The organism is Propionispira arboris (assembly GCF_900109225.1).
GTDB classification, from domain to species: Bacteria; Bacillota; Negativicutes; order Selenomonadales; family Selenomonadaceae; genus Propionispira; species Propionispira arboris.
Window position 1 is genome coordinate 1 of record NZ_FNZK01000018.1, and the last position, 57,671, is coordinate 57,671.

General features: G+C 36.1%; 51 protein-coding genes and 1 tRNA gene (1 of these 52 running past the window's edge). 36 read left to right on the forward strand and 16 right to left on the reverse strand.

Translation table 11 applies throughout. The annotated features are described in order from the left end of the window. Window positions 1-286: 286 nt before the first annotated feature. Window positions 287-1,507, reverse strand: a complete 1,221-nt coding sequence (locus BMY14_RS15590; RefSeq protein ID WP_091833792.1) for a hypothetical protein — start codon at window positions 1,505-1,507, stop codon at window positions 287-289. Window positions 1,508-1,794: 287 nt separating this feature from the next. Here BMY14_RS15590 and BMY14_RS15595 point away from each other — a divergent pair, with 287 nt between their 5' ends. From BMY14_RS15595 to BMY14_RS15605, 4 genes are all read left to right on the forward strand, one after another. Beyond that, complete coding sequence (locus BMY14_RS15595) at window positions 1,795-3,801, forward strand: hypothetical protein (protein ID WP_091833795.1); 2,007 nt, start codon at window positions 1,795-1,797, stop codon at window positions 3,799-3,801. A 22-nt stretch (window positions 3,802-3,823) separates the two neighbouring features. Next, window positions 3,824-4,456, forward strand: coding sequence for a hypothetical protein (locus BMY14_RS15600; RefSeq protein ID WP_091833798.1), 633 nt, complete (start codon window positions 3,824-3,826; stop codon window positions 4,454-4,456). A 91-nt stretch (window positions 4,457-4,547) separates the two neighbouring features. Then, the gene (locus BMY14_RS20650) at window positions 4,548-4,709 is read left to right on the forward strand and encodes a hypothetical protein (RefSeq protein ID WP_177177623.1); all 162 of its coding nucleotides are present in this window, start codon (window positions 4,548-4,550) and stop codon (window positions 4,707-4,709) included. Then, a complete protein-coding gene (locus tag BMY14_RS15605; RefSeq protein ID WP_091833801.1) occupies window positions 4,706-6,352 on the forward strand; it encodes a recombinase family protein in 1,647 nt (548 codons plus the stop codon). Before BMY14_RS20650 ends, BMY14_RS15605 begins: the two co-directional genes overlap by 4 nt. 182 nt (window positions 6,353-6,534) lie before the next feature. Here BMY14_RS15605 and BMY14_RS15610 read toward each other — a convergent pair. Next, window positions 6,535-6,610: transfer RNA gene (locus tag BMY14_RS15610), tRNA-Ala, on the reverse strand. 252 nt (window positions 6,611-6,862) lie between these two features. Here BMY14_RS15610 and BMY14_RS15615 point away from each other — a divergent pair. Continuing rightward, complete coding sequence (locus BMY14_RS15615; protein WP_091833804.1) at window positions 6,863-7,492, forward strand: glucosaminidase domain-containing protein; 630 nt, start codon at window positions 6,863-6,865, stop codon at window positions 7,490-7,492. Between the two features lie 49 nt (window positions 7,493-7,541). Here the strand turns inward: BMY14_RS15615 and BMY14_RS15620 are convergent, their stop codons facing one another. Next, window positions 7,542-8,639, reverse strand: coding sequence for a metallophosphoesterase (locus BMY14_RS15620; protein ID WP_091833807.1), 1,098 nt, complete (start codon window positions 8,637-8,639; stop codon window positions 7,542-7,544). Between the two features lie 288 nt (window positions 8,640-8,927). Here BMY14_RS15620 and BMY14_RS15625 point away from each other — a divergent pair, with 288 nt between their 5' ends. Continuing rightward, complete coding sequence (locus BMY14_RS15625) at window positions 8,928-9,884, forward strand: bifunctional metallophosphatase/5'-nucleotidase (protein WP_091833810.1); 957 nt, start codon at window positions 8,928-8,930, stop codon at window positions 9,882-9,884. 93 nt (window positions 9,885-9,977) lie between these two features. Here the strand turns inward: BMY14_RS15625 and BMY14_RS15630 are convergent, their stop codons facing one another. After that, on the reverse strand, window positions 9,978-10,493 hold the full coding sequence (locus BMY14_RS15630; RefSeq protein WP_218144919.1) for a ClbS/DfsB family four-helix bundle protein: 516 nt from the start codon (window positions 10,491-10,493) through the stop codon (window positions 9,978-9,980). 534 nt (window positions 10,494-11,027) lie between these two features. Between BMY14_RS15630 and serS the strand changes: the two genes are divergently transcribed. From serS to manZ, 7 genes are all read left to right on the forward strand, one after another. Beyond that, a complete protein-coding gene (serS, locus tag BMY14_RS15635; RefSeq protein WP_091833815.1) occupies window positions 11,028-12,305 on the forward strand; it encodes a serine--tRNA ligase in 1,278 nt (425 codons plus the stop codon). A gap of 115 nt (window positions 12,306-12,420) precedes the next feature. Beyond that, a complete protein-coding gene (locus BMY14_RS15640) occupies window positions 12,421-13,245 on the forward strand; it encodes a YdcF family protein (protein ID WP_245741447.1) in 825 nt (274 codons plus the stop codon). Between the two features lie 549 nt (window positions 13,246-13,794). After that, window positions 13,795-16,584: a sigma-54-dependent transcriptional regulator gene (locus BMY14_RS15645; protein WP_091833820.1), complete on the forward strand. Its 2,790-nt coding sequence runs from the start codon at window positions 13,795-13,797 to the stop codon at window positions 16,582-16,584. A 262-nt stretch (window positions 16,585-16,846) separates the two neighbouring features. Next, the gene (locus tag BMY14_RS15650) at window positions 16,847-17,278 is read left to right on the forward strand and encodes a PTS sugar transporter subunit IIA (RefSeq protein WP_091833823.1); all 432 of its coding nucleotides are present in this window, start codon (window positions 16,847-16,849) and stop codon (window positions 17,276-17,278) included. Window positions 17,279-17,354: 76 nt separating this feature from the next. Next, window positions 17,355-17,843: a PTS sugar transporter subunit IIB gene (locus BMY14_RS15655; RefSeq protein ID WP_091833826.1), complete on the forward strand. Its 489-nt coding sequence runs from the start codon at window positions 17,355-17,357 to the stop codon at window positions 17,841-17,843. A 28-nt stretch (window positions 17,844-17,871) separates the two neighbouring features. Then, window positions 17,872-18,654, forward strand: a complete 783-nt coding sequence (locus BMY14_RS15660; RefSeq protein ID WP_091833829.1) for a PTS mannose/fructose/sorbose transporter subunit IIC — start codon at window positions 17,872-17,874, stop codon at window positions 18,652-18,654. 20 nt (window positions 18,655-18,674) lie between these two features. After that, window positions 18,675-19,496 (forward strand): PTS mannose transporter subunit IID, encoded by an 822-nt coding sequence (gene manZ / locus BMY14_RS15665; protein ID WP_091833832.1) that lies wholly within the window; start codon window positions 18,675-18,677, stop codon window positions 19,494-19,496. Between the two features lie 105 nt (window positions 19,497-19,601). On the opposite strand, the gene BMY14_RS15670 is transcribed toward manZ, so the two are convergent. After that, window positions 19,602-20,807 (reverse strand): MFS transporter, encoded by a 1,206-nt coding sequence (locus BMY14_RS15670; RefSeq protein WP_019553643.1) that lies wholly within the window; start codon window positions 20,805-20,807, stop codon window positions 19,602-19,604. A 262-nt stretch (window positions 20,808-21,069) separates the two neighbouring features. Further along, on the reverse strand, window positions 21,070-21,966 hold the full coding sequence (locus BMY14_RS15675; protein ID WP_091833835.1) for a LysR family transcriptional regulator: 897 nt from the start codon (window positions 21,964-21,966) through the stop codon (window positions 21,070-21,072). A gap of 321 nt (window positions 21,967-22,287) precedes the next feature. Between BMY14_RS15675 and BMY14_RS15680 the strand changes: the two genes are divergently transcribed. Continuing rightward, a complete protein-coding gene (locus tag BMY14_RS15680; protein WP_091833838.1) occupies window positions 22,288-23,469 on the forward strand; it encodes an SAM-dependent methyltransferase in 1,182 nt (393 codons plus the stop codon). A gap of 219 nt (window positions 23,470-23,688) precedes the next feature. After that, window positions 23,689-24,354: a VgrG-related protein gene (locus BMY14_RS15685; protein WP_091833841.1), complete on the forward strand. Its 666-nt coding sequence runs from the start codon at window positions 23,689-23,691 to the stop codon at window positions 24,352-24,354. Here the strand turns inward: BMY14_RS15685 and BMY14_RS15690 are convergent. Continuing rightward, window positions 24,340-25,035, reverse strand: coding sequence for a VIT1/CCC1 transporter family protein (locus tag BMY14_RS15690; RefSeq protein ID WP_091833843.1), 696 nt, complete (start codon window positions 25,033-25,035; stop codon window positions 24,340-24,342). The two genes, BMY14_RS15685 and BMY14_RS15690, sit on opposite strands and share 15 nt — an antisense overlap. 394 nt (window positions 25,036-25,429) lie before the next feature. Here BMY14_RS15690 and BMY14_RS15695 point away from each other — a divergent pair, with 394 nt between their 5' ends. The 9 genes from BMY14_RS15695 (at window position 25,430) to BMY14_RS15735 (ending at window position 34,868) form a co-directional block, all read left to right on the forward strand. Continuing rightward, window positions 25,430-26,695: an HAD family hydrolase gene (locus BMY14_RS15695; protein WP_091833846.1), complete on the forward strand. Its 1,266-nt coding sequence runs from the start codon at window positions 25,430-25,432 to the stop codon at window positions 26,693-26,695. 423 nt (window positions 26,696-27,118) lie between these two features. Next, window positions 27,119-28,417, forward strand: a complete 1,299-nt coding sequence (fliB, locus tag BMY14_RS15700) for a flagellin lysine-N-methylase (protein WP_091833849.1) — start codon at window positions 27,119-27,121, stop codon at window positions 28,415-28,417. Window positions 28,418-28,585: 168 nt separating this feature from the next. Continuing rightward, window positions 28,586-28,942 (forward strand): MerR family transcriptional regulator, encoded by a 357-nt coding sequence (locus BMY14_RS15705; protein ID WP_091833852.1) that lies wholly within the window; start codon window positions 28,586-28,588, stop codon window positions 28,940-28,942. An 18-nt stretch (window positions 28,943-28,960) separates the two neighbouring features. After that, a complete protein-coding gene (locus BMY14_RS15710) occupies window positions 28,961-29,749 on the forward strand; it encodes an amidohydrolase family protein (protein ID WP_091833855.1) in 789 nt (262 codons plus the stop codon). Window positions 29,750-29,899: 150 nt separating this feature from the next. Then, complete coding sequence (locus BMY14_RS15715) at window positions 29,900-30,331, forward strand: VOC family protein (RefSeq protein ID WP_091833858.1); 432 nt, start codon at window positions 29,900-29,902, stop codon at window positions 30,329-30,331. A gap of 300 nt (window positions 30,332-30,631) precedes the next feature. Beyond that, on the forward strand, window positions 30,632-31,801 hold the full coding sequence (locus tag BMY14_RS15720; protein ID WP_218144920.1) for a methyl-accepting chemotaxis protein: 1,170 nt from the start codon (window positions 30,632-30,634) through the stop codon (window positions 31,799-31,801). Window positions 31,802-31,988: 187 nt separating this feature from the next. Beyond that, window positions 31,989-32,270 carry a hypothetical protein gene (locus tag BMY14_RS15725; RefSeq protein ID WP_091833861.1) on the forward strand — a complete coding sequence of 94 codons (282 nt, stop codon included), beginning with the start codon at window positions 31,989-31,991 and terminating at the stop codon, window positions 32,268-32,270. Between the two features lie 119 nt (window positions 32,271-32,389). Then, the gene (locus BMY14_RS15730) at window positions 32,390-34,318 is read left to right on the forward strand and encodes an HD domain-containing phosphohydrolase (protein ID WP_091833863.1); all 1,929 of its coding nucleotides are present in this window, start codon (window positions 32,390-32,392) and stop codon (window positions 34,316-34,318) included. A 94-nt stretch (window positions 34,319-34,412) separates the two neighbouring features. Then, entirely contained in the window at window positions 34,413-34,868 is a 456-nt protein-coding gene (locus BMY14_RS15735) for a hypothetical protein (RefSeq protein ID WP_091833866.1), read from the forward strand. A 213-nt stretch (window positions 34,869-35,081) separates the two neighbouring features. On the opposite strand, the gene BMY14_RS21265 is transcribed toward BMY14_RS15735, so the two are convergent. The 6 genes from BMY14_RS21265 to BMY14_RS15755 all read right to left on the reverse strand — a co-directional run bounded on the left by BMY14_RS21265 (window position 35,082) and on the right by BMY14_RS15755 (window position 39,751). Further along, the gene (locus BMY14_RS21265) at window positions 35,082-35,258 is read right to left on the reverse strand and encodes a response regulator transcription factor (protein ID WP_483878442.1); all 177 of its coding nucleotides are present in this window, start codon (window positions 35,256-35,258) and stop codon (window positions 35,082-35,084) included. A 26-nt stretch (window positions 35,259-35,284) separates the two neighbouring features. Then, window positions 35,285-35,749: a response regulator gene (locus tag BMY14_RS15740; RefSeq protein WP_483878441.1), complete on the reverse strand. Its 465-nt coding sequence runs from the start codon at window positions 35,747-35,749 to the stop codon at window positions 35,285-35,287. Next, a complete protein-coding gene (locus BMY14_RS20920; RefSeq protein WP_245741448.1) occupies window positions 35,743-36,240 on the reverse strand; it encodes a sensor histidine kinase in 498 nt (165 codons plus the stop codon). Before BMY14_RS20920 ends, BMY14_RS15740 begins: the two co-directional genes overlap by 7 nt. Further along, complete coding sequence (locus tag BMY14_RS15745; RefSeq protein ID WP_245741449.1) at window positions 36,213-37,211, reverse strand: HAMP domain-containing protein; 999 nt, start codon at window positions 37,209-37,211, stop codon at window positions 36,213-36,215. Before BMY14_RS15745 ends, BMY14_RS20920 begins: the two co-directional genes overlap by 28 nt. Window positions 37,212-37,213: 2 nt before the next feature. Continuing rightward, a complete protein-coding gene (locus BMY14_RS15750; protein WP_342741774.1) occupies window positions 37,214-38,161 on the reverse strand; it encodes a substrate-binding domain-containing protein in 948 nt (315 codons plus the stop codon). A gap of 240 nt (window positions 38,162-38,401) precedes the next feature. Further along, window positions 38,402-39,751 (reverse strand): MFS transporter, encoded by a 1,350-nt coding sequence (locus tag BMY14_RS15755; protein WP_091833873.1) that lies wholly within the window; start codon window positions 39,749-39,751, stop codon window positions 38,402-38,404. A 300-nt stretch (window positions 39,752-40,051) separates the two neighbouring features. Between BMY14_RS15755 and glpA the strand changes: the two genes are divergently transcribed. The 5 genes from glpA (at window position 40,052) to BMY14_RS15780 (ending at window position 45,808) form a co-directional block, all read left to right on the forward strand. Continuing rightward, a complete protein-coding gene (gene glpA, locus BMY14_RS15760) occupies window positions 40,052-41,665 on the forward strand; it encodes an anaerobic glycerol-3-phosphate dehydrogenase subunit GlpA (protein WP_091833876.1) in 1,614 nt (537 codons plus the stop codon). Then, window positions 41,665-42,933, forward strand: a complete 1,269-nt coding sequence (gene glpB, locus BMY14_RS15765) for an anaerobic glycerol-3-phosphate dehydrogenase subunit GlpB (RefSeq protein ID WP_091833878.1) — start codon at window positions 41,665-41,667, stop codon at window positions 42,931-42,933. Before glpA ends, glpB begins: the two co-directional genes overlap by 1 nt. 4 nt (window positions 42,934-42,937) lie before the next feature. Beyond that, window positions 42,938-44,152 (forward strand): anaerobic glycerol-3-phosphate dehydrogenase subunit C, encoded by a 1,215-nt coding sequence (locus BMY14_RS15770; protein WP_091833881.1) that lies wholly within the window; start codon window positions 42,938-42,940, stop codon window positions 44,150-44,152. Window positions 44,153-44,305: 153 nt separating this feature from the next. Beyond that, window positions 44,306-44,887 carry a TetR/AcrR family transcriptional regulator gene (locus tag BMY14_RS15775; protein WP_091833884.1) on the forward strand — a complete coding sequence of 194 codons (582 nt, stop codon included), beginning with the start codon at window positions 44,306-44,308 and terminating at the stop codon, window positions 44,885-44,887. Window positions 44,888-44,974: 87 nt separating this feature from the next. After that, complete coding sequence (locus BMY14_RS15780) at window positions 44,975-45,808, forward strand: FeS-binding protein (protein ID WP_091833886.1); 834 nt, start codon at window positions 44,975-44,977, stop codon at window positions 45,806-45,808. Between the two features lie 76 nt (window positions 45,809-45,884). Here the strand turns inward: BMY14_RS15780 and BMY14_RS15785 are convergent, their stop codons facing one another. Further along, on the reverse strand, window positions 45,885-46,436 hold the full coding sequence (locus BMY14_RS15785; RefSeq protein WP_091833889.1) for a DUF4865 family protein: 552 nt from the start codon (window positions 46,434-46,436) through the stop codon (window positions 45,885-45,887). 117 nt (window positions 46,437-46,553) lie between these two features. Between BMY14_RS15785 and BMY14_RS15790 the strand changes: the two genes are divergently transcribed. Beyond that, window positions 46,554-47,354, forward strand: a complete 801-nt coding sequence (locus BMY14_RS15790; protein WP_091833892.1) for a LysR family transcriptional regulator — start codon at window positions 46,554-46,556, stop codon at window positions 47,352-47,354. Between the two features lie 327 nt (window positions 47,355-47,681). Here BMY14_RS15790 and BMY14_RS15795 read toward each other — a convergent pair whose 3' ends face one another. After that, window positions 47,682-48,734 carry a LacI family DNA-binding transcriptional regulator gene (locus BMY14_RS15795; protein WP_091833895.1) on the reverse strand — a complete coding sequence of 351 codons (1,053 nt, stop codon included), beginning with the start codon at window positions 48,732-48,734 and terminating at the stop codon, window positions 47,682-47,684. Window positions 48,735-49,032: 298 nt separating this feature from the next. Between BMY14_RS15795 and pgmB the strand changes: the two genes are divergently transcribed. The 6 genes from pgmB (at window position 49,033) to BMY14_RS15830 (ending at window position 56,918) form a co-directional block, all read left to right on the forward strand. Beyond that, window positions 49,033-49,680 carry a beta-phosphoglucomutase gene (gene pgmB / locus BMY14_RS15800; RefSeq protein ID WP_218144921.1) on the forward strand — a complete coding sequence of 216 codons (648 nt, stop codon included), beginning with the start codon at window positions 49,033-49,035 and terminating at the stop codon, window positions 49,678-49,680. A gap of 10 nt (window positions 49,681-49,690) precedes the next feature. Continuing rightward, window positions 49,691-51,385: a glycoside hydrolase family 3 protein gene (locus BMY14_RS15805; RefSeq protein ID WP_091833898.1), complete on the forward strand. Its 1,695-nt coding sequence runs from the start codon at window positions 49,691-49,693 to the stop codon at window positions 51,383-51,385. 29 nt (window positions 51,386-51,414) lie between these two features. Further along, window positions 51,415-52,920, forward strand: coding sequence for a sulfatase family protein (locus tag BMY14_RS15810; protein ID WP_091833901.1), 1,506 nt, complete (start codon window positions 51,415-51,417; stop codon window positions 52,918-52,920). A 508-nt stretch (window positions 52,921-53,428) separates the two neighbouring features. Beyond that, complete coding sequence (locus BMY14_RS15820) at window positions 53,429-54,814, forward strand: MFS transporter (RefSeq protein ID WP_091833907.1); 1,386 nt, start codon at window positions 53,429-53,431, stop codon at window positions 54,812-54,814. Window positions 54,815-54,884: 70 nt separating this feature from the next. Then, window positions 54,885-55,679: a sulfite exporter TauE/SafE family protein gene (locus BMY14_RS15825; protein WP_091833909.1), complete on the forward strand. Its 795-nt coding sequence runs from the start codon at window positions 54,885-54,887 to the stop codon at window positions 55,677-55,679. A 99-nt stretch (window positions 55,680-55,778) separates the two neighbouring features. Next, window positions 55,779-56,918 (forward strand): anaerobic sulfatase maturase, encoded by a 1,140-nt coding sequence (locus BMY14_RS15830; protein ID WP_091833912.1) that lies wholly within the window; start codon window positions 55,779-55,781, stop codon window positions 56,916-56,918. 77 nt (window positions 56,919-56,995) lie between these two features. On the opposite strand, the gene BMY14_RS15835 is transcribed toward BMY14_RS15830, so the two are convergent. Beyond that, a protein-coding gene (locus BMY14_RS15835) for a methyl-accepting chemotaxis protein (RefSeq protein WP_091833915.1) crosses the window boundary here: on the reverse strand, window positions 56,996-57,671 show its final stretch. 1,043 nt of this gene lie beyond the right edge of the window; only the last 676 of its 1,719 coding nucleotides appear in the window; its start codon lies off the right edge, out of view; the stop codon is at window positions 56,996-56,998.

A 57,671-nucleotide genomic window follows, 5' to 3' on the forward strand; every position in this document is an offset into this window, starting at 1 on the left:
TTGTTCGGTTACGCGTTTTGCTTTAGGGAATGGTTGATTGAAATCTTCGATTGCCAAATACTTGCGCACCGTTTTGCGATCACAAGAAAAGGTTTTTGCAATTTGTGAAATATTGAGACCTTCCTCAAAGAACGCTTTTCTGATATAATCAATTTGGGTCATTGTGAGCATCCTCCAGTCCTCCCCCGTTAGTGTTTTGTCACCTAATAAGGGTAGGTTATTTGGTTCTTGTTCGCAATGGCTTTTTGCATTTTTGAGGAATTCTGTTTTGCATAAGTGGGGATTTTTATTTGCAACTTTGTCCTATTTCATTATGCCATAAACAATCCCCATTGTTTTTCCTTGAAAAATAAGAAATATCTGTTTTTAAAAGCATAGCTAATTCTTTTTTTCGGATGCCTAATTTTGCTATTATCATATCAAGATTTAAAACAGGTGTTTTTTTTGTTGTTAATAATGGAATATCATCACAGAAAAGATAACTTTCAGCGGTAATAGATAGGATGGTATCAAGGTGTTGTTCTAAATTGGATGTTAAAGGGATGGCGTCACAGGTGAAATTGGTGAAAATATCTGTCGTTTGAGTAAGCTGTGGATTTGCCAAATAGTCTTTTATAATAGTCCTTAATGTATAATAACTTAAAGGTGTATAGTTAATGATTGCTCCAGTTTTATTGAATTGGTATAACTTAAAAGGTAAATCCCTTTTCGATGGTAAAGAAAGGGTGCAGCTATGAAGTCTACAGTATAGTGAAAGTCTTGTTTTTATAAGATCGGACAAGTATTGTGAAGTTGATAGGATATTTGCATTGATAAAACTCAATGCAAATATTTGTTCTTCATTTAAACATGGATACAGTAAATATTGTATAGATAAAATCTCATGGTAAATAACGTTAACTTCTTTCAATCGGGAGAGGTGTTTATCACATATGTCTTTGATAGGGATACTAGTAGATACCTTCACTGAATCAAGAGCAGTTAATTCATTTTTGTATTTTAAAACTTTGGAAAGTGCGATGGCATCATTTTGATTTTTGAAAGGCTGCTTTTTTATATTATTTAATAAAGATAATAGTTCTTTAAATTTATTGGTACGATCAGTAAAAACGTTGCATTTTTTATTTTGAATATCTTGATTAATATGGGATAGAAGATCCTTGATTTTATCAGCGTTTTCTTGTATGGTGCTATAGCTTGGATCATCTATAAATAAGGTACTAATTTTATCTAGCTCATTTTGTATGGAGTATAAAGAAGTACTAATAGAGCGTTGAAGCTCAGCAATGTCATTTCTGAAAGAAACTGTAACCTTTGCAAATAGTTTTTTTTGAAACTCTTTATATTTTTCAAGCACTTCTAATTGATGGCATGCCATAATTTCTAAGTCTTCATCTGATAGCATCAAAGCTAAAAATTTTTCTCGCATGGAGTATGGAATAGAAGAATAACCAGACTCTAGATAGTCTTTAAAAATTACGTTAAGATGAAAAAGTTGCTTGTTCATAAGACGCCTCGTTTCTTAGAAATAGTAAGGAATTTGTAAAATCGCAAATAATTATACCTTAATATTGAAAATTTTTATAGATTAAAAAAATATTATGTGGTTTATTCAGAGCTTACCAGTATTTACGCAATAAAATTTGAATATTTTGATAAAAAGATAAAAGTATTGAAAATAAAGGAATTTGAAGAAAAAATAGCATAGAGAATAAAAAAAATTTTAACCATATTATTTGTTATACTTGGTTTCATAGCCGGTTAAATAGTTATGTGAAAGAGAGTTGAAATAAAATGGCAGAGAAAGAGCAAAAAGAAAAGTTGAAGTTTGAATTAGAAACTAATCCCTATACTTGTGCAAAAGCATTGGAACAGATAGCAGATATTATAGCAATAAAGCCTGATTTGTATGAGAATCCCTATGAAAAACCGAAAGAGATAAAAAATGAGTATGTTGATATAGTTGACTATTCTCAAGAAAACGGACTGAAGTTGCATTTTCAAAGCGGAGGATATGGAAAACGGCGAACATCTATGGATTATTCTTTGGGACATAGAGTTGGTGAAAAATTCTATGAAACCTCAAAAGAACTGTGTCTATGGAATGATGGTGATATTCAAAAACTATGCAATTTCAAGATTGAATTACAAGAAAAACAAGTTCATATATATGAAAATTTAGCAGAAGTTGATATGATCAAATTTTCTGTCGTTGGGAAAGCTCATTCATTTATAATAGAGTCGGAAAAAACTGATACTATTTTGGATATGATTCTGAAGAAATATCCGCAATTATGCGTGAATGCTGCTCAAAAACAAAATTCTAAGGCGTATTTCAGAGAATATATAGCAGATTTGTTTTCACAAAAAGAGGTGGAAAAAACAACTAAGATGTATCATTTTGATGGGTGGTATTTAGTTGATGGTGCAATGCAGTATTTGTCAGCATCCATGCCAACCTGTATTTCGGAAACATACATTCCATATATTTCTAAGGAAGATTTTGTATCTGTCTATCAAAAAGGAATATCATTTTTGACAGTTGCGAGACCTATAAAAAATAATGATGGAGAAGTTGACGTAGTATCAACTTTGCAACCCATTTTACCTTTGTTTTTGTATGTGCATTTAGCCCATGCTGCTAAGTTGTTTCAAGATGCTGGGCGAGATCTGCAATTTGTTTTGGCTTGCATCGGTGAATCTGGTTCATTAAAAACATCAGTTGCCAAAACTTTAGTTTTACCGTTTATGAATGATGAGTACTTGAATTTTCAGTCTACACCTAGAGCTATTGAATTGTACAGAAAAAAAGCTAAAAATAAGGTGATGTTGCTAGACGATATTTATTCTAGCCAAGATCGAGGTGCAATAGAGAAGTTTGAAAATGTATTACGCTGTTTTGGCGATGGAGTAGGGAGATCAAAATCAGATGCTACATTTAATCAACTTGAATCGATTAGTGTTTTGGGCGGTTGTGTTATAACTGCGGAACAAGACCTAGGATCACAGCAATCATCGGCGCTCAGATATGTAACCACAAAGGTTAATCGAGACAGTTTTGATTCTAATATCCTATTAGAGTATCAAAAAAATAGTCGGATAGCAAAACGTGATAAAGAAAATTCATGGATGCAAATGTATTTTGGGGCCTGGATTCGTTATTTAGAAGCAAATTATTTAGACTCAGTGGCGTTCATTACAGCATTTGAAGAACCCTTATTAAAGATTAAATTCAAGCGTGCTGAAAGAAACTTTCAATTATTGGCGACAGTTGCAAAACTTGTAATGAACTTTGGGCTAGAAGTGGGAGCCTTATCCAAAGATGAAGTAGAATCTACGTATCAGGTTTGGAGAGAAGTCTTAATTGCAGTAGCCATGTATAATCAGGAGACTGCAGTAATTGCTGAACCGTACCAAATATGGTTGCAGTATTTGGAACAGGGAATTGCCTCTGGGGTAATAACTATTGCTGAAACCAGAAAAAAATATGAGCAAAGTGGTAGCCAACAATACTTTGGCTATTATGACAAAGAACGGTATATGTTTGATCCTGATAAAATTTTTATTGGCGTAAAGACGGCAATACAATTGGCAGGAAAGACCCTGCTTTCTGATAGTACGGGTATTTATAAGAAGCTTTTTGAACTAGGGCTTATTGAAGGCTACATTGCACAAAGAAGTGGACATGGTGCTATTCGAAATCGTTATTTTAAACGCGTCAAGATGAATGGCAGCATGATGAGTGTTTTAGTTGTAAATATTAGTAAGCTAAAACAAACACTAGAGGATTTTTATAAATAATATTATAAAGGCGGGTACTTTTATGAATAATGATATGAAATTTTTAGTTGTCTCTATAAAAAACTTGGCACTTTGCCAGAGCTATAACAATTTGTTCAATGCATTAATGTTTAGGCGTGATTATCCGTGTGTGGTGTATTCATCAGACTCGGTTGAGCTTTTACATTTTTTGGCACGACAAGGGTCATCACGGATGTATTACATGCAGCAGTCAAGTGAGTGCAAAAAATTGGTTGTTCCGCCTGTATCTGCAGGATGTTACGCTATAGAAACAAGAGTAGATAATATGATTAACCCTAAAAATCTTATTTCAGTGGATGGTATCAGCTACGGCACTTGGGCAATAAGTGGCATTAATGGTTTTGCTATTGCTTCTACTATTGAAGAGCTGATAACGGTATTGGCATCGCAGAAGCTTGTTTATGCAATTGCGGTATGGTGTGGTACAGAGGACAAGGCTTTGGCTGTAGCCAGAAGAGAATATGTGCGGCGCTTTTTCCAACGTTATAGTGCAGAAGATGAAGAGCCACCAATTCCGATGATGGTTGTGAGTAGTTTTGTCGACAAGTTTTTCAGCGAACGAGAATTGCGATTGGGAAAATTACCTAATTCACAAAAAAAGCTTCTTGAAAAGTTATATCAGATTGGCTGGTGATTTTTAAATCATTTGCAAAGTAGCTAAATGGACATTGTTACTACTAGAATTTAGATCAATTTATGAAATTTATTATCAAGGAGGAATTGATATGCAACTATTGAAAAAGTGTTTTGTTATTCCGCATAAGCGAAAGACGGAGTTTCCGATAGTAGAGAAACAGATTATCGAATCCATTGATCTTCCGGTTGAAAAAATTATTTTAAAAATCATGTCAAGGATTTATGCCGAGGGAAGAAGGGCTGCCTCATGAGTCTTATTGATCGGTTAAGGAAGGAGGCGCGTGGAGAGCCGCTTAAGGCGGCTCTCTATGCCCGGTTTTCTAGTGATAATCAGCGGAATGAGTCAATCGATGCACAGATTCGATCTATTCAAACTTTTGCGAAGGCACAGGACATTGTGTTGGTTGAAGAATATGTTGATCGCGCTAAATCGGCTACAACTGATGACCGACCGGAGTTTCAGCGAATGGTTAAAGACTCAGCTAAAAGTGCTTTTCAATTGGTATTGGTGCACAAGCTTGATCGCTTTGCTCGTAACCGTAGTGATAGCATGATTTATCGTATGAAACTTCGCAAAAACAGGGTTTCATTGTTAAGCGTGTTGGAGCCGTTAGACGAAGATAGACCAGAATCCATTATATTGGAATCTGTGCTTGAAGGAATGGCTGAATTTTATAGTAAGAACTTGGCACGTGAGGTTCGAAAGGGGTTAAAAGAAAATGCTTTAAAATGCCGACACACAGGAGGGTCACCGCCGTTAGGTTATGATGTGGATAAGGTAACGCGTAAACTCGTGATTAATGAGCAGGAAGCAATTGCGGTAAGGTTGATTTTTCAGATGGTCTTAGATGGTAGCGGATATAATGCAATTCTTTTGAAACTCAAGTGTGATGGCTATAAGACAAAAGCAAAGCGTGATTTTGGAAAAAATTCTTTATACGAGATATTACACAACTTGAAATATAAGGGATGGTATGTTTACAACCGGACGGCTGGTCGTGATCCCTATACAAATAAGAGAAATTCTCATTTGAAAAATTCACCGGAGGATATGATTATCAAACCAGGTGGTGTACCGGCAATTGTATCTGAAGACGATTTTGATCGAGTGCAGCAGTTATTGGAACGTCGTAAACATCACAGTTACGAATCAAAGCGTAATAAAGAAAAATACTTGTTGGCAGGAAAGATTTTTTGTGGAACGTGTGGCTGTGCTTATGTGGGGAATCGAAAAAACTCTGTAGGGAATCGACGACCGAATATTACGTATCGCTGCAATAACCGGGGGAGACGTACAGTTTCAGCCTGTAAGAACCGCGAGGTTAATCGTGACTACGTGGAGTCTTTCGTACTGGAAAAAATTGAGAATGCAATTTTCAATAAGCGCATGGTTGGAATTGTTTTGGATCAGTTCCAAGAGTATATTCGGAAAAAGAACATGGAGAAAAGTGAAACGCTGCATCGTTTGGAAAAAATGATTCAAGATTGTGAGAAAAAGCAGGGTAATCTGTCGGACATTTTGGCTGACGGCGTCGATAAGCTTCAACAAAACCTATTGCTATCAAAGCTTGAGAAAATTGAGCATGATAAACTCGAGTTGCAAGGGCGGCTGGAACAGGAAAAAGCAGCGCTGTGTATTAATATTCCAGATAAGCGAGAGTTAGAAGAATGCTTTATTAAAGCTAGAATGATGTTTAGAAATAAAACTCTTATAGAAATGAAACAATTAATCAATTTATATGTTGAGAAGGTTCTTGTATATGAGGACGAGATTCAGGTAATTCTGAATCTCGTCCCTTCTTTTTATAGGCATGATTTCACGAAAAAGGTTTATACAATTAGCAGAGATGAACTGCGGCATTTTCAAGGACGAAAAAAAGAAAAAATATTATAAAAATCTGAATAATCTGTTTTATTATTCAAACAGGAACTATCTTTAAATAAATGAAAATAAAATTGAGTTTTCTGAATACACTTTTATGCAAAAAAATACGAAGTAATCTGATTTAAAGTAGATTACTTCGTGTTTTTATACCGAAATTACACAAATAAATGTATAATTTTTGTGGTTACTGTTGGTGGAGACGAAGAGGATTGAACTCTCGACCCCCAGATTGCGAACCTGGTGCTCTCCCAGCTGAGCTACGTCCCCGTTGGATAAACTAGAATACTTTTATAGTTTACTCCTGTTTTTGGAAATTTACAAGTTGATTTTGGGAGAAATTTCCGGATTGAAGGCTATTTTTTCTAAGAAAGCAGGGTTATTTGTATAGCAAATAAGTTATGGGGCTTTCATTTTTCCTGTATTTAAATGCTGTCTTGTGATAGGATTTAAATACAATAAAAATCAAAGCCTCCTGCTTCTTATAATAGGTGACTTTTGATGATAGGGTGGAGTATATGTATGAGGTTGATACAAAAAAAGAAATTTATCGGGGCGGTTGTATTGCTTTTGGCTACTGCTTTAGGAATTATTTATTGGCAAATAAAAGAAAAACCAAGTGAACAGCCCAAAATTCAGGAGGAAATTACGATTTTAGGAGAGACAGAAGTGCCGCCGGAAAAAATGATCGCCTATATCAAAAATAAGAATCCAGGAACAAAACTAAATTGTAGTATCGAGGAATTGGTTCGTCTTTATTATGAAGAAGGTAAAACGGAAGGTGTGCGTGCTGATTTGGCACTTTGCCAAGCTATCAAGGAAACTGGCTGTTTTGCCTATGGCAAAGATGTTATTCCCACGCAGAATAATTATTGCGGTTTAGGGACGACCGGTGGCGGAGTACAAGGTGTTTTTTTTGCAACACCCAAAGATGGTATACGGGCTCATATCCAACATCTTTTGGCTTATGCAACAACTCGTTCGCCGCGAAAAAAACTTGTAGATCCTCGGTATATATTAATTAAAGACAAACATCCGGAGATTTTTGGTAAGATAAATACCTGGGTCGGTTTAAATGGTAAATGGGCTGTTCCAGGCAAAAATTATGGCCAGGAAATTTTAAATATATTAGAAGAAGCAAAAAAAATGTAAAAAAATCGGTCTATGCTAGTGAGTTTCATTTTCTGGCATAGACCGATTTTTAATTATTCTTTATCTCAATGATTACAATTTCGGGAGCAGGCCCTATCCGCACCGGAATTCCCCAAAAGCCGTAGCCGTTTGAGACAATTGTTAACATATTGCCAAACATTTTACTGCCGTAATCTAAGTCATATATCTTTTTTGTAATTATGCGATGTGGAAAAAATTGTCCGGCATGGGTATGACCAGCCAAATAAAGATCGTAACCAGCAGCAGCGGCTTCACGAATTCGCCATGGTTCATGATCTACAAGGATATTAAGAATTTTATTATCTTGTAGAGGAACTTTATTTCTAGGATTGAAAATGAAATCATCTAAACCAACAATCTGGATCAAACCTTCAATCAAAACAGATTTATCTTTTAAAAATTGAATAGTAGGAGCTAGAATTTGTTGTTCTTTGTTTATATCGCCGCCATAATAATCGTGGTTGCCATATACAGCATAGGTTCCCAAGGCAGACTTGATTTTTTTTAGATTTTCATAGCTTTTGTCTTTTAGAACGAATTCAAGGTTACCATCAATAATGTCTCCACCTAAAATCACGATATCAGGCTGTATGGTATTGATTTTTCCAGTGAGTTTTTTGCTGAAGTTTTTCCCTAAAATAGTTCCGAGATGTATATCACTAATAAAGGCAATACGGATATTTTTAGGTAAAGGTTTGTTCGTAAGCAGAGTGGCTTTTCGATAAACTGGATGAAAAGCATTCCATGTGCCCAGCGTAATCACGATTACAATGAAGAGAAACGATCCAATAGAAAAATAAGGCGAAACTATTTTCCAATCCATTGCTTGCGGGAACAATAAGCTTACTCCAGAGAAAATAAAATATAGCAGCAAAAAGCCCAACGAATAGTAGCAAAAAATAAACCAAAAACCACCAATGATCGATAATAGTTTCGTTAGTAAACGTGGCAAATGTTTTTCAGCAACGTTTGGCACAACGAAAGTCAAAGGTGCGAGCAAAAAAATAGCGAGTGTCCAGGTCGGCTGTAAAAATGATAACCCTTGTCGGTACATAAACCATTCGCCAAGACCTCCTGCCATGCCAATTATGCCAATAAATATGAAAAAACTAAGACGATGTTTCATGGATAAACGATCACTCCTTAATAACCAAACTACACTCTTATATTATATAAGTTGCATTAACTATTCCTGGCAGCCTTATAAGTTAGTCGTAATTTATTTAATATATATATAATAATACTTTGAGTTAACTCTAATGCAAGCGTTTTTGTAAAAGTTTAACTTTTGAAGATTTGCTGTAAAGGTATATAATTTTCATTCTTTCAAATTTACGCAAATTTAATAAAATAATAACACAAAAATCATTATAAAAATGGTAAGCTTTTTATAATAAATAAGGGGGCCTGGAAAATGCGATATTTTAATATAAAACAAATTGTTTTGCTGGTAGGAACAATTATTCTAATGAGTTTATCAAGTCAAGTCTCTTTTGCCAAGGAACAACCGCAATTTTATCATCTTACCATTATCCATACCAATGATTTTCATGATTATGATCCGTATGCTTTGGCTAGAAAAGCAACGCTTATTAAGCAGATACGAGCTGAGACTGATAATGTTTTGCTTGTAGATGCAGGTGATCTTTATACGCGCGGACCTTATCATAAAATTTTTTATGGTGAGATGGAAATGGCAGCTTATAATGCTATGCATTATGATGCCTGGGAACTTGGCAATAATGAATTTAAAGGCGATCCAGATCCTGTTATTGCGGATCAGAAACTTTATAATTTGGTAAAGCAGGCACAGTTTCCTACCTTATGTTCCAATATTAAAACAGCGGATGATCAATACTTGCCAGGTGTAAAACCTTATACGATAAAACCTATGCAAGGCTTAAACATTGGCATTTTGGGTGTTTCATCAATAAAGGTGAAAAACTATCCACAGGCAGTCAATAAGGTGGTTGAAAATCCAGTAGAAGCAGCTCAAAAATTACTGCCTGAAGTGCAAGCCCAATCAGATATTCAGATTATTTTATCACATGCGGGTTTGTCTGCTGATGTACAGATGGATATGAAGTTAGCGGATCGTGGTGTTGCATTGATTGTTGGTGCAGATGACCATTATGTTATCAGTCAGCCTATTTATCGTACAGGCGGAATTCCTATTGTGCAAGCAGGCGGCGAGGATAATATATATTTGGGACGAGTCGATTTAACCTTCGAAAAGAAAGAAGGAAAATGGGTATTAATTGGGCATAAAGGTCGACTGTATCCAATTACCAAGGATATTTCGCTGGAACCCAATATTAAAGCAATTATTGATCGTTATCTATCCAGTATAAAAAAACAGGCCGCAGCTTAGTCAGAATTTTTTTATAAAGTAAATTTTATGCAAAGATGATACTCAGCTTATGTAAATACTACTTGGAAGATTGCCGATGGAATTAGTATATGTCTAAATATTAGTATATATATTTTTTTTCCACTTTCTAATTTTGGGTCTAAAGTTTTTAAACGGTGCAACAGAATTGATATGAATCCATTTCCACAGCGGCCAATTTGCTTTCGTTACAGTCCATTTTCGCATATTTGGTGTAAAAAGTTCTTCCTCAGTTAAAAGCTCAATCCAATTACACCAAGCGTTTACGCTATTTTTAAATAAAAGACGTAATTCGTCAAGAGAATGTTCTGCATACTTTGTATAAAAAGATTGATAGAGTAATCCAAGCTGATTCCATTTATATTCCGGGGATGGAGTAATAACCAGTTTACCGTCTAGTTCACTTTGTTCCCATTCCATAATTAAATTTAACCAGCCTGTTTGATAGGCAAGCATTTCTTGTGGGGTCTTATCAACTTCTTCAATATGTAAGTTGAATTTTTCTGCAGGGACAGTATCAAATTCTTGATCAAAAAGGTGATAACTCTTTTTTATTTCGACGAGTAATTCTTCTTTGTTTTGATAGTTCACGGTAATACCTCTTTTCGTGTAGTGCAGGTTATTTTAAATCGTTTTTTTATGTTATAAGAAAGATTCGTTAAAATAGAAATAACTCACTAAGGGCAATGCCAGTTTATAAAAGAAATTTTATAATGTCAATGTATTTGTCGCAAAGAGATATGGGAAAGTTGTTCATTATAAGAAGCCATTCATTGTAATTTTTATCTAATTGTGATAAAAAAGAATAAGGTTGAAAATAAAGATCAGAATGTGTATAATGAGGAAAATGTATTGGTATACTTGGCCATGAGAAAAGATATAGTTTATAACTCTGGGCAGAGAATCGGTGATTTGGTGTGAACCGAAGAGAGTTTAAGCTGTTCCGCTTTTTGAGCTATCGATGATGAATCGAAGGGACATGCCCTTTATAGCATGTTTGAGTGGTCAGACTAGATGCTGGCAATTTGGGTGGCAACGCGGACTCCTTCCGTCCCATATAATAAAATTATATGGTCGGGGGGAGTATTTTTTTATAAAAAATAGATAAATTTAGGAGGGAAACACATGATAGATATAAAAATTTTACGAAAAAATCCAGAATTGGTAAAGAACAATATTAAGAAGAAATTTCAATATGATAAATTACAATTGGTTGATGAAATCATTGAATTGGATCGACAATTTCGTGAAGCTAAAGGTCAAGCAGATTTTCTTAGAAGTCAGAGAAATTCTATAAGTCGGGAAATTGGTATCCTTATGGAGCAAAGTCAAAGAACTGTAGTCGAACAAAAAAAAATAAAAGTTGCTGCTGTCACGGAAGAAATGCAACATTTGAAAATACAACAAGAAACACTTTTTGATCAAATTCAGGGTAAAATGTTACAAATCCCCAATATTATTGATTCGTCGGTCCCCATAGGTCGAGATGATAGTGAAAATAAAGAAATTGAACGTTTTGGTGAGCCTGCTGTGCCTGACTTTGAAGTTCCATACCATGTGGATATAATGGAGAAACGGAATGGTATTGATCTTGATAGTGCAAGAAAAGTAAGTGGAACTGGCTTTTATTATCTCTGTGGTGATGTTGCACGGTTACACTCAGCGATTCTTTCTTATGCGAGAGATTTTATGATTGATAGAGGGTTTACCTATTATATTCCGCCATTTATGATACGCAGCAATGTAGTAGCTGGCGTAATGAGCTTTTCTGAAATGGAAAATATGATGTATAAAATTGAAGGTGAAGACTTATATCTGGTTGGTACTAGTGAACATTCCATGATTGGAAAGTTTATGGATACAATTTTAGGTGAAGACCAACTCCCACAGACTTTAACGAGTTATTCTCCTTGCTTTCGAAAAGAAGTTGGTTCTCATGGGATTGAAGAACGTGGTGTATATAGAATTCATCAGTTTGAAAAACAAGAAATGATTGTTGTCTGCAAACCAGAAGAGAGTTTTTGTTGGTTTGAAACACTATATAAAAATACAGTTGATCTTTTTCGATCTTTGGATATCCCAGTACGTACTGTAGAATGTTGTTCTGGTGATTTGGCAGATTTAAAAATAAAAAGTGTTGATGTAGAAGCATGGTCTCCACGGCAACAAAAGTATTTTGAAGTTGGAAGTTGTTCTAATTTAGGTGATGCACAAGCACGCCGGCTTGGTATTCGTATTAAAAACAAGACAAATGAAAAATATTTCCCGCATACTCTGAATAACACGGTTGTGGCACCACCACGTATGTTGATTGCATTTTTGGAAAATAATCTGGCGGCAGATGGGAACATTAAGATACCACAACCTTTAAGAATGTATATGGGAGGAAAATCGAGTATTTAAAAACTCAGGTTTAGGTTTTAAATTCAGTGAATAAAAGAACCGGGTATATTTTAAATTGTTGGGTAGAGGTTTGTTCATAGTAGTATATATACATTAGCTTGAAGGGGAAATGTATTTGCTACAGAACAAAATGTATGGAGATGATAAGATGAATACGGAACAAATTCAACAGGCTGTTAATGAAATATCTGCCTTTCTGGCGGTGAGAGATCTTGATGATTTAGATTATAAAGCTTTAGAAAAGGTCGCTGGCTTAAAAAAAGTCGATGTATTGGTGTTATTAGGAAACTCTATTCCCTATACGATTCAATGTGCAGCAACTGCATATAAAAATAACCTATGTGATCGAATTCTCATTAATGGCGGCATTGGACATTCAACTGAAATATTAAGACAACAGATAAGAAAAAATGAAAAATTTGCTGATATTGAAGTTGCAAATCGAGCCGAAGGCGATATTTTTTTTGACATTATGACTAAAATTTATCATATTCCCGCGAATAAGATTCTAGTAGAAAATAAATCTACGAATTGTGGCGATAATGCATTCAAAGCAATTGCGCTTTTAGATCAATTAAATATAAAATACAGAGCACTCCTTTTAATCCAAGATCCTACGATGCAACTCAGAACCTATGCATCTTTTTTGAAATACACGGAGCATCAACACGTGCAAATTCTAAACTATGCACCCTTTGTTCCTGTTGTAGATCATAACTTAAAACTGATAAATAAAGACATCAATGGGATTTGGAATGAACAAAGATATTTAGAGCTCATTATGGGGGAGATACCAAGATTGAAAGATGATATGAATGGCTATGGTCCTTGTGGAAAAAATTACATTGCCCATGTCGATGTGCCGCAGCAAATAGAAGCGCAGTATCATAAGTTGAAATCATTTTTCAATGAGGATCTATCTGAGCGGAGTATATTCTAGGTTTCGTGATATTTTGATTGATGTGATTTGATTTTTATATAAAATAAAAAACGTAAAAATGTGATATAGATTGGCAATCAAAAGCCATACCTATATCATTTTTTTTTACTTGAAATAAGAGCATTAAAGGGTTATAATTGTATAAAATTTAATTATTTTTGTATAAGATGTAAATATGTAAGTTTTGCTGCTTGCTAATATTGCGATAGCAAATCATAGCGATGATTTAAGTGTGCAAATGTTAGAAGCTTTATAAGGCGACTGGACTAACTTATATTGTTGGTTTTAGCCGTCTGTTTTTGTGCAACAAAAAATGTAAATATTTATAAAAACCCATAGAGATGAATTATGTGCGAAGTCGCTGATTCGAGAGACGTCTTATATCGATGAATAAAAGGGGACTAATTATACCTTTAGAGATATGGTTCATTCATGTATCAGGAATCTTTTAACAGTGCAGTATCATGCGATACATATTGATTAAATTAAGAGCTTTGTGAAATGCTGAAAAGAAACAGCAACTTAAAAAATAATGAAAGAGGTGACACTATGAAACGTATGGATAAAATTTATCAATATATACAAGAACGATCTAAGTCTTATTCAAGCGAAGAGATCCAAGGCAGGATTGGTGTTGAAGCTGCTGAGATTTCGCAAGCGTTGCAGATTATGCGAAGTAATGTCAGTCGTGAACTGAATAACTTGTATCGAGATGGGAAAATCCTTAAGTTTTCTGGACGTCCTGTTTTATATTTTGATAGAGAAATATTTGAACAGACCAAGGGCGTGACATTACCTCTTGAAATTGAAGAATTAGCTACAGTTGAAAGTGGTGTAACCTCTGCTAAAAAACTTACCATACAAAAAAGTGGATTTGATTGTTTAATTGGTTCGGATGGCAGCTTGAAAAAACAAATTGAACAAGCTAAGGCAGCGATTTTGTATCCGCCTCATGGTTTACATACGCTGATTGTCGGACAGACAGGTGTGGGGAAAACCTTGTTTGCCCATATGATGTATGAGTATGGTAAAACAATCGGGAAATTCAGTGAGCAATCTCCGTTTATTATTTTTAACTGTGCGGATTATTATAACAACCCTCAGTTGTTAATTTCACATATCTTTGGTCATATCAAAGGAGCCTTTACCGGTGCTGACAGTGCGAAACCTGGTTTGGTGGAATCCGCAGATAATGGAATATTATTTCTTGACGAAATTCATCGTTTACCTCCTGAGGGGCAGGAAATGCTGTTTTATTTTATGGATACAGGAACTTTTAATCGATTGGGCGAAACAACGCGAAGTCGTCAAGCAACAGTCCTCATTATTGGAGCGACAACAGAAAATCCTGATTCTGTTCTTACCAAAACATTTATCCGTCGTATCCCCAGCATTATAAAAATCCAGCCTTTAGCAGATCGGTCAATGGAGGAAAAACTTGATATCATTAAATTGTTGCTGGCAAATGAGGTTCATTCGATTCAAAAACCCGTAAAGATTAGCGTGGAAGCATTAAAAGCGTTGATTGGTAATATAGGAGTCGGTAATGTTGGACAGATGAAGTCCAATATCAAATTATTATGTGCGCAAGCTTTTTTGAATGGTATTGATAATCCCAATTATATAGAAATTGACTTTAAACTTCTTCCGGCTTCTGTAAAATCTGGTTTATTAGCACTTAGCTCCAATCGACGAGAATTGGCTCTTGTGAGCCAATATATTAACGAAGCGTTGTTTATCTCGCCAAATGACCAAAAACTTCCGATGGAAGAAACAGAAGATACATCCTTTAATTTATACCATCTCGTCGATAAAAAAATAAAGACGCTTAAAAGTGAAAACATTCAAAGTGCAGTTATTAAACAGATTATTGCCGCAGATGTTAATGCTTATATAAAATCATTTTGCAATCAACAAGATGATTTTAATATGTCTGTGCAGGACCGTTTGCTAAAAATCATTGATTATGATTTAATCGATTTTACCGAAGAGATTGCTACGATTGTTCAAAAACACTTAAAGATAAGTTCACTGGATCGTTTTCTTTATGCTTTTAGCCTTCACTTAAGCGTGTTTTTTAAGCGAATCAAATCACAGCAACCGCTTTCGAGTCATGCAATTGAAGGTACCGTAAGTAAGGATACTGAAGAATTTCATTTGGCGATGGAAATTAAACAAAAAATTGAAGAATACTATCATATAATAGTCCCTCCGGCAGAAATAGAATACTTTGCAATGCTGCTTAATTCATTAAAAGAAGAAGATGATGATGAAAAAATCATTATCATTGTGGTTATGCATGGGGTTCATACGGCTACTTCTATGACGGATGTGGCACAGAAGCTTTTGAACGTGCAGTTGAAAAATTTAATTGTTTTTGATATGCCAATCGAGGTACAGCCGCAGGTGATATTTAGTAAAATAATGGAACGTCTCCAAACTATGAATTGCCATAAGGGAATTTTATTATTAGCCGATATGGGGTCAATTATTAATTTTGGTCCGATGATCACAGAACAACTTAAAATTCCCGTTAAAATGCTGGATATGGTTTCTACGCCGTTAGTATTAGAAGCTATACGTAAAGCTGATGTAGCGGGGATTAGTTTGAATGCGGTTTATGACTCGCTGAACAATTTCAAAGGCTATGAAAGCAGTGCTGAAGATTTGCCCGCAGAACACGTTAAACATCCTGAGGTCATTGTTACGATTTGCGCATCAGGCAAAGGAACAGCCGAAAAACTGCAAAAAATTCTAGAAAATATCTTGCCGACTATTACGCCGCGCCCAATCAAGGTACTACCAGTCGGACTTTATAAAGTACAGGAATCTATAGCAGAAATATCGAAAGAATATCGAATCATCGCAGTTGTTGGTGTTGCAAATCCAAAATGTGATATTCCATTTATACCATTAGAACAGGTAATTGATGGTGAAGTTGAAAATATTTTACGAACTTTAATTGGTATTGGAGGTTCACGAAAGGCACCACCTAAAAACTTGGTTTTACGTAGTTTTTGTGAAGAAAGTTTAGTGGAAATGCTCACCTATTTAAATCCGGCTAAAATTCTTGACACACTATTAAAATTTGATAGTTTGTTAGAATCTCACCTTGGCTATCAATTGACAAATCCACAGCGAATTCGTCTGTTGGTTCATTGCGGGTGTGCTTTAGAAAGAATGATCATGAAAACGGGTCTGGTCTACGATGAACAAGAATATCCACCGATTAACACGCAAAAATTACAGTGTGTCAATATGGCAGCAACAGTATTCGAAAAAACAATTAAGATTGTTTTAACCAGAGATGAAAAGGCATTTATTGCTTCTATGATATAAAATTATTATTTTTCATAGAGATAAGTCAAGATTATCCGTTTAGGCTATTTTTAGTATGTTGTAATCCCGTTTATAGAATGTCACGATTGAATTTAGTGTGTCATTTTTATGGATAGGATAGTAAGATAACATGCTAAAAATAGCCTTTTTTGATGTGACACACAAGTTGGCATGCTACTTGCGACAATAAATAGTGTACGTTATTTTAAAGCTTTCATAACAAATCAAAGTTTGTCTTGAAAGGTGTATAGGAGGCTGCTTTATGCTGGCAATCATTATAGGAACACACGGATATTTTGCTGAAGAACTTTTAAAAACGGCTGAAATGATTTTTGGCCCAGCAAGTAATATCAAAGCCATCCATCTTATTCCGGGAAAAGGGGTGGAAGATTTAGTCAAAGAATACAAACAGGCTATTGTTGAAATGGATACGACAGATGGAGTCATTTTTCTAAATGATCTGTTTGGCGGCAGTCCGTATAACGCAGCTTGTCGTGTTGCAATGGAATCCGATGATTATGGTATTGCGGCAGGAGTGAATCTTCCCATGCTGATTGATATGCTGAGTTTGCAATCCTTGGCTGAAAAAACATCAATCTTGGAAGTCACAAATCGAGCAATCGCGGCCGGACATTCCGGTTTGAATTTTTTTCATCGTACATTATTAGCTGAGCAGGTTGAAGATGAACTGTAAATTAAGATAATCAAAAAGCAGCCCCAAAAATTTCATGTGGAATTTTAAGTAAGATTTTTAATCGGAGGTCAAAAAAATGAAAATCAGTTTTGTTAGAATCGATGATCGTTTGATTCATGGACAAGTTGCTACGGTATGGGTAAAAGCGTATGACTGTAATCGTATTATGTGCTGTAGTGATGAAGTAGCTAAAGATGAACTAAGAAAGCAACTTGTATTACAAGTTACACCGCCCGGGCTTAAGGCATATATTCTTCCTATTCAAAAAGCAATTGAAGCTTTTAACAATCCGAAATATGATAGTTTCAATACATTTTTTCTGTTTACAAATCCAACCGATGTATTGCGTATGGTTGAAGCTGGTATTCCTTTTGAGAGTGTAAATCTTGGCGGTATGCGGTATGTTGATGGAAAAACACAGATATCACAAGCCGTTTCTGTTAATGAACAGGATATCGCAGCTTTGAAAAAGCTTGATGAAAAAGGCGTTAAACTCGAACTGCGCCAACTCGCTAAAGACCCTAAAATAAATGTCATAGAAAAATTAAAATCTATGAATTTATGATATTTAAACAAAAGAAGGAGCGATTTTCATGACAACTGGAACTCTTATTTTATTAATTATTGTTGCTGCAATTTCTGGTATGGGAAGCGTGCTGGATGAGGCACAGACTCATCGCCCGCTCATATCTTGCACATTGGTAGGTCTTGTCCTTGGTGATATAACAACTGGTATTATTTTAGGTGGTACTTTGGAAATGTTAGCGCTTGGCTGGATGAATGTTGGTGCCGCCATGGCTCCTGATGCAGCATTAGCTAGTGTTATATCGGCTATTCTTGTCATTGTTGGGCATCAATCCATTGGTGCTGGTATTGCTGTTGCTATACCACTCGCAGCAGCTGGTCAGGTATTAACTATTTTTGTTCGAACCATTACCGTATTTTTTCAACATCTTGCTGATAAATATGCAGCGGAAGGTAGTACTCGCGGCATTGAAATGTGTCATTTTATGGGACTTTTACTGCAGGGAATCCGTGTTGCAGTACCAGCTGCACTTGTTGGTATGGTAGCAGGAACGGATACAGTTAATGCACTTTTGGCATCGATTCCTGAAGTAATCACGCGTGGATTGCAAGTATCTGGTGGGTTTATCGTTGTAGTCGGATATGCAATGGTTATCAATATGATGAATGCTAAATCGTTGATGCCATTTTTCTTTTTAGGTTTCTTACTAGCCGTTTTTACAAACATCAATTTAATCGGATTTGGAGCCGTTGGTTTAATTTGTGCTTATTTCCATGTAAAGTCACTGGCTCGTGAGTTAAACTCGGGTACAGGCGGCGACAATACAATCGATGACTCAGATTTAATGTAATTATTTAAGGAGGATGTATCATGGCTGAAAAAAAATTAACTAAAAGTGATTTAGTTGCTATATTTATTCGTTCCAACTTTTTATTGGGTTCCTTCAATTTTGAAAGAATGCAGGCTATCGGGTTTTGTGTTTCAATGATCCCGGCATTGAAAAAACTTTATAAAGGCGAAGAATTAAAGTCTGCATTAAAACGTCATCTTGAATTTTTTAACACACAGCCATTTCTGGCAACACCAATTATGGGGATTATCGCTGCGATGGAAGAGCAAAAAGCAAATGGTGCCGACATTAGTGAAGGCGCTATTAGTGGCGTGAAGATCGGCCTGATTGGACCGCTTGCTGGTGTTGGTGATCCTATTTTTTGGGGTACACTTCGTCCAGTACTCGCAGCACTGGGAGCTGGTATTGCACTTACAGGTAGTTTGCTCGGACCACTGGTTTTCTTTATCGCTTTTAACGTAATCCGTTTAGCCACAAACTGGTATGGTGTTATGTATGGTTATTCCAAAGGCACACAACTCGTTACAGATATGGGTGGTAATAAACTTAGATATTTAACAGAAGGATCTTCGGTTCTCGGACTTTTAGTTATGGGGGCACTTGTTGCCAAATGGACGACTGTAAATATGCCTTTTGTTTTATCAACCTATGTTGCCAGTGATGGCAAACAAGTTGTGACCACGATTCAAACGGTACTTGACAGCTTAATGCCTAGCATTGTTCCGCTCTTAATGACATTTATCTGCATGTACCTTCTTAAAAAAGGATTGAATCCGCTTGTAATTATTTTAGGATTATTTGTTATCGGTATTGCAGGTTATGCTGTTGGTCTATTCGCATAATTGATTATTACTTACTAAAAAATGCATCTTTACCTTATTGGTAAAGATGCATTTTTTGTAAGAACTTTTAAAAATTTTATAGTACAAATTCTTATTTTTAAATTGTTAATTCGCCATTTCACTACGAATACGAGCGAATTCTTTACCTGCTTTCTTTCCGTATAGAACATAGTATAGAACAATGCAAGCTAAAGCAATGATAGCTGTTAGCATATATATTCCAGGAAAACCGATCATAGGTCTTAAAAAGCCCAAGAGAAATGGACCTACACCCAAACCAAAATCAAGAGCCACAAAATAAGTTGATGTAGCAATACCCATGCGGTGGGCTGGCGATAACTTGACACAGACTGCCTGTCCGTTCGACATGAAAGTACCATAACCCAGACCGACAAAAGCACCTGAAAGTAACATTAAAAAACTGCTTTGTGCCTGACTTAACATATATAAACCAATCGCTAAAAAAATATAGCATGGATACAAAACGAAATTTTCACCTTTTCTGTCAAATAAAATACCGGTAAATGGTCGTGAAACCGTAATGACGAGAGCATAAACAACAAAGTAAAATGTACCGGCTCCTACAAGATTTATTTCTTGGGAATAAGCTGCTAAAAAGCTCAAAACGCTGGAATAACAAAGTCCCATAAATACACCGACGCTCGCAATAGACAAAACATTTAACTCGATAAAATTACTAATTTTATACTCGTGCATTTGTGCCGCTTGCTGCGGTGTAAGTTTAATTTCGGTAATATCCAGAAAGAAGCATACCAGAACGCAAAGACCCAATAAAACGGCACAAAAAATGAAAATGGACGTAAAATCAAAATGCTGATTGAGAAACATCCCTAAAAATGGTCCCATCGCGGCGGCTATACTTGTACTTAAGCCATAATAATTAATTCCTTCACCACGACGTTCTGTAGGAATAATATTCGCGATGATTGTACTTGTTGCCGTAGAAGCAATACCATAGCCGATGCCGCTGAAAAAACGAATAACATATAAAATCATTAAGCTGTTGGCACCAAAATAAAAAAGTGTAGTCAGAAAATAAAAAAACATGCCAGCATAAAGCATTTTTTTTCGACCAACCGTTTCAATCGATCGTCCTGCTAATAAACGAGCTAAAAGAGTTCCTAGGATAAAAATACCGGAAGCCAATCCAGCTTCACTGAGGGAAGCATGTAAATTATTCGTTGCAAATACTGTTATAATAACCATTAATAAATAATATACCAAATAAATGAAAAAATTAACAATTGTATCAATCAGAAAATTTTTTGTCCACAAACTAGCTTTAACCATTTTTAAAATCACCCTTATATAAATTTTTCAACAATATGCTTGAATGGGTTCGCTTTTGTTTGAACCTTATCGGGCATTAGAGAATCCATATAATCTAGTGTCTTCTCTATAGGCATTTACTATATACCAAATTTATGCCTTTGTATAACAAAATAAATAGATAACTGTTATAAGTAAAACTAATCTATCCACACTTATAGCAGTTATCTATTTATAGTATTTTTATATGCTGAAACATAATTATATGGTTTTTGTTGAAAACTTAACAAAAGTCGCGATTTAAATTAATAATATAATCAATGAATACCTGCATTGTTTTACTTTTGGGATTTTCTTTTTTATATAAAAGATAAGCTTTTAATTGCAAAGGCGATTCCATTTCATAATAACCGTCTTCAATTTGCAACGCTCGTAAGAGCCTTTTCGGCAGTAAAGCACCAGCCGGATTTTGTTGACAGTAATGAACAATAGCATATGGTGTAGCTAAACGTGCAGCAGCTGGCAATATTTTACGGCTGTGCTGAAAATATTTTTCAATAATCCCATTCATAAAAGAGTGTGATGGGTATTGCACCAGCGGTAAAGTTTCCATTTGCTGCAAGCTCACGGTATTTTTTATTTTTGGAATATTAGGTGCATAGTAAACTACGTCATCAAGGCGAAATAAAACTTTTTCATAATTTTTTACAGTAAGATCTGTTCGCAAAAACGTAGAAACAATATCAATACGATCATCAGTTAAGGACGTCAGAAGATCTTCTTCTTCCATATTATAAACGGTAATTAATATATTTGAATTATTCTCATGAAAATATGAAATATGTTGATTCATCAGTACATCACCGAGTGATGTCAATACACCGATCTTTAATTCCAAAGGTTTTCCACCATTTAAGTGTTGGACATCGTAGATTGCTTCTGCCAGCATTGGCATTATCTGGCTGAGCTTTTTAAAAAAGAATTCACCTTCTGGTGTTAATTTGCTGCCGCGATTGGAACGACTGATCAAATTTACGTTAAGCATGGTCTCTAGATTTTTCATCTGAAAACTAAATGCTGATTGTGTAATATTCGCTTGTTTAGCCGCCAATGTAAAATTACCCACGCGACCATAAATCATAAAATTTTCTAATTGTTGACTACTTGGAATATTACTCATTTTTAAATCTCCATCATCTATATAAATCGATTGGCAACGGTATGTAATTATTATTATTTTACACACGAACAGGTATGATACATAATACTGTATCATACCTATTAAAAAATGAAAAGCTTAATGCAGTGAGAGGGCGATAGTTGTTATTGATAAAATTAATGTAATTCATTTATTTATTTTATTATACATTTTTTTTACTCCTTGCTATACTATTGTTATACCATTAATAAAAAACACCAAAAAATCTTGTAGGTGCAGACGGATGGTAAGCTGTGCTTTAATCAAAAATCAGTTTGGAAATGAAGAAAGAAGTGGACCTGTATGTTTAAGAAAGCAACATTAAAAACTCTTTTTAAATTGTGGGACAAAGGTAGTTTTTCTGTCGTATTTTGGGATGGAGAAGAAGTGTGTTATGGTAGTGAAAAACCTGTATTTAAAATAATATTTCATCAAGCACCAAAATTAAATGATGTGAAAAAAAACCTTATACTTACGTTGGGCGAAGCCTATATGGATGGAGTTATTGATTTTGAAGGATCGCTTGACGATGTCATTGCAACGATGTTCAAAAATAACGGGAATGAAGCGAAAGCGGATTTTCATCTAAAAGACTTGGCGCGTCAGTTAAAAGAAATTGACGAAGCAATAGAAAGTAAAAATATACATAAGCACTATGATTTAGGAAACGATTTTTTTGCCTTATGGCTTGATAAAACGATGTCTTACTCCTGTGCTTATTTTAAGACTGAAAAAGATACACTCGAGCAGGCACAACTGCAAAAAATTGATCATAGCTTAAAAAAATTAAATTTAAACTCAAATGAACATCTTTTAGATATTGGCTGTGGCTGGGGTTGGCTTGCTATTCGTGCAGCTCAACAATATAAAGTTCACGCAACTGGCATTACGCTCAGTAAAGAACAATACGAAGGTGCTCGGTCTCGTGTGCATGAACTTGGGTTAGAGGAACTGGTTGATATTCGTTTAGCAAATTACATGGATATGGATCCGAAGCAAGAACAGTTTGACAAAATCGTCAGCATTGGTATGTTTGAACATGTAGGAAAAAAATATTTACCACTTTATTTTTCTAAAGTGAATGCATTGCTCAAAGATAAGGGCACATTCCTTTTGCATTCCATTATGGCAAATTTTGAATCGCCGACAAATTCATGGATAAAAACATATATTTTCCCAGGCGGCTATGTGCCAACCTTGCGTGAAACCATGCAACTTTTTCCGGAGTTTGATTTTCATGTGCTGCACGCGGAAAGTTTGCGTCTTCATTACGCAAAAACATTGGATTTTTGGAATGCTAATTTCCAGAAAAAAATTCCGCAAGTGCGAAAACTATATGATGAACGCTTCATTCGTATGTGGGAACTTTATTTATCCGGCTGTGCTTCAGCTTTTCGTACGGGGGGAATCGATATTTATCAATGTCTCTTAACAAAAGGGATTGATAATAATATTCCTATGACGGCTGACTATATGTATAAATGAACGAAAAATTTAACTAAGTTTATCAATTTGTCACAAAGAGGACTATATAAGGGCATCGTTTGCTTTTTGCGTAACGTTGCTCAAGAATATAGTCCTCTTTCTTAGTTGTATTATAACATACTTATGGCATGTTACTTCATAAGTAAAGGCGGGAGATTTGAATAAATTCGTTTGTTATTTCGATTAAATCCAAATTTATTTAAAATGGAGGAGTACGAGATGGAACGTTTAGGAGCTTTAAGTGCAAAATATGAAAGTAATGATAATCCTGCGGCGGTGTCGCAGTCGAATGGAGATGGCGGCGGGTGGTCTTATGGAATATATCAGTTTGCCAGTGCTGCAGGAGTTGTGCAGAATTTTATATATTGGTTATGCCAGCATGACGTACCGTATGACGAATATGGCAGACAACTAGCTTCAGCTGGAGATCCGTGCAGTGATCAGTCTTTCGTAGATAAGTGGGAAGATATTGGAAATACGGATGCAGATGGCTTTGTGATGCTGCAGGATGAATATGTAAAACCGCAGTATTATGATGCTGGTGCAGAAAAATTGATCGAATGGTATAATTTTGATATTAGTCAGCACAGTAATGCATTGCAACAAGTTTTATTTAGTAATTGCATCCAGCATGGTAATTACTATGGAGCTCAAGTATTTGGTGATGCCGCAAAATTCGTTGAGAAGGACTTAAATAGTATGAATGAAGCGGATATTATCAACTTTATTTATGAAGTGAAATTAACAGACATGTCTTGGTCAAGTGGCAGTCCTCAATTGCGATCAGGTCTCTTTGCTCGGTGGAAGAATGAGAGAGAAGATGCTCTAGATTTATTAAAAAAGCAAACAGAGTCAGATATTTTTGTTGGATCAGGCTGTAAATAATTGTGCTAGGAAATAAGCTGCTCCGGCAGCGATACCGCCAATTAACGTCGTTTGCAGAGCACTGAGCCAAGGTTTATTCCCGATAAACTGTCCTTTGCAATAGCCGAAGAAAAATAACGTCAATAATGTAATAACAACAGAAAGGCGAAGTGCATCATGACTACTGGAAATCATCATGTAAGGCAATAAAGGGATAATACCGCTGGCGGCATATGCACCTGCAATTGTTGCCGCGCTTTTTAAAGCTCGTTTAGGGTCGGGTTTTTCTAATCCAAGTTCAAATTTCATCATAAAATCAACCATGATTTCAGGGTTTTTCTTCAAAGCGTCAACAATGGGGCGACTTGTTTCTTGCGAAATATGATAGGAATTAAAAATATCAATAATTTCTTGTTCTTCATCTGCAAGGCGGGAGTGCAGTTCACACTGTTCCCGCTTTCTTTCGCTAATATAATGTTCAATTTCACTCCGGGCTGCCAAAAAACCGCCGAGTCCCATAGAAATAGAACCAGCCGCAATTTCAGCAAGTCCGGCTGTGACGACAATACCTGTTCCCGCAACGGCACCAGATAGTCCTGCTGCAAGGGCAAAAGGGACTGTTAAGCCATCTGACATGCCAATGACAAGATCTTTGACTATGTCAGATGCCATAAAATGATTTTCTTTATGAATCGTTTGCAATGTTAGTCACTCCTTTCAAAAGCCAAAGGAAGGGATTTTCCTTATTGTTTTAATGATACTCTTTTTTTCATAATGTTAACAGATGCGTATTTGAAATAAACTCGTAATACGAAGCTTGGCAGGTTTTAGGGTTGCTTTTATACTCTGGCGGTTTTGATAGTCACATGTACTTCTTACACCGTATGATTGTTAAGATATTTTTACATACAATTAACAATTAATTAATAATGATCGGCTTATATCATGCTATACTTTTAAGAGTTTACAAGAATAAGTTTTGCAAGACGTTGAGATATGAGATACATTCATCGTATTGCAAAAGCAAGCTTAATTCTAAAGACTATAGTTAGGTGCAAGCTTTACGTATTATAAAAAAACGGAAGGTGTGATATTTATGTTTAAATTTCAAAAAAACCTACTAATAACAACGGTGATGCTCATTATGGTGATGTTCACAAGCTCTATGGCAAGTGCTGCCGGGCAAGTATTAACGCAAGGAAAATGGGCTCCTGCTACACGGACAGCTATGCAAAAATTTATTGATACGTATGGTACGAAGAGTTCAAATTATAACGCAGCAAAAAAACCTTACGTAGTGTTTGACTGGGATAATACTTCCATTATGAATGATACGGAAGAGGCCTTATTTATGTATCAGATTCAAAACTTGGTCTTTAAATTAAAACCAGAAGAATTTGGCAAGATTGTTACAAAAAACGTTCCGCAAGGTTCATTTAATAAAGAGTACAATAATATGGCAGGGCAAGCCGTAACGCTTGAAGCAGTGAATAATGATTTAATAAGAGATTACACTTTTATTTATAATAATTATGCTGGCATGCAGGGGAAAATGAGTTTGGAAGATATCCAAAAGACAGATCAATTCATGGATTTTCGTGCTAAAATGTGGTATATCTATCAAGCGATTGATGATAAATATACCAGTAAAATAAGTTATACATGGGTGCTCTATTTCTTTAAAAATATGACAACGGATGAAGTAAGCGCTCTCACTGAAAAATCAAATGATTATAATTTAGGACAGGCTATTCGTAAGGAAACTTGGCTGAGTCCTGATACTTTACCTGGCGAAGCTGGTGTGGTGGGCGTTTCCCATACAACGGGTCTTCGTTTAACGGAAGAAATTGGGGATTTAATGAGTACGTTGCGCTCGAATGGTTTTGACGTTTATGTATGTACCGCATCATTGGAAGATGTGGTAGCTGTGTTTGCCACCAATCCGAAATATGGTTATAATGTGGCACGGGAAAATGTAATTGGCATGCAGCTGGAAAAGATCAATAATGTATATCAAGATTCCTACAAAAAAGGGTTAGTACCAACCGGCGAACATGGAAAGACTCTTGGTATCCAACGTGTAGTAGCTGATAAACGCGGTTATGGACCAATCATGGTTGCCGGTGACAGCTCAGGGGATTATAATATGATGACTGAATTTCCTGATACCAAACGCGTATTGCTGGTGAATCGTCTAAAAAGCGGCAGCTTTGGCAAACTTTGTGCCGAAGCAGCAGCTACAATGGGAAATCCTAATGCTAAATTTGTTCTGCAGGGGCGCAATGAAAATTTAGGCCTATGGAACCCGAGTGAAGAAGTTATCAAATTGGGCAAAAATACAGGAGCATTACTTGCTAAATAAATCTTATAACATTTACAAAATTATTACAGTAAAAAGTCTGCAAAGATTCCAACCTGAATCTGCAGGCTTTTTTTTTATTCAAGCAGCAAGCATAGCGAATCGGGTGGATGGGAATTTTGAAAGTCGATTTGACTTTGGGTACATAAAGCTGTAATCTATATTTGAAAATTTATTTGCAAAAAAAGTACTATATATTAACGCATTAAAGAAATTACATCCAGCCTATCAGTCTGCCAGAAATGGGGTGTAGGGCATCGTTTACTTCCTACGTAACGCCACCCCTATACCCCATGCTTGACGGTTGCCATATAAAATGTTTAATGCGTTCTATATAGTTTACTAAATTTTTAGAACGATAGTATGGATATTTTAATATACTAAAATACATTGAGTCGATTTACTGTGAAACTGGAGGCATAAGGTTTGCGAAATAAAGAAGAGAAAACGATGCTGGAGGTTATTGAACCAGACTATATGGCAGAGTTTTCTTGTATTGGGCTGCTTTGCCCGGATACCTGTTGCAGAGGCTGGGATATTGTGATAGATGAAGCCACCTGCGAGCGCTATGAAAAAAGTCATAATGCGGAGTTTAAAGCGATGATCTCGCGTGCAATTGTACACCGTAAAGAAGAGACGGATGAAGGTGAAAAAGATATTGCCTGTATTCGCATGGGCAAGGGAAAGCGATGTCTGTTTTTGTGTAACGATGGTCTATGCATGATTCAGCGAAAAACAGAAGAAACAAATTTATCAGAAACCTGTCGTACATACCCGCGTGTGATTTATATCTGGAATGAAGAATATGCGGAGCGGTCTCTGTGTGTATCATGTCCTGCGGTCGCACGATTGATTTTGGAACGCAAAGAGCCGTTGCGTTTCGTAACCAAAAAAATTGCTGCTTCTGAACTCGATGGATTGCGTATCACAGACAAAAATCAGCGGCTGGAAACGGATTGTCTGCCTTTGCGACGTTTCCTGATCCAAGTTTTGCAGGATCGAAAGTTGTCGCTGGAAAGACGAATAGAACTTGCAAATGAATTTTTTTGGAAGGCAGGTGGTCTTTCAGGACATCATGCAGAAAAGAAATTTAATCATTTGGTCGACTTTTATCAACAAAAGTTAAAAATAGCTGAAACAATACGATCGCAGGACGTGTCTGCTGTGATCAACAATACTTTAATTGTGCACCAGCTTGATGGTATACGACAGTTATTTTTCCAGCGTTTGCAAAATCCGGAACTTCGCCCGTCTTTTCGCCAGCAGTTGAAAACAGTTTTATCACATTGGCAGCTTAACGAAGAATCACAGATTTCTCAAAACAGTGTGCAGCAATACATAGAAGATAAAGAGTTTTACCGACTGTTTTTCCTGCCCCAATATAGTGGCCTTTTGGAAAACTATCTGGTGAATGAAGTGTTTAAAAACATTTTTATTACAGAAGAAGGCGCTCCGTTTTATGTTGAATGGTTCCGGCTGCTTATCCAGTTTGTTATTGTGAGGGCACTGCTAATATCAGCCTTGCCAGAAGATCCGGAGGCTCTGGTGCAGGAACACATTATCGAGTGTATACGGCAGACGAGCCGCGTTATTGGTCACGATGGACTTTATTTGCAGCAAGTGATGAGCCAACTATTTGCGAATCAATTGGAGGAAGCAGCGGCACTGCAAGATTTTTGCAATCGATTGTTAGGTGGAAATAACTTGGAAATAAAAGAAATTTAAAACTGAACGCTTTTGGAGAAAACGCTTTAAAAGATCCGGTGCAGTCGAAATGCTGTTCCGGATCTTTTGGATTGAATTTTAATTTGTAAAATTTTGACGAATAGGCTTGACTATAACATTGATGTTATACTTTATACTAAGAATCAGCCAGAAAAGAGGGGGCATATCTTGTATATTAAAGAATTAGCTAAAAATACCGGTGCCAGTATAAGGTCGCTGCGGCATTATGAAGAGGTTGGTCTGCTCACGGCCGGACGTATGCCGAATGGTTATCGAATATACGATGAAACAGCAATTGATACGGTGAAAAAAATTCAACTGTATTTAAACGTGGGGCTGGGGACCGCTCAAATTAAGGGGATTATGGACTGTCCGACCCTAAAACATTTAGACCGACCGCTTTGTATGGAAGCATATGTCTTGTACCAAAAAAAACTGGCAGAAGTGCAAAAACAAATTGATCTTTTGCAAGCGGTAGCCTATCGTTTACAAGAGAAACTGGATGAGTTTGAACAGAAAAGTTGAGAATAAGGTAGTGATGAAATGATAATTGACAGTCATGCACATGTAGTTTTGCCGAATGAACGGCAAATTGAATGGATGGATGAGGCGGGAATTGATAAGACGGTGCTGTTTACGAGTGTAGTTCATCCCGAAAACGCATCAAGTCTTTTTGAGTTTAAAAAAGAAATGGGAACGTTGTACGATATAATAAACGGAATAAAAAATCCCTTAGAAGAAAGGTTAAAAGCAATAGAGGAACTAAAGTCGGCGATCAAAGAAAACCCTCACCGATATGTGGGGTTTGGTTCCATACCGATGGGTTTATCCTATGAAGAAAATTTAATTTGGATAGAAAAATATATTGTGAAAAATAGCTTTTATGGAATTGGTGAATTGACACCGAACAGCGGGCAAGTCGAATTGCTTGAACCCTTATTTCAGGCATCTGGGAGTACAGGAAACCTGCCGCTTTGGGTACATACCTTTTTTCCCCTGATAGCGCAAGATATCAAAACTTTATTAGATTTGGCTAAACGATATCCAAGTGTGTCGCTGATTTTAGGGCATATGGGAGGTATTCATTGGCTTGACACTTTAGTAGCCTGTAAGGAATTATCTAACGTTTATATTGATTTGTCGGCAACATTTACGACGCTGGCATTAGAATTTGCTATACGTGAATTTCCTGAAAGAGTGTTGTTTAGCTCAGATGCACCATATACTTCACCACTATCAGCAAAAATCAATATAGAAACTCTGATAAAAGATAAAGGACTGTGCCAACAGGTCTTGGGCGGGAATATAGCAAATCTCTTACAGATATGTTAGAGATTTGTGTAAGTACCGCCAGCAACAGGCAAGGGAAAAGTGAGGAAAGTCCCATTACCTAAATATGACAAAGGATGTTATAATATTGTACTAGATTCGGTATTGATTTCTGTTGTTAAATTCAGCGTATCTAAAAGAGGAGGTTTTGACATGAATAGAATGAACATTATTTGCTTAGGTGTAAGAAATATGGAAACGTCAATTAAATTTTATCGTGATGGTCTTGGTTTTAAAACAAATGAAAAAAGCAACAATCCCGAAGTGATTTTTTTTGATGCATCTGGAACAAAACTTGAATTATATCCATTGACATTGTTAGCAAAGGATATTAATGAAAAGACTCCACCTGAAATAGTGAATGGTTTTGCCGGAATTACTCTTGCATATAACGCTAAAAGTAAAACAGAAGTTTGTGAAATTGTTGAATTAGCAAGAAGATCAGGAGCAAAAATTGTAAAAGAGCCACAAGATGTTTTTTGGGGTGGTTACCATGCCTATTTTTCTGATCCGGATGGATACTATTGGGAAGTTGCATGGGGACCAGACTTTACCTTTGATGAAAATGATATGTTGAAATTTTAACATCGTATATTCAAGTAATCAGTATCAAACAAAATAGTTTTTCAGGGCTTTGGTATTTTGCTGAAGCCTTTTTATATGTATATAAAGAAAATAATGAGATAATAGCATTTAACTAGAAAGGTAGTATTTGCATTTAATTCCAGCGGAAAATGTCTTGTCAATTTCCGCGAGTCTGACAGCTACTTTGCAGGTATCGGGACATGTTTGTCGTATACTATCTTTAGAGATAAAGATAGTGAAGGGACATTAACTGGAACGTATTTTGTTTGAATGTGCATTAGCGAAAGGGAGTTGTTTATTTTGGATCAGACAGATAAGATGCTTCATATCAAATATGTCGATGCGTTAAAAATGATAGCTGCGTTAGAAGTCAATGTAATTCCAGGGGGGGCCGTGTTTCTTTTTATAGAAGGGCGGACGATAAAATGGAAATCTGCTTCCAAAACATTTGACCTGCCGATTTTCAGCGTGGGTTCAGATTTGAAGGAGACAAGTATTGCAGTCAGAGCGATGAATGAACGACGGGTTTTAAGTGAAAAAGTACCGAGATCGGCATATGGAATGCGTTTGACTACCGTTGCTATTCCATTAGTAGATGATGCGGAAACTATAGTAGGGGCTTTTTCAGTCGTTTTACCACGCCTGCATCCGATAGCGAGTGGGTTTTCTGAATTTGCTCCGATCATTGTTGAATTGTTCCCTGAGGGTGCATTTTTATATATGTCAGACTTAACAAAAATTGCTTACATTCAATCATCTCGAAAATTTACATTATCGGGGATGGCAGTTGGATACGAATTGAAGGAAACAGATATTGCTTATAAAACGATTCATTCTGGGACTATACAAATAGTAGAATTGGGTTCGGAACGTTATGGTGTACCAGTTTATATTGCAAATTATCCGGTATATGATGAAGAAAATGGGAACGTAATTGTGGCTACACTAGGCGTTGTTATACCAAAAGCACATGCAGCAAATTTAAAGGATATGTCAGGGAACTTATCGAATAACTTAGCTGGCATATCCACAGCAATTGAACATTTGGCAAAAAGTGCTGCCACGATCAATGAAAATGAACAGGACTTGTATAAATATGTTCAATATGTTACAACAGCTATTGATAAAATAAATACGATTACGGAATTTATTTCATCCGTATCAAATCAGTCTAATATGTTGGGGCTCAATGCTGCAATTGAGGCTGCCCGTGCCGGTGAAATGGGACGAGGCTTTGCCGTTGTAGCCGAGGAAATTAGAAAATTAGCGACACAATCAGGCGAAACAGTATCACAGATTAAAGCACTAACACGAGACATTAAGAAAAATGTAAGCGAAGTGGACAAAAGGAGCAGTACTTCTTTAACGACCAGTCAGGAACAGGCAGCGGCGACACAAGAGATTTCTGCCAGCATTGAAGAGTTGATTCATCTAGCGGAACGATTGAATACACTGGCACAGGAATTATAGGGAAATGCATTCTTTATAGTAGATTCATATCTATTATAGAGGATGCATTTTTGTATTTATCAGTTTTAAAATAGAAATCAAAGACGAACAGTTAAAGGCGATTCGTCCCCTTCTTTTCGCTGATTCTAGCCAGTCTAAAAAATATCAGGTAGTACTTTTTTAGACTGGCAGTAGTTAAAAAGCAGGAATGTTTAAAAAAAATATCGAAATTATTATGTATAATAAAAGTGCTCATATAAAAAATTCAATAGGCATGGAAATTTGCTTAACTGCTGTTCACAAAGTATTAATATGCCATGACGAAAAAATTTTGGCTGAGGTCAAGGCTGGTGAAGGCGCTGCCTTTTGTTTTTCTCCAGGCAAAAGAAAGGTGAGTAAACATGGGATTAAGAACTATTCTATATGTCAATGCGAGCCATCTGAATGGCTTATATTTTTTACTAATTCTAAGAATAACCTTAAATTTTAACAAAATAACAGGGAATGTGATTCTTTTTTTTAGTAAAAGAAAAAACTTTGTTAACGTTTATGAATTTGCTGCGAATAAATGTGTCATAAAACAAGTTGGAATATTTCGAGGGTCCGATCATGAAGAAGACTGACAAGAAATGTAAATTAAAAATACTTTGCTTGGAAGAGTCTCTGCTCAATGCTGATTTGATACAAAAATACTTAAACGAAAATTCAGACTATTCTATCCAAATGGATATGGTTATTAAGGAGAAAGAATTTGTTGACGCAATATCAACGAAAAAATATGATCTCATCCTTTCTGATTTCATGTTGCTTGGGTTTAATGGGTTTATTGCACTAAAACATGTTAAAGCTATATGCCCAGCTACCCCCTTCATATGTGTATCTGGGCTCATTGGAGCCGGTATAGCAGTGGAACTTTTAAAACAAGGTGCTACAGATTATGTTTTTAAAGACAAACTGGGACGATTGATTTTTGTTATAGAAAGAGCATTAAAAGAAAATGAAGAAAAAGAGAAATTGGCTGCAGAGCTAGTTATTGCGAATAAAGAGAAAGCAGATCGAGCCGCAGAATTAGTCATTGCGAATAAAGAGCTTGTTTTTCAAAATGAAGAAAAAGAAAAACGAGCCGTAGAATTATTTATTGCGAATAAGGAGCTTGTTTTTCAAAATGGAGAAAAAGAAAAACGAGCCGCAGAACTGGTCATCGCGAATGCAGAGCTTGTCTTCCAAAATGAAGAGAAAGAAAAACGAGCCGCAGAGTTAGTTATTGCAAATAAAGAACTTGTCTTTCAAAATGGAGAAAAAGAAAAACGAGCTGCTGAGTTGGTTATTGCGAATGAAGAGCTTGTCTTTCAAAATAGGGAGAAAGAAAAACGGGCAGCAGAGCTAGTTCTTGCAAATAAAGAGAAAGTAGACCGATCCATAGAATTAGTCGTTGCAAATAAAGAAAAAGCAGACAGGGCTGCAGAGCTGGTCATTGTCAATAAAGATTTGATTTTTCAAAATAAAAAAAATTCATATTTAGGTTTTCATGACCAACTTACTGGACTCTATAATCGTAGATTTTACGAAGAAGAGTTAAAGAGACTTGATACAAAAAGCAACCTTCCACTGACCATTGCCATGGGGGATGTGAATGGGTTAAAACTTGTCAACGATTCCTTCGGACATGCCATGGGTGATGAACTACTTAGGAAAGTGACAAAAGCGATTGAGAACAGCTGCCGGGCGGATGATATTATTGCCAGACTGGGTGGAGATGAATTTGTTATTATATTACCTAAAACAACTGGTTTTGAAGCAAAGATGGTTATTAAACGCATTTGGGAACGGGCCGCAAAAGAAAAAGTAAGTTCTCTTAATGTTTCTATTTCATTTGGTTATGCAACAAAGATGAATGAGAAAGAAAACATTCAAGAGATATTCAAAAAAGCTGAAGACCACATGTATAAACACAAAGTTTATGAAAGTTCAAGTACGAGGAGTACGACAGTAGACCTTATAATAAATACGCTGTATGAAAAAAATAATAGAGAGATGCTGCATTCGAATCGAGTCAGTAAGCTTTGTGAAGACATCGCAACTAAAATGAATTTTGATAAAGACGATATCAATAAAATTAGAACAGCCGGACTTATGCATGATATCGGTAAAATAGGAATTACGGAAAGTATTCTTAACAAGTCTCAAAAATTAACGAATGATGAATGGACTGAAATGAAAAGACATCCTGAAATAGGGTATCGTATATTAAGTTCTGTCCATGAGTTTTCCGAGATAGCGGATTATGTTCTTGAACATCAAGAAAGATGGGATGGAAAAGGGTATCCTCGGGGCCTTAAAGGTGCAAAAATCTCAATACAGGCTAGGATTATTGCCATCGCTGATTCTTTTGATGCCATGACTACTCATAGGGCTTATGGCACAATTTTAAGTGAAGAAGAGGCCATAGACGAAATAAAAAGATGTTCCAGCGCACAATTTGATCCTACAATTGCAAGAATATTTATTGAAAAAGTTTTGGGAAAAGAGTGGAAGTAATTTTTTTGCTTATTAATGGAGCGATATCAACGATAAATATAGTGACGGATCAAAAATAATAATAAATGGAGTTATTAAAAGGAGATATATTTTTATGGGGAGTATTAGTGGAATCGGCACCACGGGTGGTGCTATGTGGGATAATGACAACAAGAGCACCACAACTTCGAGTGATAATAAATGGGCGAAGGAACTTCAGAAGATTATTGATGGCACTTCTACCAGTAGTGGCAGTAGTAGTAACAGCGATGGCAGCAAGACGACAATTCAACGTACTGTAGTTATGGGACCCGATGGGTCTATGACGGTTACTCTTACACAAATAACTACAGCAGCAAACGGAACTCAATCTTCAAAAGTGCTCAGTACAACAAAAACAGGTGGGTCCGCTGCTTATGTTGCAAGTGAAAAATCTGGCAAGGATGCTTTAGCTAACAATACACAAGCGCAGGGAAGCATGTGTGCAATATCAAATAGTGATCGCAATGAATATGATAAAAATAGTGATATCGGTGCGTATCTTTCAGGTGCGGTTTTAAAAAATAACTAATGGATTTAAAAAGAAAGTTTCCGATTTTCTAGAATCTAAATACTAGTTTATAATGAAATCTTATAAAAAAGATATTGCTCAAAAACCCTCAAGTGTAGAATAATAAATCTATACTTGAGGGTTTTCACATGTCTGGAAAGAAAGATATAGTAGACTAAATGGTTTTAAAGGCATTTGCTATATGGGGAAGTTTTGTGAAATAGTTAGTTTCTTTCATAAATCATCATGTTTTGGTAATAACATTTTGTGCTTTAATGCATAGTCAACCAGTTCGCTTTTTTGTTTGCAGTTGAGCTTTAGCATCAGTCTGGTCTTATAGGTACTGACTGTCTTGATGCTCAAATACAGCATATTTGCTATTACACCTAAGGAGTAGCCGTGAACGAGCAGTTCAAAAACTTCCTTTTCGCGTTTGCTTAAAAAAACGGTTGCTCATCGAGTAGATCTACTGGATTATTAAAGAGCTTATCGAGCAGAATTTGAGTATCTTGTTCACTCAAATAGCGTGCCCCCCTTGCAACAGTCCGTAAAGCTTCAAAGAGTTCTGTGTCAATTGAATTTTTCGCCAAATAGCCACCGGCTCCCAGCTGCATTGCTTCTTTTATATAATGATCATCCTGGTACATCGTCAACACGAGAACTTTAATAGGAAGCTGCAATTTTTTTATTTCTTTTAAGCATTCTAGACCGCTCATAACTGGCATGGACAGATCCAAAATCAAGACATCAGCTTCTGTATGCTCTAATATAGCAAGAACCTCCTGCCCGTTTGCCGCCTCACCAACAACCGTGAAATCTGCTTCGTTATCCAGTAGGAGTTTCAATCCCGTACGCAGCACTGCATGATCATCGGCTAATATAATTCTTAACTTTTTCAACATTCTTCACTTCCAATCGGTAATATAACAGTAATTCTAGTCCCGTTACCAGGCGTAGAGTCAATGTTTAGAACGCCATCAAGCAATTCTGCCCGCTCCTGCATGCCAAATAACCCCAAACGATTCTTACCACGGGCAATTTCCACGGCATTTTCGCCCATGCCCTGACCATCATCTTGAATCTGCATATAGATACTGCTGTCAACCTTTTTTATCATAATATATACATTGTGTGCGTTGGCATGCATAACAATATTTGTCATGCTTTCTTGCAGAATACGATATAATGATACCGCTGTATTATTTGACATATTCAACTTCTCCAAGGGCGGAGTAAATTCGACATTTAGCGAATTTTGATTATTAAAATTTATGATATATTTTTCCATAGCTGCTACAAGACCGAGATAATCTAGTTCTGGTGGTCGCAATTCCACTGCCATTATTCTGATTCGTTCCAGAACATTTACCGTGACGGTGCGAGCATCAGCCAACAGCTTTTTTGTTCTGCGGTGGTCATTTTTGAATGCAGGACCTTTATATAAGCCAGCAATGAAACCATACACTGTCCGGTTTCATCATGCAGTTCTCGCGATAAACGTCGCTGCTCATCTTCCTGAACCGTAAAAAGATTCCGTATCAAAGATACCCGCATTTCTTCTTTGGCCTGTACCTCTTTTAGCAGACGATAATTTTCCCGATTCTTTTTCCGCAGGCTGTGTGCCATGGCGTTAAAAGCCCGTGCCAGATTGCCGATTTCATCGGCATTTTGACCCTTTATCCGCACATTATAATCACCTTGCTGTATTCGGTGGGATGATTCCAGCAGCACGCGCAGCGGCTTCACGATCAAGTAAGAAAGGCGCGTCGCACCAATCGCCGCCAAAAGGCTAACGAATAATACAGTTAAAATAATTTCCTTGATATTTTCTGCCAGCAGTCCCTGCATAATCTTTTCCGACAAACCGATTCGAACAAAACCGATATTCCCCTCTTCAATTGGAAATAAAATTTCTCGAATCTCACCTTCATTACTCTGTAGGTTCTTAATCCAAAGTTCATTGCCATACTGAACGGACAGTTCTTCGGCTACGGGTAAACGAACGTTTGCGAGTCCTTTTGGCAGGCTGTTTCTCAAAGTACTGGCGAGAATTCTGCCGGATGAATCCGTAATAAGTATATAACGGACCTCGGCATTATTGTTCTTGGTTTTATTTAGTCGATCAGAGATATCAAAATAATTTTCAATCAAAATGTCATTACTGCTTAGAGCTGCAATAGAGTTACCAATGTCAATGCCACGCTTGTCAAGCTGTGTTCCCAAAAGATGCGAAGTAGCATTTAGCATTATTATGCTAATTACAATACCCGATAACACAATCATTCCAATGACCAAAATATTAATTTTGTAATATAAACTAAAACTATTGATTTTTTCTCTAAACTTAGCGATTTTTATTTTCATAACTATATAGTAGTCCGATCATAAATTTTCTTCAATGGAATATAGCGTTCTGGCTGCGGTGAAATAAAGCGGTCTATCATCAGCTTTTTCATTGCCTGTGCGGTATCAGGATCTTGATTCATTTCTAAAAATATTTGTCTCAGCTGTTCAATTTGCTCCTGCGGAAGATCCTTGCGTACAACGACAGGTCCAGTCGGAGCCGCATCAAGCACTGAAATAATTCGAATATTATTTGTAATTTCCGGGTGCTTAATTTTGGCATAGTCGTAGATTTGACTATCAATGCTTGCTGCATCAGCTACATGATGAGCAACGGCCCAAATGGATTTATCATGATTATAGGTATAAAAATATCGCTTGAAATATCGTTCGGGGTTTGTTCCCTGTGAATGAAGCATATCTTCAATGATCAAATGCCCGGAAAAACTTAATGGATCAGTGAAGGCAAAGGTCCTACCAGCCAAATCCTCCACAGAATATATATTGCTGTCTTTGTTAACAATTATATAAGGACGGTATACAATTTCATCATCCAGTGCTGCCATAGCTAGTATATCAATGTCATAGAAACCATGGTAAGACACATAGGAGCCCGTTGAAAGAAAGGCCATATCTGCTTCTCCGTTTGACAAAAGTTTATTCACTTCCATATATGTTTTGCGCTGAATTAACACAGTCGGATGACCGGTAACCGTTGAGATTCGCTGCGCAAGGATTCGATAACAATCTATTGTCTCTTGTGGTGAAATCACAGCTGCCAGTGCAATAACCAAAGGTCGCTGCTCATTTTTCACAGTTATATCATCTTGTACCATTGGTTGGCTTTTATTAAAATCAATATAATCTTCAGACTGCGTCCTATTACATCCCGATAAACTAAATAAACACAGAAAACTGATTAAAAGGAGGGGAAATTGCCGATATATCATATTCTTAAAAATTCCTTTCATAACATTACTATGCGAAATCTGAGTAACTAGTATAACCCGATAACATAGGATTAGGCTTATTATAACAAAAATACCCTGTAAAAGCATCTGCTTGCTTTTGTTTTGACGTTTTCATCACTAATTTTGCCCGTGAAATACTGGGAAACACGAAAAATCGATAGGTACACATTTTTTAATAGTTTCTTAACATACAAAAAACGGTCAGCTTTCGCTGTCCGCTTTTTGTATAAAATGGATGATTTATATGATTTCTTTTGGTTTGGCATTCCATACCAATAATGCCAGTATGCAGGAAAGAACCGCGGCTCCAACCCAGAATTCACCAGCTGTAGTGAAGTCATAAATTTTTTGACCATCAACAATTGTCATATTTGCATTGATTAAGTAACCGCTGACGCCTTCTTGGATTGCGGCACCAGCATAACTGAGCAGGCCAATCATTCCCATGGCGGCACCAGTAGCACGTTTCGGTACGATGTCAACAGCCATTAAACCGCCGAGGTAGCAAACCAGTGCGCCCATTACCCAGCCATATAAAGAAAGGCTGAACATATCCATGGCAAAGCTTGGTGGAGCCCAAAGGAAAAGCATAACCGCTACTGTATATAAAATACCATAGATTAAAGCTGGTTTGTTGCGTTTGTGGTTAAAAAATTTATCCGATACCAAGCCACAAGTCATAGCACCAAAGATACCGGCAACCTGCATAACCCCGAGAACACTACCAGCACCAACGGTCGAATAGCCTTTTTCTGCTGTCAGGTAGATGATGCCCCAGCTTTCAATTGCATAACGAGTGATATAGCAGCAAAGGCTGGAGAGTCCAAGAATCCAAACTGCCGGATTTTTAACAACTTCCCATTGGAGTTGAGCAACCGTTTTATCAGTTTTGATTTCTTCTGGAGCGATATCACCTTTATATATTTCAACATTCGGCAGTCCATTTGTTTCTGGACGATCATGCATGCAAAGAAGAATTATTAATGAACCAATCATACATACAATTCCTGGAATGATAAATCCCATCTGCCAGCTATACGAAGTTACCAAAACTGCTGTAACGATATATGTAAAGGCTGCTCCTATATTATGGCTCGTAAACCAAATACCATAATATGTGCCTCGTTCTTTATTGGTAAACCATTGGTTTAAAGCCACGATACAAGGACCGGCACCGAACGACTGGAACCAGCCGTTTATCCCCCAGAGAACAACGAGTGGTGTAAAACTGTTGCAAAAACCCATCGCCGTGCTGGCTACGGAAGACATCAATAATCCGAAAGCAAAGAAACGTTTGTTATTGAAACGATCCGCCAAAAAACTGTTGGTAAACTTACCAAGACCATACGTAATAAATAAGGCGGAACCCATAATACCGAGCTGCTGTGCATCGAGAATACCTAAAGTAAGCAACTGTTTTTTGATTACTGAAAAATTAAGACGAAGTACATAGAATAGACCATATCCGATTGTAATTGAGCCGAATACCTGCCACCGCATTTTGTTAAACTTTGTTTTGATTTCGTTTGGATCTTTGATTGGTGCAATATTTGCGCCAGTTTTAAAGAAATCCCAAATAGCTCCTAACATGTAAAAACCTCTTTTCTATTTTTTCTTTTTGGCATAGCAGACGTGTTTGGTGTCTGCTAATCTGCCGTTAAGCATAATAAGTCTTCGTATATATTATCCTTATTTCAAAAAAATAAGGATAGCGGATATAGTCTGATTTTTGTAGGAAAAACACCTACATTAATAAAGTGTTAAATTCCTACAAAAAATAGAGCTTTTCTGCTACAGAAAAAATCAGTCAAATGTTATAATTCTTTCAGTCAATTTGTAACAGTTGAATATAAACATGAACCTTAAAAATAAGAGGAGGACGAAATAAATATGGAAAAGGCGACCGTAATTGTAATTGGTGGCGGGGCCACTGGGGTAGGAATACTTCGCGACTTGGCAATGCGCGGCGTAGATGTAATGCTGCTTGAAATGCGTGATATGGTGAACGGCTCAAGCTCTCGTTATCATGGCTTGCTGCATAGTGGCGGACGGTATGCCGTAAAGGATGCGGAAGCAGGGCGTGAATGTATTGAGGAGAACAGGATTCTGCGTAAGATTGGTAAACATTGTGTTGAAGCGACAGAAGGTTTCTTTGTACGCTTGCCGGAAGATGATCCTGCTTATGAAAAAGAATGGGTAGAGGCTTGTAAGAATATCAATTTGCCGGCAATCCAAATTGACCCGATAGAAGCCTGGCACTTGGAACCGAATTTAACACAGCGTGCACAGGCTGTATACCGTGTACCGGATGCTGCTATCGATGGATTTCGTATGGCTTGGCAGAATGTTGAATCTGCAAAACGCTACGGTGGCCGGGTTAAAACGTATACGGAAGTTATTCGTGTGAATTCTTCCAACGGTCAGGTAACCAGTGTTACGGTACAGGACTATTTTACAAAACAAAAATATGATATCGAATGTGATTTTGTCGTGAATGCTGCCGGTCCTTGGGCCGGGAAAGTTGCTGGATTTACTAATATTCCAGTCAATGTACAGCCAGACCGTGGCACTTTGATCGCTTTTAACCACCGCATTACAAACCGAATTGTCAACCGTTTACATAAATCATCTGATGGTGATATTTTTGTACCGCATGGTTCAATTACAATTCTTGGAACGACATCTAAGTCCGTTGAGTCGCCAGAAGATACACAGGTAACAACTGCTGAAGTTGAATACTTGATGCGTATCGGCGAACTTACATTTGAAAATCTACGTGGCTTTCGTATTTTGCGTGCGTTTTGTGGTTCTAGACCACTTTATACGGCGGATGCTGGAGCGAAAGGTCGTGGTGTATCGCGTGGATTTGTCATCCTTGACCATGAACATGATGGACTTAGAGGCTTTGCTAGTATTTGTGGTGGTAAGTTTACGACTTATCGCTTAATGGCTGAAAAAATGGCGGATCTCGTCTGTGGATATATCCATAACACGATGGTCTGTCGTACAGCAGAAGAAGAACTCGTGCCAGATATCGATATAGCTGATATCAAAGAAGCACGCAAATATTTCCCATCCTTTGGCGTTAAGCTTGCCGCTTCCCGTTTAGGCGGGCAGAGCTTTAAAAATGTTATAAAACGTATGGAAACGGAGCCTCTGAAGCGAGAAATCGTTTGTGAATGCGAAAATGTAACGATGGCTGAAATCGAAGAAGTGGCAAAGAATGCGGATACGGCTTCTAGCTATACACTCAGCGATATTCGGCGTAAGACGAGAATGGGAATGGGGACTTGTCAGGGCGCATTCTGTACATTCCGCAGTATGGGAATGCTTGCGCAGAACAATCTTGTGAAAGATCATGATACAATCGCAGAAATGAAAGATTTTTTGCAGGCTCGTTATAAAGGCATTTCCCCTGTTATGTGGGGGAATACGGTTCGTGAAGTAGAACTTATGCGTGGTATCTATGACGGCGTATTAAATATTGATGGAGGAATAGATTGATGAAAGCATGTGATGTAGTTGTAATTGGTGGTGGTATCTCTGGGATACTGTCGGCAATTGTTGCAGCAAAAAAAGGGAAATCGGTAACGATGTTTCGCTACGGTTACGGTGCTTTTGAAATTGGTGGTGGCTTAATAGATATCATGGCCTATCCGGACAATAAAAAAGAAAGCAGTTCCTTAAAAAATTGTATAGGTACACTGCCTGGTGATCATCCATACAGTAAGCTTGGATTAAAGCGAGTCGAAGCAGCCGTGAAATTCCTGCTTGAGCTTACGAAAGAGGAAGGCTATGCCTATCAAGGCAGCGTGGATGAACTTCACTGGGTTCCGACAGCTATCGGAACGATGAAACCAACGGGACTTTATCCGAAGTCATTTGATTCACAAATTTTAAAAAACGCCGATACGATTTATCTCGTTAATTTCAAAGGCTTGAAGGATTATTATGCTGAATTGACGGAAAAAATGCTGAAAAAGACGATTGGCAAAGATAAAAAATATGAAATCGTAACAGTAGATCCGCGGATGGAAGAAGCCATCGGTGGTCGTGATGTTATGATTATGGATATTGCTCGCTGGCTCGATAAAAAGGAAGGTCAAAAAGACTGTGCTAATCAGCTGCAAGCTCTTGTGAAGCCTGGTGCTGCCGTTGTATTTCCCCAGGTTCTTGGAACCGTGCCAAGTTATGATGTTTATGACAAAATGAAATCTGCGTTGCACTGTGATATTACCGAAGCTCTGTGTATTCCACCAGCGGCGGCAGGCATGCGTTTGTCAAAACTTCTTCACAATGCTGCTAGAAAATACGGCGTAAGAATTATTGAAAAAGCCAGAGTGAAATCGGCTATCGTAACAGATGATGTATGTGAAGCTGTTGTAGTCAGCGGGGTCGGCAAAGAACATACATATGCCGCTAAAAGTTTTATTTTAGCTACAGGTGGTTATTATAGTGGTGGCCTTGAAGTTCTCGACAACAACAAGGTTCTTGAACCAATCTTTAATTTACCGATAAAAGTTATGTCCCAAAAAGAATACGAATGGGCAAACGTCGAACTTTTTTCTAATCAAAAACAACCGTTTGCTTTGGCTGGTGTTACGGTTAATCATGAGATGTGCCCAGTTGATGAAAATGGTGAAAAGGTATTGAAAAATCTCTTTGTCACTGGACGTAATCTCTGCGGGTATGATTTCTGTTTTGAAAAATCGGGAAATGGTGTAGCACTTGCATCTGCCTATCAGGCTGCTATGTCGGCGATGGAGGTATAATGAAATGGATGAAAAGAAAATAAATTTGCCGGATTGCTGTATCTCTTGTACAGCCTGTATAACGGCTTGTCCGGTAACGGCAGCAACGCATAAATTCCGTGGGCCCAAAATGGTTGGCCCAGCACAGTCGAGACTTTATTTTGCGGATAATGAAATGGATTCGACCCTGTATTTATGTTCCAACTGTAAAAATTGTGATATCGCCTGTCCTTCGAGCGTGCCAATTTCAACAATGAATATGATGGCTCGGGCCAAATATTATGAAACACATAAACACCCGCAGCGAGATGCAATGATCGGACATCCGGAAAAGATGGGTCGATTGCTAGAGGATATTCCGTTGGGAGCTTTTTTTGCTAACATTGGTGCCAGTATTGGTACATCCATTGGGATGGTCAAGGCTATGGGGCTTGCTGATGAGAGACCGTTGCCGAAATTTGCTTCGGAAACCTTTGCTTCGATGCTCAAACGTAAAAAACAGTTGTCTTCAGATAAAAAAGTAGTGTTTTTTCCGGGCTGCGTCATCAACTACAATGAACCACAAGTCGGCATGGACTTTGTTGAAGTAATGAATCAGAACGGCTATGAAGTTCTTTTAGAAGAAGATTTCGTCTGTTGCGGCTCGCCGCTTGTCACTACTGGCTATATGGCAGAAGTTAAAATAAATGCAACGAAAAACTCGCATTTGATCAAAAAATGCATAGACAAAGGATATCCAATTCTTACGATCTGCACGAGTTGCAGTCTAATGATTAAGCAAGAATACCATGAATTATTTCAAGATGAAATTCCGGATGTTGAAGAAAATGCAAAGCATATTTTTGATGCTTCTGAATTTCTTATGGATATCGCACAGCAAGATCAGCTCAACACGAATTTCGGTGCGATAAACCATAAATTTGCCTATCATGCGCCGTGTCATTTGCGTGCACAGGGTATCGGTCTGCCGTCACTCGATCTTTTGCGACTTATTCCCGGGTTACAGATTGATGATCTCGATGCTGGCTGCTGTGGTATTTCCGGGAACTATGGTTACAAAGCCGAAAACTATGAACGCTCGATGAAGATTGGTGAAAACCTATTCAATGCAGTAAAAGAAAGTTGTGTAGATACAGTTCTTACGGACTGCGGTACTTGCCGCAATCAAATTTCTCATGGGGCGCAAGTCAAATCTAAGCACCCAATGACAATTTTGGCTGAATCTTATAAAAATAGCTAAATAGGAATAAACAAAAAAACTTATGCCAGTCAGAGGAACTAGCTACTGATAATTTTTCACTAGAAAAAAACTACTTCCAAGAAAATAAATATGAAAAAATTTATGGACTGATTGATCCAAAATTGTTATACTGATATTTGGGGGATGAAAAAAATGGCAAGACCCAAAGAATTTGAAAGAAAAGAAGCCTTGACTCAAGCTATGAAGATTTTTTGGCTAAAGGGTTATGAAGCTACGAGTCTTCCCGATTTAATAGCAGCAATGGCAATCAGTCGGTCTAGTTTGTATGATACTTTTGGCGATAAAAGGCAACTGTTTTGTGAGGCCATCGAGTATTACGGCACGATGGTCAGGCAACGGCGTAGTGAGATATTGACATCGGCACCTTCTTTGCGAGAAGGCATAGCTTGTTTTTTGCAAGAAATAATAGATATAGCTGTACATGAAGATTATCCAGGTGGTTGTTTTTTTACCAATACGGCTACGGCATTGGTTACAGCTGACCAAGAGATTCGTGAGATAATACGGGGCAGCACCGAAAAGATGGAAGACGAGCTGGCAGCTTTTATTGCACAGTGGCAAGAACGTGGTGAACTTGCTGCTGGGCGGGATGTTCGCTCTTTGGCCAGGTTCTTCGTGGCTTTGGCTACTGGAATGAATGTAGACGCCAGACGGCGTTGTAACCGTGGCGTTTTGGAAGATATGGCCAGGGAGGCGTTAACAGTTTTGAACTGAGGCGTGATATATAGGCATCGGTTTTTTATGTCGATGCCTATATATATAATTATTCTGGACTAAACAGTACGAAAAGGAGACAGTGATATGGAGATAAAAATTTTGAAAGAAATCCGTCGATTCGTAGCGACAAGTCTGGGAAATCAGCATGAGGAAACGGGGGTGATATATTTTTCGGAACCTCTGGTGGGGTATGCATCTTGGGATGATCCATTGTTCCAGGCATACAAGAATAGTATTGGCGAATTTCATCTTACGCCACGTGAAATATTTGCAGCTGCTTTTGATAATCAAAGGGTAGCTGGCGGAACCGTAATATGTTGGATTTTGCCTATTAGTGAACGAGCAAGACAAAGTAACCGTTTGCAGGAGCAGTGGCCTGGACGGGAGTGGGCTCTAACTCGATATTTTGGTGAAGAGTTTAATTGTGAACTTCGTCGTCATATGGTTGAGTATATTACTGGACTTGGTCATCAGGCTGTGGCGCCTACACTGTCAGATATATTTCAATCTTTTTCAGAAACACCGGTAGGCTTTGCTTCTAATTGGTCGGAGCGACATGCAGCCTATGCGGCAGGGTTGGGAACTTTTAGTATGAATGATGCATTTATCTCAGAAGCTGGTATAGCTGTGCGGATGGGATCGGTCATCACGGACCTAAAACTGTTACCAACTTTACGAAAAGAACAGAATTACCAAGCTAATTGTTTAAATTGTAATGCCTGCATTTCTCGTTGTCCCGTAGGGGCGATTACGACGAATGGTCATGACAAGATAAAGTGCCGGACTTATTTATTTAGCGAAGAGTCCGTGCAGTTGGCTGAAAAATATGGTGGGCAAAAAACAGCGGGTTGTGGTCTTTGTCAAACTCGTGTGCCCTGTGAATTCAAAAATCCAAGGAGAAAAACCGAAGCAAGCTAGATAACACTACTAAAGTAAGCGTTGAAAAATGCCATTACCAAAGACTTGTCATCAAGGTAACGGCATTTTTTATGGTCTATTCTTTAGATGATATGTGCAAAATTTCATAGATTTTAATGTTTTCCATAACATAAACTTCATCAGGGATGTCTTCGTAAAAATAAAATTGACTATATGCCCATTTATCAGGATTGTAAATTAAAAACTCTCCGATGGATTTTTCCGATAAATTATTTTGTGGAAGATTGAAGACAGCGGAATTTAATTTTTGAGTTTCTTGAATGCAGCCAGTACATTCTATAGCAAATTTACTTTTAAGTAAGTTTGCATCGGTTTTTACGTTTAAAGGGATGCCGATATTGATTTTTTGCCAACCGAAGGATTTTAATATATTATCGTAAAATCCGTTGAAAATGAATTGATTCATACCTTCTGTTTTATCCCATAAATATAGTGGGGCGTAAGAATTATAGATATTTTTGTATTTATCTTTTTCTGTTATCAGATAGAATTTAAAAAGCAAACCAGGAAAGAAATCTGTTTTAGAACCATTTTTAAGGACTCTGTCGCGAATACTGTTCATATCATAAGTTTTAGGGACTATGATTTTATATTGCATACCAACCATTAGCATCACGCTCTTTTCTTTTTTGATAGGTTCAGTATATTCTTTTCTTGCAGCATTGTAAAAAAGGTATAAATTATATTTGCCATCATTTATAATGATGAATATAGAGGTGAGAAAATGGAATTTAACGATCTGCGCATATTTAGAACCGTTGCCCGATTAGAATCTATAACGAAAGCAGCAAACGAACTTGGTTATGTACAGCCGAATGTTTCAGAACGCATTAAAGTACTGGAAAATGAATTGGGTGTTTCTTTACTTAAACGCAATAATAAAGGTGTTCGCTTGTTACGAGCGGGGGAAGTTTTATTACTGTATTCTGATAAAATAATGGATATTCTCGATGATCTGAAACGAAATATTACGTCTGAAAATGAAGTGTATAAAATTGCTACGACGCAATCTATCGCAAAAACTTACATTGAAGAAAAGTTGATGAAATTCAAATCGTATTGCTCACTGTATATAGAACAAAATCGTTCATTAGAAGCTTTGCTGAAAAGTGGGGATGTAGATATAATTGTCACACATTCCACTATCAGCAATCCTTTATTCAAACGCGTAGGGGGTTATGAGGAAACGGTTCTTTTATTTACAGAGAAAAATAAAAAGATCACGGCGTTATCTGATGAAACATTTTTTATCAATCGAGATAAAAGTTGTCCTTTTAGGCAAATTTCTTTGGCTTTTGCCAGTGAACATAACATTAAAATAAGTCAGCTATTAGAGATTGATTCTTATGAAATGATCAAATCAATGATTTTGGTACAACGAGGAATTGCTTTCCTTCCATCTCGTACGCATGCAAAAAATTTATCAACGATTCCACTTAAAGATACAAATCGCATAAAGATAAATTTTTATATAAGACACGATAGTCATAAATTTGTTCCAGACTTTTTAATTCAGCAAGGCTGACATTAAAAAAATGAGAATAGCAGTTGTTCGCTCAAGGCAAATCACAGCTCATCCTTCCTAAGTATGTACTGTGTTACGATATTTGTAATCATTATTTATAAACTCAAAATAATGATTACAAATGAAATTTGATTTTATAAGGCGCAATGGACTACCGTGTTATAATATAGAAACTTATTGGTATATATGGAGCATGCAGAACTGTATTTGTTATGTGTTACCGGGTCTGGGGTGGAATTGATCGTTTGCAAAGAAAAATGCTATAGCAAAAACTAAAATGTTTTTACTATAGCACTACATTAGTAAAGTGAGGGATTGATATTCAGATTATAAAATAGGGTTATTAGTTTCTAGTTTAGGTCTTAAAAGAACTTTAGAAATATCATTAGGGTTATTTAGTAATTTTAGAATTGCCTTTGCACATTCTTGTCCGGCAATATAATTAGGTAAATGACTAAATATAAAGTTTTCTCCACTATTAGCAAACAGATCTATTTGGGCAAGTGATAAAACAGGTATTTTCAATCCTTTAGTTAATAATAATTTAGACACTATTTCTGTCATATAAACCCAGCTGCATATAATTGCGTAATCAGTCGATTTATTATCTATAATAGAATTAACTAGATTATAAAATTCAGTTCTCCAAATTGACTTATTATTTTTTTTTGAAAATAGTAAGTCAATTTCATTAAAATATGGAAAGTTGATATTGTGTATAGTAAGGTTAATATCTGTAGATTCTTTACATGCCGTATGGACCCCTTCTTCTCTTTGCGTTTCCTGATTAATGTTTATGTTTGGTCTAAAATATATTAAATTTTTATAACCCTTATTAATTAAATGATTCGTACCATCATAAGCACCATAAAAATAATCAATATTTACATCTGGAATAGTATCATTTTGAGTATCATAGCCAAAAACAACTAAAGGTATTTGATTTTTTATAATGTAGTCCATACTTTCAGGTTCAATTGAAAGCCCATCAGCACCAATATAAATAATAGCATCTGTACGTTGTTGAAGATAACTGTTTAAATAGTTAGGAAAAATACTTAAATACTTTTTATTACTACATAACATAATGTTGTAGTTGGCATTTTCTAAAATTGATCTAATCCCTTCAACAAGTTCACTATATCTAGGAGTCATAAGATTCTTATTGATAGCAACACTAATGCAAGATGTTTTATTGTTTTTAAGAGTTCTTGCGGCAATATTAGGAATATAATTAAGTTCTTTTGCAGCATTAAGAATTTTTTGCTTGGTTTCTTCGGATATGCTTTGTTTTTGATTATTATTTAATACATAAGAAACAGTAGCCTGCGATACCTTGGCTAATTCAGCTACGTCTTTACTGGTTATTCCTGTTTTCATAATTTTTATCTTATCCTTATTAAACGTTATTTTATTTATGATTAAATATATATTAAATACAAATTATTGTCAATAAATTAGAAAGGAGGGACCCAGTAATTGAGGTATATATTGTACATAAATCAGAAAGTTTATTGACAATAATTTGTAAGGTGCTATAATTAATTTAGCTTTTACGTATAAGTATATGCATAGCTTTTACTTATACGTAAACAGAAAAAATTTTTGCATATCGCTTATACGTATAAGTTATGTGCAAAATTTTTACTATCAATTAATAAAGGAGGTAAGAAATATTTTGAAAGAAGCTGTAATATTTGATTTGGATGGGGTTATAGTTAGCACAGATGAATATCATTATAAGGCTTGGAAAAAACTTGCCGATGAAGAGGACATTTATTTTGATACACAGATTAATCAAAAACTAAGAGGTGTAAGCCGACTTGAAAGTTTAGAAATAATTTTAAAAAAGACAAATAAAACGTATACAGAGGAAGAAAAAGAAAATTTAGCGCAAAGAAAGAACAACTATTATCGCGAGCTGTTAAAAAGTTTAAATCATGAGGATATTCTCCCCGGTGTACTTAACGTATTGGATGCTTTAAAAGAGAAACGAATTAAAATAGCCATAGGGTCCTCTAGTAAAAACACTGGAACTATATTAAAAAAAATAGGTTTAGATAAAATATTTAATGCAGTAGTTGATGGAAATCAAATAAAGAATAGTAAGCCTGATCCAGAAGTGTTTTTATTAGCGGCAAAAGCATTAGGTGTAGAACCGTTAAAATGCGTTGTGATAGAAGATGCAGATGCCGGAATAAAGGCAGCTTTAGCAGCAGAAATGAAAGCTGTTGCTGTGGGAGATGCTCAGAGTAACATGAATTCTTCATATAGATTGAGTGATTTAACTAAGATCGATATAAATAAATTATTAGAAGATGGTTAGGGGGATATAAATGATTAATTTAAAAGAAATTCCGTTTTATCTATCTGATGACGATATTGAATGGGTTAATCATACAATGTCTAAAATGACTTTAGAAGAAAAAATAGGTCAACTTTTTGTTCTTGTCTCTAGGCATGGAACTAAGGAAGAATTAGAACAAATTTACAAGGTTTTAAATCCTGCAGGAATCATGTATAGACCTATGCCAATAGAGAAAGCTTTGGATTTAACAAATGCTATTCAAAAAACAAGTAAAATACCTATGCTTATAGCTGCAAATTTAGAAAAAGGTGGAAATGGGATTCTTGATGAGGGAACAATTTTTGGCTCTCCACTAGAAATAGCAGCTACAGATAATGTAGATATGGCTAAAAAGTTGGGACTTTCGTGTGGTAGAGAAGGGGCTGCGGTTGGTGCCAATTGGGCTTTTGCGCCTATAGTAGATATAGATTATAATTTCCGCAATCCTATTACAAATACGCGTACTTTTGGTTCGGAACCAACAAGAGTAAAGGAAATGGGACTTGCTTACGTTAATGCAATACAAGAATGTGGATTAGCGGCATCTATCAAGCATTTTCCCGGAGATGGAATGGATGAAAGAGACCAACATTTAGTAATGAGTGTTAACTCTATGTCAACTGATGATTGGGATAAAACTTATGGCAGTATTTATAAAACATGTATAGATGCTGGTGCAAAAACTTGCATGATAGGACATATTATGCTTCCAGAATATTCGAAAAAATTAAATCCTTCATTAAGAGATGAAGACATTTTGCCAGCTACTTTATCGTCAGAATTAATGAATGATCTTCTCCGAGATAAGTTGGGATTTAATGGACTGATTGTTACAGATGCTACTACGATGGCAGGTTTTACAATACCATTACCCCGTTCGCAAGCGGTACCACGAGCAATTGCTTCAGGAGCAGATTTGTTTTTATTTACTAAAAATCTTGAAGAAGATTATCAATATATGGTAGAAGGAATTAACTCAGGTATTGTATCAAAAGAAAGACTAGATGAAGCAGTTTTAAGAACATTGGCTTTAAAAGCATCACTAAAACTGCATACTAAAAAAGAAAAATTTACAATTGAAAAAGCTTCTAAGATTTTAGGTTGTGAAGAACATTTATTATGGGCAAAAGAATGTGCAGATCAGTCTGTAACACTGGTAAAGGAAGAAAAAAATGTTTTACCATTGTCAGTTCAAAAATATAAGAAAATATTATTTTACCCTATAGAAAGTGAACAAGGGATATCATATTCTGTTAAGGCTGGAGTGTGTGCACAATTTAAAGAATTATTAGAAAAGGAAGGCTTTATAGTTGATTATTTCGTTCCGCCACAAGGATATGAAGGAAACGTATCTCCAGCAAGAGATGTTTTAGATAATTATGATTTAATAGTTTATCTTGCAAATATGTCTACTAAAAGCAATCAAACTAGTGTTCGAATTGAATGGGCACAGCCTATGGGAGCAAATTGCCCTCATTTTCAAGCAAGTATTCCTACAATATTTATATCTGTTGAAAACCCATACCATTTACTAGATGTACCAAGGATTAAAACGTTTATAAACGCATATAACTCAAATGATTTTGTATTAGAAGCTTTAATTGAGAAGCTAATGGGAAAAAGTGAATTTAAAGGGAAAAGCCCTGTTGATCCATTCTGTGGAAAATGGGATACGAAACTTTAAATATATGTTTTCAAAGGAGTTTAAGTATAATGAAAATACTATTATTAGATTTAGATACTTTAAGACCAGATCACTTAGGATGTTACGGTTATTCAAGAAACACATCTCCCAATATTGATAAAATAGCAGAACAAGGGATGAGGTTTAATAATTACTATTGTTCGGATGCACCTTGTTTACCGTCAAGAGCTTCATTGATGACAGGTAGATTTGGTATTCATACAGGCGTTGTAGGTCACGGCGGAACTGCAGCAGACCAAAGACTAGAAGGGGAAGGAAGGGTAATGCAAGATGCAAATGCCAGGGATAATTTACCTTCTTTAATTAGAAAATATGGTTATCATACAGCTTTAGTTAGTAGTTTTGCAGAAAGGCATGCCGCTTGGTGGTTTTATGCAGGGTTTAATGAAGTTCATAATGTTGGAAAAAGAGGTATGGAATCAGCTGAAGAAATTACACCTGAAGTGCTTAAATGGATTGAGGCTAATAAGGATAAGAAAAATTGGTTCTTGCACGTAAACTATTGGGATGCGCATACGCCATATAGAGCTCCAAAAGAATTTGGCAATCCATTTGAAAATGAACCTCTGCCAGAATGTGATTGGATTACAGATGAAGTTCTTGATAAGCACAAAAAGAAAATTGGACCACATTCAGCTAGTGAATTATCTATGTATGATAATGAAGTACCTATTAGATTTCCTAGAATGCTTGGAGAAATTACCAATCAAAAAGAATTAAGAGAAACAATGGATGAATATGATTGTGGCATAAAATATATGGATGGACATATAGGTCAGATTTTAAAAGCATTAGAAGATAATAATATGACAGAAGATCTTGCAATTATTGTTACTGCAGATCATGGTGAAAATATGGGCGAACTTGGAATTTATGAAGAACATGCTACTGCAGATCTTCCAAATTGTCATATTCCAATGATAATTAAATGGCCAAATTCTCAAGGAGGCAGAGAAGATAATGCTTTTCATTATAATTTAGATTTAATTCCTACATTGCAAGATCTCTTGGGTGAACCACCAAATCAAAGGATTAATGCTAAAATAACAGGAAAAGTAACTCCGCCAGAATGGGATGGAATTAGTTATGCAAAAACAGTGGTAAGTGGAGAAGCAGAAGGAAGAGATTATTTAGTCATAAGTCAATGTGCTCATACTTGCCAAAGAGGAGTTCGTTTTGGTAAATGGTTATATATTCATACATACCACGATGGATATCATTTATTCGATGATGAAATGTTGTTTGATATTGAAACGGATCCTCAAGAGCAATTTAATATTGCAGAAAAACATCCCCAAATATGTTATGAGGCAGTATATAAACTGCATAAATGGCATAAGGATATGATGTTATCTATGGATTCGCAAATTGATCCATTATGGACAGTAATTGCTGAAGGTGGGCCATTCCACGCTAAGGGTCATTTAAAAGAGTATTGCAAAAGATTGAAAGAAACTGGACGTGGTTACGGGATAGAAGAACTTAAAAGAAGACATCCAAGAGAATTCGAGTGAATTTCATAAAAGAATGTGTAAATAAAACTATTTGATTAAACATGGATATAATAAATACATGTCAAGTATAGTATTTTGTTAACTCGAATGAATTATGCAAAAATACTAGACTTGGCATGTGTAAAATGATACGAATAGATTCGTACCTGCAAGGTGGAGATGTAAATAGTACATAGAATTCTCAATTAAATACAGAAGATAAATGGTAGAAATAACTAAAAAGAATTTTAAGAAAATTACGTGAATTATAACAGATCAATATAGTACAAACAGAAGTATACCCAGACACTATATGCAGATGTTGGTAGAAATATCAATTCCAATAAATACCATTGTGTTTTGTGAAGGATTCCATAGGATTACCAGTAATGCATTTTTAATTTTTTCTTATGTCATGCCAATTAAAAATGCTTATATATTTGTATTTAGTAAAAATTTATTCATTATCAGTAAACTTTTAATTTTAATTTAAAAGTTAAGTATAAATAAATTGAGGGAGAATTATGTTATGATTAAAACAAGTAATGATATTGAGCTTTCTAAAAGAAAATTTGGTATGAGAGATAAGATCGGGTACTTGCTGGGTGATATTGGAAGCGAACTTTTCTTTGACATATCAACAGCATTTCTAATGGTTTATTACACCGATGTATTTGGGTTAAACCCAATGATAGTAGGTACTATCTTTGTACTTGCTAGATTATGGGATGCATTTATGGATGTTGCAGCGGGACGGTTTATAGACGCAAGACACCCAACTAAAGAGGGTAAATTTAAACCTTGGCTTTTACGATTTTGCCCAGTATATGCAGTAACCGGAATTCTGATGTTTACCAAAATACCTGGACTATCAGACAACGAGTATTTACTTTATGCGGTTGTTACATATATTGCATGGGGAACAGCTTTTAGTTTTGTTAATGTGCCGTTTGGGTCAATGGCATCCGTTATAACAGTAGATTCAAATGAACGAACGGCTCTTTCCACTTTCAGAAGTATAGGCGCATACATCGCACAAATGGCAATAAAAACACTTGTTCCTGCGATAGCTTTTCTAGATAATAAGCCTGATGCAGATCGATTCTTTTTGGTCGCAGTTATATCAGGTGTAATGGGAATAATTACTTACTTTGCATTTTATAAATTAAGTACAGAGCGTATAATAATAGATAAGTCTTCTGAAAAGAAAGGAAATTTATTGAATTCATTGAAAGCACTAGCAAAGAACCGGCCGTTGCATGCACTATTAGCTGGAGCGCTTGTATTTTTAGTGGCATTGATGGCTACATCATCCTTAAATGCTTATTTATTTAAAGATTATTTTAAAAACACAAGTGCTTTATCCTTAAGCGGTTTTGTTATTGTACTTAACGTAATATTGGTAGCACCAACAGTGGGGCCATTGGTTAAAAAATTTGGTAAAAAAGAAGCTGCTTCTGTAGCAATTATGTTCACCACTATTGCATATTTTCTACTATACCTTATCCCAATAACGAATGGATATATTTTTGTTGGATGTAAGTGGATTGCAGATATAGGGGTTACTTTTTTCAACTTTATCATTTGGGCATTTATTATAGATGCAATAGACTATCAAGAGTTAATTAGTGGAAGAAGAGAAGATGGTACTGTCTTTTCTATTTATACATTTGCTAGAAAATTAGGACAATCATTTTCAGGTGGTATTGCTGGTTTAGTTCTTGGGATAGCTGGTTATATAAAAGCACCACAACAGACTATGGAGGTAGCAGAAAAAATTAGAGACCTTTCATTACTGATTCCGGGAGTTTTATACTTTATAGTATTTCTATGTATTACTTTCTGGTACCCGATGAATAAGGAAAAAGTTGCACAAGTGGCAAAGGAGCTAGCTGAAAAGCGTAGTTTAACGTAAAATTAAGGTAAATACACGCAGGTTGCTTATACGTATAAGCAACCTGCATGTATTAAGAGGGATAAAAATAATGATTTTAGTCTATTTGTTAGTAGCTTTAGGTGCAACCATAATAGGTGCTATGGCAGGCCTTGGTGGAGGGGTTATAATTAAACCGGTGTTAGATTTCATTGGTGATTATAATGTTTCAACTATAGGTGTAATATCAGCATGTACTGTATTTACTATGGCAGTTGTATCTATAATTAAACAATTTAAGTATAAATTTAAGATAGAAATTAAAAAAACAGTATTTATAGGAGTCGGTTCGGTTATTGGCGGCGCCTGGGGCGAAAAACTTTTAAAAGATGTGCTTGATGTATTTCCTCATAATATTGTGACAGTATCACAAAATGCTATATTAGCAATTTTTTTAATTATGATATTTCTATACATGAGAAATAAAGAAAAAGTTAAAAGTTTTAAAGTTGAAAATAGCATAGCATGTTTATTCATTGGACTTTTTCTAGGTGTAATGTCTTCATTTTTGAGCATAGGTGGCGGCCCGATAAATATATGTATTCTTACTATATTTTTTTCTATGGAGCCTAAAGAAGCTGCTGTAAATTCTATTATAACTATTCTATTTTCGCAAGGAGCACAACTTTTTGCAATAGCAAGTACTCGAGGTATAGAAGCCTTTTTATTACCAATATTACCTGTAATGATGATAGGTGGTATTCTGGGGGGGCTTATTGGATCTAAATTTAATAAAATATATGATAGTAAAGTTATAGCAAAGGTACTGGATGTTGTACTTGTGATGCTGATTCTACTTAATATATATAATGTAATTCATGCACTGGATAGGCTATATTTATCCTAGATCAGAGTTGCGGGGTGTTTAAACAGCTGATAAAATGATTAAAACAAGAGCGATTGGGATAAGTGTTGACAAGTTACTATTATAATTGGAGGGAAAACTGTGAAGCGAAACTTAAGTGTAATGCTAAAACCGTCATCCAGTAAATGCAATTTAAATTGCAAATATTGTTTTTACCATTCTATTGCTAATGCAAGAGAGGTTGAAGATTATGGATTTATGAAAAAAGAAACTTTAGAGGAAATTATTGAAAAAATAAAAATTTATTGTAATGGTGGACAATGTACAATAGGGGTTCAGGGGGGAGAACCTTTATTAAGAGAAATTGATTTTTATAGGGATTTATTGAAATATGTAAATGAAAGTGGTAATAATGGTACTACCTTCAGATACTCTATACAAACAAATGGAACTCTAATAACAGAAGAATGGGCAAGGTTTTTTAAAAAAAATAATATTTTAGTGGGAATATCGTTAGATGGATCTAAAGATATTCATAATTTAAACAGATTAGATTACAGCGGAAAAGGAAGCTTTATTGATGTTGTTAAAGGAATAAAATTGCTTCAAAAATATGATGTGGAGTTTAATATTTTAGTAGTAGTTACTCCAATTGTTGTTAGGAAAATTGAAAGTTGTTATAATTTTTTCAAGAAAAATGGTTTGAGATATCTTCAATTTATTCCCTGTTTAGATTCTTTTGAAAGTAAAGAAGATGGAATAGAAAATAAATTTTCCTTAACGTCGAAAGAATATACAGTTTTTTTAATAAAATTATTTGATTTATGGTATGCAGATGTAGTTAATGATGATTTTGTAAGTATAAGATATTTTGATAATATATTAGGACTTTTTTTAGGACATAACTATGAAGCGTGTGATATGAATGGGAGGTGTTCTTGTCAACATATTATAGAAAGTGATGGTTCAGTTTATCCTTGTGATTTTTATACATATGAAAAACATTCTATAGGAAACGTTTTAAATGAAACATTTGATAATATGCATAACAAAGAATGTACAAAAAATTTTATATTAGAATCATTTAATATTAGTAAAAAATGCAGGCAATGCAAATTCTACTCTGTCTGCAGAGGTGGATGTAAAAGATATAGAGAAAATCAAAAAGATAATTTAAATTATTTATGTGATTCCTATTATCAATTTTTTGATTATTCTTTAGATAAATTTAAAAAAATTACATCTATGATAAATGTATATAATAAAAACAGAGCAGATTGAGAAATTCAACCTGCTCTGTTGATTGATAGGATTGTTCATATGCATTTATCAATGGGAGTATCGAGAAATCACCCATATCAAACAGAAAATTTATGTAAAATTTCTCTGAGCTGCTCCGCCATTTTTGCTAGTGCTTCACTTGCTGTAGCAATTTCTTCCATAGAAGTGGACTGTTCCTCAGTAGTGGATGACACTGTTTTAGTATAACTCGCTGCATTTTGACTGAACTGATCAATTAACTGTACTAGCGATACAGCTTTTTCGCTTCCGTTTGCCATTTGTTGAATAGAGTCTGAAATGTGCCTTACTTGATCGGACATAGTTTGAATGGACGAAGCAATATTGGCAAACGTCGTACCTGTGATTTCTACCACTTCAATGCCGTCACTTACTCCAGCTTTTCTTTCATTCATGGCGGTTACAGCTTTATTCATATTTAATTCATTTTCATGAATTAACCCAGCGATTTTTTGGGCAGCTTCCTGAGACTGCTCGGCAAGTTTTCTCACTTCCTCAGCTACTACGGCAAATCCTTTTCCCTGTTCTCCAGCCCGCGCTGCTTCAATTGCCGCATTTAATGCCAATAGATTGGTTTGACTAGCTAAGTTTCCTATCACATCTACAATCCCAATAATTTCTTTGGAACTGGTAGACAACTGATTAATTGCCTGTTGCACCATTTCTGTTCCTGAAGCAATAAGATGCATTTGTTCTGTTACTTTGTCAATCGCTTGTTTTCCATCTTGTGTTACA

Excerpts from the sequence above, each read along its gene's own strand:
- BMY14_RS15590 (WP_091833792.1), bottom strand. The coding sequence starts at position 1,507 with ATGAACAAGCAACTTTTTCATCTTAACGTAATTTTTAAAGACTATCTA.
- BMY14_RS15595 (WP_091833795.1), top strand. The coding sequence starts at position 1,795 with ATGGCAGAGAAAGAGCAAAAAGAAAAGTTGAAGTTTGAATTAGAAACT.
- BMY14_RS15600 (WP_091833798.1), top strand. The coding sequence starts at position 3,824 with ATGAATAATGATATGAAATTTTTAGTTGTCTCTATAAAAAACTTGGCA.
- BMY14_RS20650 (WP_177177623.1), top strand. The coding sequence starts at position 4,548 with ATGCAACTATTGAAAAAGTGTTTTGTTATTCCGCATAAGCGAAAGACG.
- BMY14_RS15605 (WP_091833801.1), top strand. The coding sequence starts at position 4,706 with ATGAGTCTTATTGATCGGTTAAGGAAGGAGGCGCGTGGAGAGCCGCTT.
- BMY14_RS15615 (WP_091833804.1), top strand. The coding sequence starts at position 6,863 with ATGAGGTTGATACAAAAAAAGAAATTTATCGGGGCGGTTGTATTGCTT.
- BMY14_RS15620 (WP_091833807.1), bottom strand. The coding sequence starts at position 8,639 with ATGAAACATCGTCTTAGTTTTTTCATATTTATTGGCATAATTGGCATG.
- BMY14_RS15625 (WP_091833810.1), top strand. The coding sequence starts at position 8,928 with ATGCGATATTTTAATATAAAACAAATTGTTTTGCTGGTAGGAACAATT.
- serS (WP_091833815.1), top strand. The coding sequence starts at position 11,028 with ATGATAGATATAAAAATTTTACGAAAAAATCCAGAATTGGTAAAGAAC.
- BMY14_RS15645 (WP_091833820.1), top strand. The coding sequence starts at position 13,795 with ATGAAACGTATGGATAAAATTTATCAATATATACAAGAACGATCTAAG.
- BMY14_RS15650 (WP_091833823.1), top strand. The coding sequence starts at position 16,847 with ATGCTGGCAATCATTATAGGAACACACGGATATTTTGCTGAAGAACTT.
- BMY14_RS15655 (WP_091833826.1), top strand. The coding sequence starts at position 17,355 with ATGAAAATCAGTTTTGTTAGAATCGATGATCGTTTGATTCATGGACAA.
- BMY14_RS15660 (WP_091833829.1), top strand. The coding sequence starts at position 17,872 with ATGACAACTGGAACTCTTATTTTATTAATTATTGTTGCTGCAATTTCT.
- manZ (WP_091833832.1), top strand. The coding sequence starts at position 18,675 with ATGGCTGAAAAAAAATTAACTAAAAGTGATTTAGTTGCTATATTTATT.
- BMY14_RS15670 (WP_019553643.1), bottom strand. The coding sequence starts at position 20,807 with ATGGTTAAAGCTAGTTTGTGGACAAAAAATTTTCTGATTGATACAATT.
- BMY14_RS15675 (WP_091833835.1), bottom strand. The coding sequence starts at position 21,966 with ATGAGTAATATTCCAAGTAGTCAACAATTAGAAAATTTTATGATTTAT.
- BMY14_RS15680 (WP_091833838.1), top strand. The coding sequence starts at position 22,288 with ATGTTTAAGAAAGCAACATTAAAAACTCTTTTTAAATTGTGGGACAAA.
- BMY14_RS15685 (WP_091833841.1), top strand. The coding sequence starts at position 23,689 with ATGGAACGTTTAGGAGCTTTAAGTGCAAAATATGAAAGTAATGATAAT.
- BMY14_RS15695 (WP_091833846.1), top strand. The coding sequence starts at position 25,430 with ATGTTTAAATTTCAAAAAAACCTACTAATAACAACGGTGATGCTCATT.
- BMY14_RS15710 (WP_091833855.1), top strand. The coding sequence starts at position 28,961 with ATGATAATTGACAGTCATGCACATGTAGTTTTGCCGAATGAACGGCAA.
- BMY14_RS15715 (WP_091833858.1), top strand. The coding sequence starts at position 29,900 with ATGAATAGAATGAACATTATTTGCTTAGGTGTAAGAAATATGGAAACG.
- BMY14_RS15725 (WP_091833861.1), top strand. The coding sequence starts at position 31,989 with ATGTTTAAAAAAAATATCGAAATTATTATGTATAATAAAAGTGCTCAT.
- BMY14_RS15730 (WP_091833863.1), top strand. The coding sequence starts at position 32,390 with ATGAAGAAGACTGACAAGAAATGTAAATTAAAAATACTTTGCTTGGAA.
- BMY14_RS15735 (WP_091833866.1), top strand. The coding sequence starts at position 34,413 with ATGGGGAGTATTAGTGGAATCGGCACCACGGGTGGTGCTATGTGGGAT.
- BMY14_RS15740 (WP_483878441.1), bottom strand. The coding sequence starts at position 35,749 with ATGTTGAAAAAGTTAAGAATTATATTAGCCGATGATCATGCAGTGCTG.
- BMY14_RS15745 (WP_245741449.1), bottom strand. The coding sequence starts at position 37,211 with ATGAAAATAAAAATCGCTAAGTTTAGAGAAAAAATCAATAGTTTTAGT.
- BMY14_RS15750 (WP_342741774.1), bottom strand. The coding sequence starts at position 38,161 with ATGAAAGGAATTTTTAAGAATATGATATATCGGCAATTTCCCCTCCTT.
- BMY14_RS15755 (WP_091833873.1), bottom strand. The coding sequence starts at position 39,751 with ATGTTAGGAGCTATTTGGGATTTCTTTAAAACTGGCGCAAATATTGCA.
- glpA (WP_091833876.1), top strand. The coding sequence starts at position 40,052 with ATGGAAAAGGCGACCGTAATTGTAATTGGTGGCGGGGCCACTGGGGTA.
- glpB (WP_091833878.1), top strand. The coding sequence starts at position 41,665 with ATGAAAGCATGTGATGTAGTTGTAATTGGTGGTGGTATCTCTGGGATA.
- BMY14_RS15770 (WP_091833881.1), top strand. The coding sequence starts at position 42,938 with ATGGATGAAAAGAAAATAAATTTGCCGGATTGCTGTATCTCTTGTACA.
- BMY14_RS15775 (WP_091833884.1), top strand. The coding sequence starts at position 44,306 with ATGGCAAGACCCAAAGAATTTGAAAGAAAAGAAGCCTTGACTCAAGCT.
- BMY14_RS15780 (WP_091833886.1), top strand. The coding sequence starts at position 44,975 with ATGGAGATAAAAATTTTGAAAGAAATCCGTCGATTCGTAGCGACAAGT.
- BMY14_RS15785 (WP_091833889.1), bottom strand. The coding sequence starts at position 46,436 with ATGGTTGGTATGCAATATAAAATCATAGTCCCTAAAACTTATGATATG.
- BMY14_RS15790 (WP_091833892.1), top strand. The coding sequence starts at position 46,554 with ATGGAATTTAACGATCTGCGCATATTTAGAACCGTTGCCCGATTAGAA.
- BMY14_RS15795 (WP_091833895.1), bottom strand. The coding sequence starts at position 48,734 with ATGAAAACAGGAATAACCAGTAAAGACGTAGCTGAATTAGCCAAGGTA.
- BMY14_RS15805 (WP_091833898.1), top strand. The coding sequence starts at position 49,691 with ATGATTAATTTAAAAGAAATTCCGTTTTATCTATCTGATGACGATATT.
- BMY14_RS15810 (WP_091833901.1), top strand. The coding sequence starts at position 51,415 with ATGAAAATACTATTATTAGATTTAGATACTTTAAGACCAGATCACTTA.
- BMY14_RS15820 (WP_091833907.1), top strand. The coding sequence starts at position 53,429 with ATGATTAAAACAAGTAATGATATTGAGCTTTCTAAAAGAAAATTTGGT.
- BMY14_RS15825 (WP_091833909.1), top strand. The coding sequence starts at position 54,885 with ATGATTTTAGTCTATTTGTTAGTAGCTTTAGGTGCAACCATAATAGGT.